The organism is Marinomonas shanghaiensis, assembly GCF_003259175.1.
GTDB lineage: Bacteria > Pseudomonadota > Gammaproteobacteria > Pseudomonadales > Marinomonadaceae > Marinomonas > Marinomonas shanghaiensis.
In genome coordinates this window covers 57672-115342 of the sequence record NZ_QGOK01000007.1, presented here as the reverse complement: position 1 = coordinate 115342, position 57671 = coordinate 57672, and the positions used below count along the sequence as shown (strand labels likewise).

Below are 57671 nucleotides of genomic sequence, written 5' to 3'. Positions count from 1 at the left end.
CACGACCAAATGGAATGCGAGTACAGGCAACCTTGCCAACATAAGGCCCGAGTACTAATTCATCACCGCGCACAAAATAAAAGCCAGCCCAGTTCAGATCTACAATCGCTTGCATCACAAACGCAGAAAACTGAGCGGCATTGCAAATCAGATCGCGCTCCCCGCTTAATAAAGCCGCGAGCTGCGCATTGAGATCTCGATAGGATTCTTCAAGAGAGACTGTTGCTTGAGTTTCTATGGTAAACATGGATTTTTCCACCAACTAAAACGAAAAGCGGATGATAACAAACTGAGCACAATAGCCCACTATCAGAAAAGCGAAAGCCGTAAAAGAAAGTGTTGAAACGAAGAAATAAAGGGAAGAAATAAAGGCATGAAACCGTAAAAGGGTCTCTTAGCTCAGGCAGACAATCCTTCCAGTAGCTAAGAGACCGATGACGCTTATTTTTTATTCATATCCGCCGTAAGATCATTCACATTCACATGACGTACATCCACGCCTTTGATCATGAAAATCAAATGTTGGCAGGTATGACGCGCATGATCGCCGATACGCTCAAGGGAACGAAGCACCCAGATCACGTTGATCACGCGAGAAATACTGCGTGGATCTTCCATCATATAGGTCACTAAAGAACGCATTGCGGTGTTGTACTCTTGGTCTACCGCCGAGTCTTGCTTCGCCACTTTAATCGCCATGTCTATGTCTAAACGTGCATAGGCATCTAAAGCGTCGTGTATCATGCGAGACACCATTTCGCCAATACGATTAATCTCCACATAGCCACGAGGAGACTCACCTTCATTGACCAAATTCAACGTCAGGTTGGCAATCTTTTTCGCTTCATCACCAATACGCTCTAGTTCACTCACCGCTTTACTGATCGACAAAATCATGCGTAAGTCAGAAGCAGCAGGCTGACGCTTTGCCAAAATACGCGTGCACTCTTCATCAATTAAGCCATCTAGCTGATTCACCGTCGCGTCTTGGTTTTTAACATCTTCAGCTAAGTCAGCATTGCTGTCTAACAAAGCCTGCACAGCATCTTGTACCTGATTTTCTACCACACCACCCATGGTTAGGAAATGTTGGCGCAACGCTTCAAGTTCATTATTAAACTGCTGAGAAATATGGTCCGTCGTTAATTCTTTCATAATGCGTCCTCCGCCTAGCCGTAGCGGCCCGTGATGTAGTCTTCTGTTTGTTGTTTATCTGGGTTAGTGAACAAAGTATTGGTATCACCAAATTCAACCAAATCTCCCAAGTACATAAACGCGGTATAATCTGACACACGAGCGGCTTGCTGCATGTTGTGCGTCACAATCGCGATAGTGAACTCATTTTTCAATTCGTGAATCAGTTCTTCAATCTTAAGCGTCGAGATAGGGTCTAAGGCTGATGCAGGCTCATCCAACAACAACACTTCTGGTTTCACCGCTACGGTACGGGCAATAACCAAACGCTGTTGCTGACCACCAGACATACCCAAGGCACTCTCATGTAAACGGTCTTTTACCTCATCCCACAACGCTGCAGAACGCAGTGCCCACTCAACGGTTTCATCCAATAGGCGTTTTTTGTTAATGCCTTGAATACGCAGGCCATAAGCCACGTTTTCGTAAATGCTTTTTGGGAACGGGTTTGGTTTTTGAAACACCATACCAACACGACGACGTAATTCAGCGACATCAGTGCCTTTGGCATAAATATTTTCATTATGTAAATTGATTTCACCAGTGATTCGACAAGTGTCCACCAGATCATTCATACGGTTAAAACAACGTAATAGTGTGGATTTACCACAACCAGAAGGCCCGATAAACGCGGTTACTTTTTTCTCTGGAATGACCATGTTTACGCCTTTAAGCGCTTCTTTATCACCGTAATAAAGGTGCAAATCGTTTACCGATAGGCAGACCTTTTCATCTTCAATGCGCAATGCCTTTTGGCTACGCTGCATAGCTGATATATCAATAGAGTGTGTTTTTGCGTCGCTCATAATAATCTCTTCTCCGCCGCTTACATTTCCAGCGATTTGTATTTTTCACGTAAATGGTTACGAATGGTTACCGCCGATAAATTCAACAAAGCAATAACAATCACCAGTAATAAAGCTGTTGCATAGACCAATGGTCGTGCCGCTTCAACGTTCGGGCTTTGGAAACCCACGTCATAAATATGGAAGCCCAAATGCATGAATTTCTGATCTAAATGGATATAAGGATAGTTCCCATCCAAAGGCAATGACGGCGCCAACTTCACCACACCGACCAGCATCAATGGCGCGACTTCACCCGCTGCACGAGCCACGGCCAATATCACCCCAGTCATAATGGCCGGACTCGCCATTGGCAACACAACACGCCACAAGGTTTCTGCTTTGGTCGCACCGAGTGCCAGACTGCCCTCACGCACATTGCGAGGAATACGAGCTAAACCCTCTTCGGTTGCCACAATCACCACAGGCAGCGTCAGTAAAGCAAGCGTCACAGACGCCCACATCAAGCCACCGGTACCGAAAGTTGGCGATGGTAAGGCTTCAGGAAAAAAGGCCTGATCAATGCCCGATCCTAAGAAATACACAAAGAAGCCCAAGCCAAACACACCGTAAACGATAGAGGGTACACCCGCTAAATTGTTTACCGCGATGCGGATAATACGTGTCACCCAACCTTGAGAGGCATATTCACGCAAATACACGGCAGCCACCACACCAAAAGGTGTCACTAGGATAGTCATTAATAGCACCATCATGACGGTACCAAAAATCGCAGGGAAAACCCCGCCTTCCGTATTCGCTTCACGAGGTTCGTCTGTTAAGAACTCCCATAACTTCACGAAATAAAAGCCAATCTTTTCAGGAACGCCCATGGCATTCGCGCGATAAGCGTGGACAATTTTCGCAACCGGTATTTCATGGATAGAACCATCCATCACTTTCACAACCACACTATCACGATTAATCTCGCCATAAAGGTCAATCAAGCTCTGTTGCAGTCCTTTGTATTCTTCGTCGTATTGACTACGCTCTGCCGCTAGGTCCGCTTCCGCTGCCGGAGTTAATTTACCCTCTAACTCAAGACTACGTTGTTTTAAGCGAATACGCTCAAGCCCATAGTTGATGCGACCTATGTCTTTTTTCTCTACTTTGTAAATATCCTCATGGATTTTAGCCGCACGTTCAATGCTCTTTTCAAACACTTGCCAAGTGGCTAACGCTGACGCGGTTGGCTCAAGATCAGCCGTTTCCGACACCACCTGCCCATTTTCTTTTACAGCTTGAAGGTAGCCATATAAATTACCCCATTCATAACGCTCAGCGGTAAACAGCATTTCTGGGCGTTTTATGTCGGTAAGATATTCATCAAGCACCCAACGAAAGTCCGAACCGTAGACATCACGGTTGCCCGTTTTCATTAGCGTTCGCTGCATCAACTGGTGTTCATCTGGGATATCAATGCCAGCTTCGCGTAATTGCGCCGCAGGCACTTCCACACTTTCCACTCGTTCAGCGACAATGTTGTAAGCAGGCTGACCTGGTAAAGCGTAATTAGCTTCCACCACGTCGGCGGGCCAAAAATGCCCTAGCCCACGTACCGCAATCAACAGCAACAATCCAATGACCATGATGACTGAAATCGCCACCGCACCCGCATTCAACCATACCCATGGGTCACCTGCTTTCACCCATTCGGATACGGATTTTTTCTTCATTTTCATTGCAATACTCATTATAGCGACCCGTATTTTTTGCGTAGGTGCTGACGCACGGTTTCAGCGATTGTGTTCACCACAAAAGTGAAGATAAAGAGCACAAACGCCGCTAAGAATAAGACACGATAGTGAGAGCTTCCTACCGCCGATTCTGGCACTTCTACTGCCAAGTTCGCGGCCAAAGTTCGCATACCTTCGAAGATATTGAAATCCATGATTGGCGTGTTCCCTGTTGCCATCAATACGATCATGGTTTCACCTACAGCACGGCCCATACCAATCATCACCGCCGAGAAAATCCCTGGGCTTGCGGTTGGTAAGACCACGCGAGTCATGGTTTGCCAATAAGTAGCCCCCAACGCCAGAGAGCCCTGAGTCAGCGACTTCGGCACACTAAAGATAGCGTCTTCGGTAATAGAGAAGATGGTTGGAATCACCGCGAAACCCATGGCAAAACCGACCACTAAAGCGTTACGTTGGTCAAACGTGATACCCAAATCATTGGTAATCCAGCCACGAATGTTGCCATCAAAGAAGCTGAGCTCAATCACTGGACTCAAAGCCAAACACAGCCAAGCAAGCAATACAATGACAGGGATTAGCAACAAAGGCTGCCAACCTTCAGGCACCAACCAACTAATATTTTGTGGTAAACGAGACCACAAGTAAGCAAACAGGAGAATCCCCACTGGCAAGATCAACAAGATACTAAAGGTTGCAGCCAGGTTTTCTTCCATAAAAGGTGCAAAGAACAAGCCCGCTAAGAAACCCAAAATAACCGTCGGTAAAGCTTCCATCAATTCAATAATCGGCTTGATTTTGCGACGCAAGGCTGGCGCCATAAAATACGCCGTATAGATGGCGCCACAAATGGCTAGAGGTACCGCCATCAACATGGCATAAAATGCCGCTTTGAGAGTACCAAACGCTAAAGGTGTTAGGCTGTATTTAGGCTCAAAATCGTTGTTCGCAGCAGACGATTGCCAAGTGTAGGTGGGTTCTTGATACCCTTCATACCATACCTTGCCCCAGATAGAGGACCAAGACACTTCAGGGTGTTCATTGTCTACGTAAAAGAAATGCAGACCCTTGCTGTCTTCTAGCAATAACCCATTCGCACGAGGTGAAAAACTGATGAGACGAGCGGTGCCATCAGTGAGTTTTTCATCCACCACTTGACGGGTAGAGGTTGCATTGTAAATAGCGACGATACCGCGTTCATCTAAAGTCGCAAAGCCTTTGCGACGTTGCTCCATGGCCAGTCCAACCAAAGCAACAGGCTGTTTAACATCACGGATAAAAGTAAGGTGTTCTTCATTGGTCGCATTGTCACGAACATTGAACCACTGACTTACGCGGCCAGAGGAATCCGCCACCATAATAGAAGATTGACCCAACAAATAAGACATGGAAACCAATTTGGCGCCATCGTTAAACAAAGAAATATTATCTTTAAGAGTGATGTTATCAAAGTCACGAAGATCAAACTCACTCAACTGACCAGAGCGAGTAGCGACGTATAAATAACGTTGATCGCCACTAATCAGCACACTGGCAGTATCTGCCACGAATGGCAACGCTGTGCGTTGCTCACTCAACTCCACTTCTTCTGTGATAAAGTTGACGTCTTTCGAAACCTTGGTAATGGCACTTTGACTATCGCCAATCGCGACCACGGTTAAGCTGTCACTGCCGTCACGAAGACTCATTTTGTTAATTGGAAAATCGGCCACATCAATCGGCTCTTCCCCATAAGGGTACTCAACAACCGCAGTGATCTTACGTTTTCCATCAGGATAGGAAGTACGGTAATCGTGCTTCACAATAAGCGCCTTACCGTCGTCATAACCAAACGCTACCAATCGACTGGTATCAGACTCCACCGCAAAAGCAGTAACTTTTGCGTCCGTGCGTAAATTTTCAACCGTATTAATAACACTGCCATCAGCAATAGAGAAAAATACAATACTGCCAAGGCTCGTGACTCGCATACCAATTTCAGATTGCTCTTCCGCTGATAAATAGAGACTGTCGCCCTGCTCTTCGGCTGGTACCGCATAACTGGCCTGCTGTTCAATGGAGGCACCAGAGAACAAAGGCATCACTTCATACAGTAAATAGAAACAAATCAGCAACACAGCCAAAATAACACTGTTGCCGCCGACCGCAATCCCCATACTAGCCATACGGTCTTTTAGGGCACGAATCTTACGATGACGCTTTAAAGCTGGCGTATTAAAATCCAGTTCCGGCATCTGATGGTCAGTTGATTTAGTCATCCGCATTCATCTTTTTATGTGACGTTTTTATGACAATCTACGAAACGAGAAAAGTAGGAGAGCGTCTCAGCCCTCCCACTTTAAGTATCTCATTCGTAGCTCGCTACCGCGTTGCTTAGTTAATACCCAAATCAGTTAGGTATTTATTAGCCACTTTTGCTGGTAGAGGCACATAACCGTCTTTTACGACAACCTCTTGACCAGTCTTAGAAAGCACCATCTTCACAAACTCACGTTGTAGTGGTTCTAGTGGTTTGTTTGGCGCCTTATTAATATAGACGTAAAGGAAACGAGACAATGGGTATTTACCAGTCGCTGCGTTTTCTGGTGTGGCATCAACGTAAGCATCACCTTCTTTTTTCGACAAAGGCAAAGCACGTACAGAAGACGTGGTATAACCGATACCAGAATAACCAATACTGTTTAGAGACGTAGAGACAGACTGCACAACAGACGCAGAACCTGGTTGCTCATTCACGTTGTTTTTAAAGTCACCCTTATAAAGTGCGTTCTCTTTGAAGTAACCGTAAGTACCAGACACTGAGTTACGACCAAACAATTGAATGTCGCGGTTTTCCCAAGCACCAGTTAGGCCCGCTTTACCCCAAGTCGTGATGTCTTCACTGTGTCCACCTTTACGTGTGGAAGAGAAGATCGCATCGATTTCAGGAAGAGACAAACCTTTCACTGGGTTATCTTTGTGAACGAAAACCGCTAGTGCATCGATCGCCACTGGAATAGCCGTTGGCTTGTAGCCATATTTTTTCTCGAAATCAGCGATTTCTTTGTCTTTCATAGCGCGAGACATAGGGCCGAAGTTAGAGGTGCCTTCTGTCAACGCTGGTGGCGCAGTAGAAGAACCAGCCGCTTGAATTTGAATGTTAACATTTGGGTATAGACGTTTAAATTCTTCTGCCCACAACGTCATTAGGTTAGCCAATGTGTCCGAACCGATACTTGAAATATTGCCAGAAACGCCACTTGCTTTGCTGTAAGAAATCAAATTGGCATCAACATCTGCAAAAGCGTTAACAGAAACGCCTACTGCTGCTGTCATTGCTAAACCCGCAACTAGTTTTTTCATCACATAAACCTCAGTGGTTATAGTCAAAAATTTATGAGCAACTGCCCATAGCTCGTTCGATGTTTTGTACTATAGGAGAGATATGTGACAAAAATGTTAAAGCGTGAAATATTTCAAAAAAAATCTGAGCAAGTCCTAACAAGGAACAAAAATCGTACACATAAAACGAAAATCAAACATTAATATCCTCTAATCTGGGTTTAACCGGTTCAACCAGCCGTTTCACCACGCACAATATTCCCAAGCGTGGCGTTATCCAATAGACTTAGCGTCCGGATTTTCTGGCTAGACGAGGTCAGATCCCTTAAACACCAGATAACGTGTGGAATGATCTGTAGAGTAGTTTTAAGGGATCTGGCTCGAGCATAACGATTAAAAAACTGTGGGTATTTTCATGTTCAACAAATTGGTCAGTTTGGCCGAGGCGGTTTCCCATTACACAGGGAGATGCGTTGCTTGGTTTACATTAGCGATGATGCTGCTTACGTGCCTCATCGTTCTTCTGCGCTATGGTTTTGGCCTTGGTTCCACGGCCTTACAAGAGTCGGTGCTTTACTTACATGCTATGGTATTTATGTTGGGCGCCGCTTATACCTTTAAAGATGACGAACACGTGCGTGTCGATGTTTTTTACCGCGACTTTTCTGTCACTAAAAAAGCGTGGGTCAATATCATTGGTGGTCTGTTCTTTTTATTACCCGTTACTCTCTATACGGCGTATTTGAGCTTAGATTACGTCAGTGCTTCTTGGCGAGTAATGGAAACATCCGCAGAACCTGGTGGTTTGCCTTTTGTGTATCTGCTAAAAACCTTAATTCCTATCATGATGGTCAGTCTGATTCTTCAGGGGACAGCGGACATCTTAAAAAATATTGGCGTAGTCACTGCAGCTCGTAACACAAAAGGACAAAACTAATGGCTGAATTTATACCTTTATGGCTCTTTGCTGGGGTTTGTGTCTGTTTGCTGTTTGGTTACCCTGTGGCGTTTTCTTTGGGGGGCACAGCGCTGATTTTTGCCGCTGTTGGCTCTATGTTCGGCACTTTTGATAGCGTTTTCTTGGAAGCGCTACCCAACCGTTTGTTCGGCATTATTGGCAATGAAACACTGATCGCTGTGCCGCTTTTTGTATTAATGGGTGTGTTGCTCGAAAAATCCAAACTGGCTGAAAAGCTGCTCGATTCCATGGCCATGCTGTTTGGTAGCTTGCGTGGCGGTTTAGGCATTTCGGTTATTTTGGTGGGTATGCTGTTAGCCGCCAGTACCGGCATTGTTGGTGCGACCGTGGTTACTATGGGAATGATTTCATTGCCGACCATGATGCGCCGTGGTTACGACCCCGCATTGGCCGCCGGTACTATTTGTGCAACAGGCACCTTAGGACAAATCATCCCTCCTTCTATCGCCTTGGTATTATTGGGCGATGTGATGTCCAACGCTTACCAAAAAGCCCAGTTGGAAATGGGGATTTTTTCACCAAAAACCATTTCGGTCGGCGATCTGTTTGTCGGTGCGCTTATTCCAGGTTTGATATTGGTTGGTTTGTACATTCTTTACGTCATCATGGTAGCCTGGTTACAACCCCATAAAGCGCCCGCTGTTCCTAGAGAAGAGCTGCGCAATGGTTCCACTGAGTCATTAGTGGTTTTACTGTTTAAAGGGTTACTGCCTCCGTTGTTGTTGATTTTCGCTGTTCTAGGGTCGATTCTTAGCGGTATTGCGACACCAACAGAAGCCGCTGGTGTCGGTGCTCTTGGTGCCGCATTGTTGGCTTGGGGCAGTGGAAAACTCAGCGTTCCAACTTTAAAAGACGCCGTCTATTCGACCACAAAAGTGACGAGCATGGTGTTCATGATCTTAATAGGCGCCTCGTTATTTTCTTTGGTATTCCGTGGTTTCGGTGGTGAGGAGTTGATTCAAGACTTCTTCTCGCAACTACCAGGTGGTGTGGTTGGCGCGATGATTGTAGTGATGTTGCTGATGTTCTTTCTTGGCTTCATCTTAGACTTTATTGAAATCACCTTTGTGGTTGTGCCGATCGTTGCACCAGTGTTACTCGCAATGGGCTTAGACCCTGTGTGGCTGGGCATTATGATGGCCATTAATTTACAGACCTCTTTCCTCACGCCACCATTCGGGTTTGCTCTGTTTTACTTACGTGGTGTCGCGCCACCAGAACTGAAAACTCAAGCCATTTATAAAGGGGTCATCCCTTTTATTCTGATCCAAATTCTGGTGTTAATCATGCTATCGATTTGGCCAGATCTAGCCACTTGGCTGCCAGAACAAGTGTATGCGGACTAATAAGAGGCAAATAAAATGAAAGCCATGCAAATGAAAGACTACGGTCCAGCCAGCGATTTAACGCTGGTTGAGGCTCAAAAGCCTAGTATCAACGAGGACCAAATTTTGGTTCAGGTCGGTGCCGCTGGGGTAAACCCAGTAGACACTTATATCCGCTCTGGCACCAACAATTATTCGGCTAAGTTCCCGCATACGCCAGGCTCTGACGGTGCTGGTACGATTGTTGAATTAGGCGAGAATGTCGTTGGCTTCAAGATGGGTCAACGTGTTTATTTCAGTCGTAATCTAAGCGGTTCTTCTGCTGAATTTGCCGCTTGTGCCGCAACACACACTTTCCCTTTAGCAGATGCCCTATCGTTTGAAGAAGGTGCTTGTGTGGGCATTCCTTACACCACGGCTCACCGTGCCTTGTTTGGTCGCGCTAACGCTAAAGCCGGCGATAAGGTATTAATCCATGGTGCCACCGGCGCCGTTGGCATTGCGACCGTGCAACTAGCCCTTGCAGCAGGCATGGAAGTCGTGGCGAGTTCTGGCACGGCAGCTGGCGCGGCTTTATTGCGCGAGCAAGGCGTGACTAACGTCATTATGCACAATGAAGCGGGTCACCTTGCGCCCTATCAGTCATTAGATAAAGGGTTTGATATCATTATCGAGATGCTTGCCAATCACAACTTAGACCAAGACTTAAAAGCCTTGGCCTTTGGTGGCTGCGTTGCGGTCGTGGGGAATCGTGGCACGGTAGAGATTAATCCTCGCGACTTAATGGCACGTGATGCTTCCGTAGTGGGTGTGGCCTTAGCCAATACCAAGCCTCATGAACTGGCCTTGATTGCGAAAGCCTTACGTCCCTTGTTTGAAAAAGGTGTACTCAAACCCGTGATTCGTCACCGCTACCCGCTTACCGAATTGGCTCAAGCGCACGAAGACGTTTTAAAGCCCGGCGCGCTGGGTAACCTTGTTATTCAAATAATGTAGCGTTCAACATTGTATAAAAATACGGTGCATTACAAGGCTTTTTGCCAGTAAAGCACCGTATTTACTTTTGCCTTCAAGCTGGCTACTTAGCAAGGATTAAGACACTGTTCTCGCTGTAAAATACCATATCGCCAAAAAAATACGCTACTAAAGCCTCTATAAGCTCGCTATACTTCTTGTCTCAACTTATTCAACAAGGTGCATTTTGACTCAGTCTGATTCCGATGTTTTCAGCCTGCCGAACGAAGCGGATGCTCATGATCACGATTATCATCAGTTAGTGGTCGTACTGGATGGTAATACCGATTTCGATATCGAAGGCAAAGGCAAGCAATTGCATACTGGTGAAGGTTGCATTCTTCCTTCAGAGAACAGTCATGCCTTTGCAGGTCTGGGCGAAAATCGCATCATGGTGGTCAATCTGCCAATTCCACCGCAAAAAGGCATTACCGACGAAGAATACGAAATCGTTTCTCGTTTGTTTGATCAAGCGGCCTATTTTCAACTCAATCCCCGTTTGCAAATATTGGCTTCTGCCCTATCTGGCGAACTACAACAATATCCCAATGATACGATCTTAGCGCGTGCCTGCGGCAACACCCTACTCAGTGCCATTCGCCATCAAATCAACAACAAAGACATCCGCTCCCGCGGTAACCATTTGGATATTGATAAGCTCGATCAGTTTATTGAACTGAATTTATCTCGTCGTGTGCACATCGACCAATTAGCCAATTTCTGTTTTTTGAGTGTCAGTCAGTTCCATGAACGCTTTAAAGACCGTACCGGCATGACGCCGCATCAATACCTAATGCGCAAACGCTTAGAACGCGCACAAAGTTTGCTCGCAGAAGGTTTTCCCCCCATTCAAGTGGCTGAAATGTGTGGTTTTTCCAGCCAAAGCGCCATGACCAATGTCTTCTCCCAAACCCTCGGTATTACACCGCTTAAATACCAAAAGCAGTTTGGCAATCGTTAATCTCTGCTTTTCTAAAACACCCTAAAACGCCCCATTAATAGGCACTTTTATCGTTTCCTAAGCGGCCCTGAACCAGAATGAATATAAGTCCTATTTATTCTGCTTCAGTCGGACTTTCTTATAAAAAAAAACGATCTTTTCGAAAGACAATGACTCACTTATGTCACTAAAGTGTCAGCATTATCCAGACATGCATTTTTTTGATTCAACATAACGAAAAGTAGTCAAAAATGCGCTTAATGCTCTATAACAATATGCGGCCTTACTAAAAAGTCATTTGGTTTTTTAGGTTAACGCGGGAGAATTCAACCATGTTTAAAGCGATTGAGGTGTTACAGCCTAACTTCATTCAGCGTCCACTTAATGAATTGTGGCAGCTCATTTCCCCTCTTTACAATATGGACGAAGAGAAGTGGTTAAAAGAACTACTGCCTTTGGCAAAACCGTCTGAAGAAGAGTTGGCAATACAAACCGATGCGGCCGCCACACTCATTGCTGAAGTACGCAAAGACGACGACAGCATGTCGATGATTGACGCCTTGCTACTGGAATACAGCCTAGACACCAAAGAAGGCATCTTGCTGATGTGCTTAGCAGAAGCCTTAATGCGCGTGCCAGACAAAGAAACCGCAGACGCTTTTATCAAAGACCGCTTGAGCGTCGCCGACTGGGCTTCTCACGCGAAAAACTCTGACTCTTTCTTCGTAAATGCGTCCACTTGGGGTTTATTATTGACGGGTAAAATCGTCACCATGAGCGAGAAAAAAGATGGCACACCAGCCAACTTAGTTAATCGCATGGTGAACCGTGTCTCTGAGCCAGTGATCCGTAAAGCGATGAACCAAGCCATGAAAATCATGGGACATCAATTCGTTCTAGGCCGCAGTATCACAGAAGCCTTGTCTCGTGGTAAGAGCTATCGTGACAAAGGGTACACTTATTCTTTCGATATGTTAGGCGAAGCCGCATTAACCGCGGAAGATGCCGACAAATACCTACGTTCTTATGAGCAAGCTGTCGAATCCGTTGGCAAGGACACCTACAGCCAAAAACACCGCCCGACCATTTCTATCAAGCTTTCCGCTCTGCATCCACGTTATCAAGTCGGTTGTGAAGAGCGTGTTATGACCGAGCTTTTTGCCAGCGTAAAAGGCTTAATCACAAAAGCTCGTGCGCTCAACGTTGGCATCACTATCGATGCCGAGGAAGCCGATCGCTTAGAGTTATCTTTGCATTTGTTTGAAAAACTATTTCGCGATGAATGCACCAAAGGCTGGGGCTTGTTTGGTCTTGTGGTTCAGGCTTACTCAAAACGCGCTCTACCAGTTTTGGTTTGGTTGGCGGCCCTATCCAAAGAACAAGGTGATCGTATCCCTGTGCGACTTGTAAAAGGCGCCTACTGGGATTCTGAAATCAAGATGTGCCAACAACGCGGCATTAATGGCTACCCAGTCTACACTCGTAAAGAATCCACTGACGTGTCCTACTTGGCGTGCGCTCATTTTCTACTGAGCGAGCACACTCGCGCGAATATCTTCCCGCAGTTTGCCAGCCATAACGCGCACACTATCGCGACGATTAGCTGCCTTGCCAAGCAATTAGGCGCGACAACACAAGAATTTGAATTCCAACGTCTACACGGTATGGGCGATGCGCTTTACAACCGTTTGATCAAAGACAGCGACATCTGCGTACGTATTTACGCGCCAGTGGGTAGCCATAAAGACTTGCTTCCTTACTTGGTACGTCGTCTGCTAGAAAACGGGGCCAACAGCTCATTCGTTCACCGTTTGATCGATGCTAATTACCCGATTGCTGAATTAATCAACCACCCAGTCACCACGCTAGAAAGTCGTAAATCTCTAGCGAACTCGCACATTGCGCTGCCATCAGCCTTGTTTAACGACCGAAAAAACTCTTTTGGTCCAAACATTGAAATCGAATCTGAGTGGACGCCTTTTAAAGCAAAAATCGATGCCTTCATGGGACAAGACACCCAGTGGCGTGCTTTCCCTATTGTGGGTGGCGAGAAAGTAGCTACCGGTCAAACTCACTCGATTACAAGCCCTTATGATCACAGCCAGACGGCAGGGCAAATCGACTGGGCAGACGCAGCAACCGTTACCAAAGCAATTGACCTTGCTGAAGCCGCTTTCCCAGCATGGTCAGCGCGTCCAGCGACAGAGCGTGCTGATTGCCTAGATAAAATGGCCGACTTAATGGAAGAGAACTACGCGGAATTGATGGCTCTGTGCCACCGTGAAGCGGGTAAAACCATTCAAGACAGCATCGACGAAGTACGTGAAGCGGTGGATTTTTGTCGCTACTACGCGCAACAGGCTCGTAGCCATTTTGCCCACCCAACACGCTACACAGATTTTTTAGGTCAAGAAAAACACGCTAAGCTAAACGGCCGTGGCGTGTTCACTTGCATCAGCCCATGGAACTTCCCATTGGCCATCTTTACCGGTCAAGTGGTTGCGGCTCTTGTCGTGGGTAACACCGTAGTGGCAAAACCTGCAGAACAAACCAGCTTGATTGCTTCTCGTGCGGTAGAAATGCTACACCAAGCAGGCGTTCCAACGGACGTGCTGCACTTATTGCCAGGTGACGGTGCCACCGTTGGCGCACCATTGACCAGCGATAAGCGCATTGCGGGTCTTGCCTTCACAGGCTCCACTGGCACAGCACAATTGATCAACCGTACTCTAGCGGCTCGTGGCGTTGCACCAGTACCAGTGATTGCGGAAACGGGTGGTCAAAACGCCATGTTGGTGGATTCAACGTCATTGCCAGAACAAGTGGTTCGTGATGCCGTGCGCTCAGCGTTTGCCTCCGCGGGTCAACGTTGTTCTGCCTTGCGCGTCTTGTTCGTACAAACCGACATCGCAGATCGCGTTATTCCAATGATCAAAGGCGCTATGGCTGAACAATCCGTTGGCTTGCCTTATCTGCACAGCACTGATGTGGGTCCAGTGATCGATAAAAAAGCACAGAAGATGCTGCTCGATCATATTGAATACATGAAAGCGAATGGTAAGTTGATCGCACAAACGGCTTTACCTGATTTTGCAGAAAAAGGCACTTTCGTTGCCCCAACTGCGTTTGAGATCAGCAGCATCGATCAGCTAACCGATGAGAAATTTGGCCCTATCCTTCACGTTATACGCTACAAAGCGCGCGAGCTGGATAAGATCATCGACACCATTAATAACTCAGGCTTTGGCTTGACCATGGGTGTTCACAGCCGTAACGAAACCACTTGTGCGCGTATTGCTAGTCGCGCCCGCGTGGGTAACCTTTACATCAACCGCGACCAAGTCGGTGCGGTAGTAGGTGTTCAGCCTTTCGGCGGACAAGGTTTATCTGGCACAGGACCAAAAGCTGGCGGTCCACATTACCTTCAACGCTTCGCTATTGAGCAAGACCTTTAAGGGGAGACATTACTATGACAATCGTACAACCTATCCAAATTCAGGTCGCTCAAAAAATATTCGAAGCATGGGACAAGCTTGGTGTAAAAGGCCGTGCAGACAAACTGCAGCAGGCGCTTTATTCTTTTACCAATGAACAAAGAAAAATGGCCGCTTGGCAGATCGATAACGCCAAACAATCGATTGCAGAAACACGTGTTATGCCTGGACCAACAGGTGAGCGCAACGAGCTATCTAACCAAGGCCGTGGCGTGTTTCTTTGCCTATCTTTTATTGAAGGAGACAAAGCCAGAGTAGGTTTAGTCGGCCAAGTATTTGCGGCGCTCATTGCAGGCAATCCTGTCATTACCGTTGGTCCAATAGGCCAGGAGATCATGGATATGATCTCGCCCTTCGTGGCAGAAGGCGTCGTGCAGAATATTGCTGAATCAGCGCAAGATTCTTTGATCGAAGCGGATCATCTTGCCGGCGTAGCAGCACTTTGCGACCCAGCGCAAGCACAACAACTTAGCCAACGCCTTGCGGCAAAAAGTGGTTTGATTTGCCAGTTAATAGAAGAAACGGATGCACAAAACCTAAGCGTAATAGCCAAACCGCATTACGTGCTGCGCTTTGTTACTGAACGCACCGTATCCAACAACACAACCGCGATCGGCGGCAACGCAACACTGCTTGAATTAGGCAGCATGAACGACTAATTCCAGTTAGGAAAAGATACACTAAGCAGTAAACAGCCCTTTTTGGTTACAAAAAGGGCTGTTTTTTTGGCTATTATGCTTAGCGTTACTGGTCTTCGTTAATGGACAATAAAGCACTTTCCCAAGCCTTGATAAAGCGTCGTCGTTTTGAATCATCAAGATAGACCATCAAAGCTGGCCCCAAAGGAATAGGATGAAAATTTATCGTTTGGTCCTGTATATTTTGCCGTGACAGAAGAGCATCAATATCTGGGGTTAAGGCCATCAATTCACTTTTTTTCGCAATCACTTCCTGCCCTTCTTTGGATATCAAGAAATTTACAAAGCGTTGCGCATTAGACACATGCTTGGCTTGTTTGGAGATAAACACCGCACGGCTTACCACTAAGGCATAATCTTGTGGAATCACCACACCAATGCGGCTGTCTCGTTTTTCACGGGCAAAAGAATAAGAACCTAAAAGATTGTAACCAAAGATCAAAGTGCCAGAAGCAATGTCGTCTAGCAGCATGGAAGTCTGACCATAAACCTGAGTGCGAGCACGCCCTAAACTCTCTTGTAAGCGACCACTAATGCTGGATGTCACTTCGTCTTGTGTCGCCACTAAATAACCAATACCTGAGCGACGTGCGTCATAGGAACCCACTTTATGGATAAAAAAATCATCGTCAATACGCATGGCGCTCGCCAATGACTCATGAGTCAGTGGAACGGTTTTCTCCTCAAAGGCTTGCTTGTTGTAAACAAAAACAATGGGCTCGTAAGTAAAGCCAATCACTTCATTACGCCAATTGGCCCAACTAGGTAAGGCCTCAACCGCTTCGCCAAATACCGGTTGTGCGTAACCATCATTAACAAGTCGGACCTGAAGATCCACGGCGGAGCTAATGACCACATCAGGCTGATCTGCTAACGGTTTGGCCCTAATGGCTCGATCTAATTCCTGAGTATTAAATTCTCTGTACTCAAGCTTTATATCAGGGTTTTGTGCACTAAAAGTATCCAGTAAGGGAGCAATAGCGTTTAAATCTGTCGCACTGTATATGGTTAACCTGTCCGCTTCCCATATCGTGGGTAACACAGTCGTCTCTGCAATCACCTTGCTCGCCATCACCAGAAAAATGAAGAATAAAGCTATTCGCTGCGACATACGGTACCCTCTTTTGGCAAATGCACTCTTGCTCGAAGCCCTCCAAATGGACTGTCTTCCAAGAAAAAATCACCGCCATGGGCTTGCGCAACACTGGCGACGATAGACAAACCAAGACCAGAGCCACTTAACCCATTATCCAAGCGCTGAAAACGCTCTAACGCTTTTTCTCTTAGCCCGATAGGAATACCAGGACCTGCATCATCAATCATAATATCAATGCCAGATAAGTCTGCTTGTAAGCGAATCTCAATCAGGTTCTGTTCTGGACCGTAATACACCGCGTTGTCCAAGAGATTACGCACGGCTTCACATAAGCTAATAGAATCTCCCATAAACAAAGGCAATGTCTGTTCGCATTGATAAGAAAAATCAATCTGACGGTGGGCATTGTCACGCACACATTCCGTTAATAGCTGCTTCATAACAGCCTCAATGTCCATCTGTTCGTTCGCCACAGTGTCGCTACGATGCACGACCATGGCATGAGTCAGTAGCTGATTGGTTAACCGTGTTAAACGCTCATGTTCTTTACGGATTTTATTTAAATGCTCAGGCAAGTCCGCTAGATTTTGGCTTTGACTGGCAATGTCCAATTGAGCCTGTGTGGCACTTTGTGCCGTACGAATTTGGTGACTGGCATCGGCGATAAAACGCTTCATCACCGCTAAGTTGGATAACAGCTGTGCTTGGTAATCGTTAATTGCACTTACCAAAGGAGAGACTTCTTGAATGGGCGTCGTTTGAATAGGCTCGGCCGATAAAAGCGAATGGGAAGCAAGGCTTTTGGAAATAGAACTCAGTGGTTCAAGCGCACGATTAATCGCCACCCACAAGACAATCATCACACAAGCCATAATCCCAAACAACACAGCAAAACTTCGGTACAAGATATCATTCATCATCTTATGACGCGCCCTAAGTGTTTGTGCCAAGACGACCGTTACCCAACCCGATACGGCGGGCTCAGAAAGCCTTTTATGGCGAATGACCACTCGCACTTCTTCAGACAAGTAACGCGCATTATAAAAAGCAATCGCGGATTCTTCGTTGAATTTACTAGGTAAGGGCATGTCAGGATAACCCGTAATAAGCTCCCCTTTAGTCCCCAAAGCCTGATAAAACACCTTATCTTCATCGGCAAGCTGCATCATTTCAAACGCAGCATAAGGCAAATCTAAATCCACTTGTTTATCGTAAACGTGCAATCCTTCCATGATAGACAAGCTGGCACTATTGAGCAGTCTGTCATAAGAATAGTTGGCTGACTGACGGGCATAATGCCAAACACCAAGGCTCAAAATAAAAAAAATAGACAGGAGTAATAGTGCTGAGCGTCCCAACATTCGAGAGCGTATTGAGTAGCTTTTTTCAGTCATCAACATGCGCTAAGTACCCTAACCCACGAATGGTTTTGATGATCAAAGTCGAGCCGTCTAACTGTTTTCTTAAACGTGTCAACGTTTGTTCTATGGCATTCGGCGTATAGGCTTCATCGTAGCAGTAAAGCCGATTAGCAATGTCATCTTTCGTCAGAACACGATCCAGATTTTTTAAAAAAAGTTCCAACAATTGCAACTCTCTTGGTCGTAAGTCTAAGGTTACCTCATTTACTTTGGCAGAGTGCGCGGCCAAGTCATAGACCAAATTACCGCACTGGATTTCGTTACTCGCGCCACCTCGTTCACGTCGATAAAGCGCGCGACAACGAGCCGCTAGCTCACGAAAATCAAAGGGTTTTGCTAAGTAATCATCTGCCCCAAAATCTAATGAACTGACCCTATCATCGACTTCAGTTCGAGCCGTTAATACCAAAACGGGAAGACGATTGCCCCGATGTCTAAGACTCTGCAGTAACTGAAAACCACTCTTACCGGGTAAATTAATATCTAAGATTAATAAATCAAAATCATCAAACGACAAACTCGCTTCGGCTTTTTCAACTGAACCAATCCAATCAATCGGATGACCTAAATTCCTAAAATACACACGAATCGAGTCAGCCAAACTCTCATTGTCTTCAATCAATAACATACGCATGACGGAACCCTATCTCTTCTTCTTGTCAGGTTAGTGTCAGTTTAAAGGAGTAACTTTGCCCACTCCTGTGCAACCTTGTACAGCAAAATAAAACAAAAAGAAATTTGGAGAATAAAAAGATGAAATCCAATATTGCCTCATTGTTATTGGTTGGCGGTCTTACCGCAGCCCTAAATGTCAGTGCCTTTGAACCGTCTAAGCCCAGCTGTATTGCCCCTGCCAAACCCGGTGGTGGCTTCGATTTAACGTGTCGTATTTTGTCCACGGGTTTTGCCAATGCAGGGATCACTGATATCCCAATGGCCGTGACCTTTATGCCGGGTGGCGTCGGAGCGGTTGCTTACAATTACATCAATTCCTCAGCGCCAGATGATCCAAACAAATTAGTCGCTTTTAGCTCAGGTTCGCTACTCAACCTTGCTCAAGGCAAATTCGGCAAAAATCTAGATGAAAATGACGCTCGTTGGGTTGGTACAGCAGGAGTCGATTATGGCGCCATCATGGTTCGCGCGGATGCGCCATGGAACACGCTTGGTGAACTAGTGGACGATATCAAAAAAGACCCAAGCGAATTTGTCTTAGGAGCCGGTGGTGGCGTGGGTAGCCAAGATTGGATGAAAGCCGCAATACTGATGAAGTCTACGGGGGTTGATCCCAAAAAAATGCGCTATGTTGCCTACGAAGGTGGCGGCGAAGCATCAGCCGCTCTACTTGGTGGACATATTAAAGTCTATCCAGGTGATGTGGGTGAAATAAAAGGCTTAGTTGAGTCTGGCAAAGTCAAAATCCTAGCCATCATGTCTCCTGAACGCTTAAAAGGTGACTTCGCGAATTACCCAACGGCAATTGAACAAGGTTATGACGCCGAATGGACCATCCTTCGTGGTTATTATTTAGGGCCAAAAGTGTCAGACGAGGCTTACACCTATTGGACAGCTCAATTCCAAAAAGCCTATAAGAGCCCCGCTTTTGAGAAAGTCATTGTCGATCAAAATCTCGTGCCATTCAACATGTCTGGGGACGCTCTAGACAGCTACATTAAAGAGCGTGTTGCCTTTATGCGCGGCTTAGCACAAGAAGCTGGGTTAACGAACTAATCCATTGATCCGTCTTAAATTGAGGCAACTACATGTTATATGACCGCATTTTTGCGGGTGCATTATTGGTGCTGTCTGGGCTTATTGCCTGGACAGCTTTCCATTTCGATGTCCCGTTTCAATATGAACCATTAGGGCCAAAAGCCTTCCCTATTATCTTGTCTATTATGTTAGCCGCATGCTGCATTTGGCTGATAGCCAAACCGGATAAAAATGCTTGGCACCCTAACAAGGAAGTACTCACAAAAATTATCATAGGTCTGATAATAATGGTGGTGTATGCCGCCCTGTTTGAAGAAGCGGGCTTCATTATTGCGACGACTATCGTGGGGGCCATTTTTAGCTGGTTATTTGGAGAAAAGCCACTGAAAGCCTTCTTGTATGCTCTCGCCCTAAGCGTCATCAGCTATTTCTTATTAGCTGATTTAATGGAGCTTAATGTCCCAACTGGCTTACTTCTCGGAGACTTATGATGGACATTTTACATTATTTATCGATAGGCTTTTCTGTCGCTCTTACGCCCCTTAACTTAGGTTTGGTTTTAGCAGGCTGTTTTATTGGTACATTAATTGGCTCATTGCCCGGTATTGGACCCATCAATGGCGTGGCTATTTTGTTGCCATTGGCCTATTCCGTTGGTTTACCGCCAGAATCTGCTTTGATCTTATTAGCCGGTGTTTATTATGGCGCAGAATATGGTGGCCGAATTTCCAGTATTTTGCTCAACGTTCCAGGAGATGCGGGCGCCATAATGACAACCTTGGATGGCTATCCTATGGCCAAACGTGGCGAGGCAGGTAGAGCATTAGCTTTATCCGCTGTGTCCTCTTTCTTTGGTAGTATCGGCGCCTTATTGTTAATGGTGATATTTGCACCATTACTCAGCAAACTAGCCATTCAGTTTGGCCCTTCTGAATACGTTTGGCTGATGATTTTTGCCTTCACTTGCTTGGCAACCATGGTAGGCAAACGCCCTATTAAAACCGTCGTTGGCGTGGTCATAGGTCTACTTTTCGCGACCGTTGGTGTTGATTCTGGTACGGGCATTTTGCGCTTTACCATGGACATTCCAAACTTATTCGACGGTGTCGATTTTCTAGTTGTTGTCATCGGTATGTTTGCTATCAGTGAGGTTTTGGTACTGCTAGAAAGTTGGGCACGTAATGACTTGAAACTGACACCTGTCGGCAAAAGCTTTGTCAGTTTTTCCGATTTAATGGCCGTAAAATGGGTTGTTCTACGTTCGACGCTGTCTGGCTTTTTAATTGGTGTATTACCGGGAACTGGCGCTTCTATTGCCAGTGCTGTTGCCTACGGTACAGAAAAGCGTTTTGCAGAAGGCCATGACGATAAATTTGGGGAAGGTGATATTCGAGGCCTTGCAGCACCAGAAGCAGCCAACAACGCGGCCGCAGCAGGCTCCATGTTACCGATGCTAACCTTGGGGATTCCAGGCAGTGGTACAACAGCAATTCTGCTCGGCGCGCTACTCATGTTTAACATCACACCAGGGCCTTTATTGTTTGAACAGCAACCCAATATTGCATGGGGATTAATTGCCTCTATGTTCGTAGGTAATATCGCTTTACTCGTATTGAACTTGCCTATGATTGGTGTCTTTGTTCGACTATTGTCCATCAAACAGTCTTACCTTGTACCCGTTATCGTGATGCTGACCTTTGTCGGAATCTATTCGATCCATGGAGATTCGTTTGACCTGTTCTTTATGATTGTCTTGGGTATTTTTGCCTTCATTTTACGCAAATTAGGCTTCTCTCTCGCGCCGGTTATTTTAGGCTTGGTATTAGGAGAAGTGTTAGAAGAAAACTTGCGCCGCGCATTGTCTATCAGTGGTGGTGATTGGTCTATCTTACTCAATGGCACCATGACTTATATCTTAGCCGTTGCAACAGTGGCGGCCCTTATCGCACCAAAAATACTAAAAGTGCTTAAAAAATAAGTATCTATTAGTTTATACATTGCTCTAAAAAACCGTCATAGTAAAAAATATGACGGTTTTTTTATGTTATGACGGACACTAAAAATACACCAAGCTGCCAACATCAATGCATTTTCGTCGATTCTATATGGCCTTGTACTGGTTATAAAACACGCAATCTGTACCTGTCTTTTCGACGCTCAGCTGATATCTTTTGCTTACTAGCCATGATACCTATGTCAAGTTTGCCAAGGAGTATCCTATGTCTGCCGTACCGTATTTCCAGTTAAAAACACAGTACAACCATTGGATGAATAAGCGACTTTACGATCTTTGCCAATCCCTTTCAGACGAAGAAAGGAAAAGGAATCTGGGCGCTTTTTTCAGCTCTATCCATGGCACACTGAATCATATCTTGTTGGCAGATTTGCTCTGGCTTGCAAGACTTGGCCTGCCCGTTGAATGCAAGGCGACCTCTTTGTCCGATATTCTCTATGAAGATTTTCACCAGCTGACGGTGGCACGTCAGGAAATCGATGCACTATTAACGAATTACATAGACACTCTAACAGATGCCGATATGTCACAGTTGATTCAATACAAACGCTTACAATCTGATGATGTGAATGAACTTCCCCTCGGTCTCATTCTGACGCATCTCTTTAATCACCAAACACATCATCGAGGACAACTTACCACGCTGATAACACAAGTCGGCCTAGAAGTCGGCGTCACCGACATGATCTCCATGCCCACCGCCACGACCTTCTTAACGACAAAAGACTCTTAAATGCAAAAACGGTTATTTTATTCAAATAGCCGTGGCCTGTCGTAAGGGTAAAAGCAGAAAATAAAAAGCCTCGCTATAAAAGGCGAGGCTTGGCAGAAACATCCGTTATGACGATAACCGCAGAAGGCTTACTCGAGTGCTCGAGCATTGATATAAGCACGCTCAGAAACGTCATGCCATTCGCTCACAGGGCCTAAGAAGCTTTTAAAAGAGTCATACACTTTTTGACTTTGCGGGTCGTTCGCTGCAAGCGCTTCTAATGTCTCAGAGGACGCTTTTTTCAATGCAATCAGTAAATCTTCAGGGAAGGGTTTAAGAATCACATTATGCTCATTCACCAAGGTTTGTAATGCTGCATTATTACGCGCGGTAAACTCGTTAAGCATCGCCAAGTTTGCTTGTTGAACGGCAGAACGCACAATGGCTTTTAAATCTTTTGGCAAGGCTTCAAAAGCGTCTTTATTAAAGATAGCTTCAACAGCCGAACCTGGCTCATGCCAACCTGGGTAATAGTAATATTTCGCCGCCTTGTACAAACCAAACGCAAGGTCGTTGTAAGGTCCAACCCATTCCGTCGCATCAATAGTGCCTGTTTGTAGCGCGGTAAACACTTCACTCGCTGGTAAGTTAATTGATGACGCGCCCACTTTTTCTAGTACTTCGCCACCTAATCCTGGCATACGAATCTTCAGGCCTTGGAAATCAGCCAGTGAGTTAATCTCTTTATTGAACCAACCCCCCATCTGTACACCCGCATTGCCGGCAACCATAGGGATTAAATTAAAAGGGGCGTAAATTTCTTCCCATAACGCTAATCCACCGCCTTCACCAACCCAAGCGTTAAACTCTTGTGCGTTAAACCCGAAAGGGACAGTAGAGAAAAACTGCGCAGCGGGTATTTTGCCTTTCCAGTAATACGCTGTGCCATGACCCATCTGTGCAGTACCACGAGAAACCGCATCAAATACTTCTAATGCTGGAACCAGTTCACCTGCAGCATACACTTTAATGTCCAAGCGACCGTTAGACATTTCTTTAATATTCTGCGCTAGCGTTTCCGCCCCCGTGCCCATACCCGGAGCATTCTTAGGCCAAGTGGTAACCATTTTCCAATGAATGGTATCGACTTTTTGTTCTACGCTAGCGGTTTCTTTTTCTTCCGATCCGCCACAGGCGACCAATAGAACCGTCGTCATACCAACGAGAGCCCATTTTCCCCATCGTATTATTTTATTCATTCACCTTATCCTTTAATAAACGCGCTATTTCTAACAAATAAGCCCCATTATCTATGGATAACAGGGCTTATTAAGCTTATTTCGTTAAAATGAACAATCAGTCATTAGCACGAGCATTAATAAACGCTCGCTCCGAAATATCGTGCCATTGACTCACAGACGCTAAAAAGCTTTTGAAGGAATCGTATACTTTTTGGCTCATTGGGTCGTTAGCTGCCACTTCGTCTAATGTTTCATGAGAAGCCACTTTTAACGCTTCTAGAAGATCTTTTGGAAACTCTTTCAAAACAACGTTATGTTCATTGACTAGGGTTGCTAATGCCGCGTCATTACGTGCTGTAAATTCGCTTAACATCGCCACATTTGCCTGTTGAGTCGCGGCACGAACAATGTCTTGTAAATCCGCTGGCAGTGCATTGAAGGCATCTTTATTGAACAAGGCTTCTACCGCTGAGCCTGGCTCTTGCCAACCTGGGTAATAGTAATATTTCGCCGCTTTGTACAAGCCGAATGCTAGATCATTATAAGGACCTACCCATTCCGTAGCGTCAATCGTGCCAGTTTGCAATGCGGTAAATATTTCACTGCCTGGTAAATTAATGGTAACGGCACCGACTTTTTTCAGTACTTCACCACCCAGACCTGGCATGCGCATTTTTAGGCCTTGGAAATCGGCAAACGAATTGATTTCTTTATTAAACCAACCGCCCATTTGCGCGCCTGTATTGCCAGCAACCATAGGGATGATGTTGAAAGGAGCATACACTTCTTCCCACAGTTGCAGACCGCCACCGTATTCAAGCCAAGCATTAAACTCTTGTGCTGTCATTCCAAAAGGAATGGAGGAGAAGAACTGCACCGCTGGGGCCTTACCTTTCCAATAATAAGCCGTACTGTGTCCCATTTCTGCCGTACCACGAGACACAGCATCAAATACTTCTAGTGCAGGTACCAATTCACCGGCCGCATACACTTTCACATCCAAGCGACCATTCGACATTTGCGTAATGTTTTTCGCTAATGCTTCAGCACTCGTGCCCAAGCCGGGAAAGTTTTTAGGCCAAGTCGTGACCATTTTCCAATGAATTGTTTCCGCTTTTTTCTCAACTTTTGCCGTCTCTTCCGCTTTTTCTGATCCACCACAGGCGACCAAAGACAAAGCAAACAAACCGGCGAACGCCAATTTGCCCAATACCATTAAATTACGCATTATTTTCCCTCAGGGAGCCAGTTACTTAATTGTTATGAATAAGCGGCATTACCGCCATAAAAATAGGGGCAATCACAATAGCCAATGATGCCTACTATCCCTTTTTATTATAATTAGATAAAAAATTGCCCTTTTCATGCACAAAACATCAAAAAGGGCAAAAGATGATAAGAATTGTCGGAATCTTGCTCAACTCTTTTTTGCAATTTATCGTCACTTATTTTGCTTTTTTATAAATTTGGCGCGTAACTCCACGACATACGCTGACCACTTTCTGCTGATTGCTCAGCTAAGCACAATAAATAAATCAGCTGGCACGCTTGCTCCATTGGAACTGGCGATGCACCTTTGCCAAGAATCGCATCGCGCAATTGTCCATAAAACGCAGCGTATTCGCCTTGGGTCGATGCTTCTTGAATGGCTTCAATAGTATCTTGAGAGTGAGCAACAAAACGGGTGTTACGCTGCTGAGCGGCTTTAGACGGAAAGCCATCCTGCCAAGGCATCTGCCCTGCACGCAATGCTTCCTCTTGGGGATCTAACCCCACACATTGCCAACTGCCTTGGGTAAACCTAGCATTAAAACGACGCATCTCACCCGCTTCAAACGGTGTCGACGCCAGACGTACTCGTTTGTCATCATAGCCCAACTCCAGCTCAAACCAGTCATGGGTTTGACTGCCATCACGTAACTTATCAATGCTGGCATGTAACCACTTCGGCGGACCAAACAAACACAAGGTCTGGTCCACTATATGCGGTCCTAAATCCCAAAAAATTCCCGTACCAACACCCGGCTCTTCGCGCCAACGAGCTTGTGCCGTCGGGCGAAAACGATCAAAGCGAGAATCTAAATGCTTCAACTCGCCCAACTCACCACTCTTAATAAGCGCTTTAAGACGCAAAAAATCCCCATCAAAACGGCGATTTTGATACACGCAAAACACCAAATCTTTTTGTTTCGCTAGGGTACACAAAGCCTCTATCTGAGATAATTTGGTAACAGAAGGTTTTTCCAACAGTACATGTTTACCATTTTCCAATGCCTGCTTTGCCTGATCAAAATGCAACGCATTTGGAGTGGTAATCACCACCAAATCCACATCGGACGCCGCAAACACCGCCTCTGCAGAAGACACGACTGACGCTTCAGGAAACAGCGCTCTCACCTCATCCACTTTTGAACTGCAAACATACGCCAACGTCATCTCTGGATCATTCACCACAAACGGCGCATGAAACACCCGCCCCGACAGGCCAAAACCAATCAACCCCACACGAACAGACATGCTCTACTCCTCTTCAGACTAAATACTTACAACTCTAAATAGTTTACAACCAATTGAAAAAAAATGCTGCAATTAAAAAGTTTTACTCGGTTACAATCGAGCAAACAGAAAGATAAGAAAAGGCAAAGCAATGGAACTCATCAGACAAAACCGCCAAAAATGGCAACAAACCCTCGATGCTCTTGATTCCGCCACCCAAGGCAAGGTTGTCGACGCGAGCGAAGTACACAAATGGCTAAACAGCTGGGGAACAGACAATGAACTTGAAGCCCCAATAGTCAAAAAAAACGCCGTTCTTAAGAACAGCCATACAAAGATAAGCTGAGTCTTATTCCTGCCGACGCGCTTTGCTTAGAAGCAGGCGTAAAGGAAAAGACTGAGTAGATTTTTTAATTATCTCATTGTTTGATTTGCGCTGACGCGCTGAGCCTGCGAAGCAGGCGCAAAGGAATAAGAATCAGCGTCCTTTTTACCGAAGAATTAAAGCACTTCCAATTTAGCAAACGACAACACCAGCCACTTAGTGCCTTCGTCGTCAAAGTTAACCTGCACTCGTGCTTGTGGGCCTTGGCCTTCGTAATTGATAACAAGACCTTCACCAAACACAGGGTGATTCACTCGGTCCCCCATGTTCACCGTGACTTCAGGGGCTTTGTAACTGTTTAACACGCTGCTGTTTTGCAACTTACTCTTTTCATAGCCGTAATCAGGTCGTTGTAAAGACACAGGGCGGCTCACTTGCGAACGAAGACGCACTTCTTCCAAGCATTCCGGTGGCAACTCTTTGATAAAACGTGATGGACTGTTAAACGACTCGCTGCCAAACAAACGACGAGACTCCGCATACGTGATGTACAATTTCTCCATCGCTCGAGTAATGCCCACGTAACAAAGACGACGCTCTTCTTCGAGTCGACCCGGTTCTTCAAAAGACATCTTGCTGGGAAAGATATTTTCTTCCACGCCCGTTAAGAACACCAATGGGAATTCGAGACCTTTCGCCGAATGCAAGGTCATCAACTGTACCGCGTCTTGATATTCGTCCGCTTGCGCATCACCCGCGTCCAATACCGCTTTGTCCAAGAAAGCCATCAATGGCGAGCTAAACTCTTCGTCTTCATCGCTCCAACTAAAACCGCCGGCAGCGCCAACCAACTCTTTTAAGTTTTCGATACGCGCTTCGCCCTTCTCGCCTTTCTCTTTTTCATGGAAAGGAATCAGACCGGCTTCTTCAATAATCTGTTCAAATATATCGTTCAAATTCAAATCAGGTTGCTGCACCGTGGTACTTAACCCTTCGATTAGGTGCAAAAAGGTTTTGATCGCATTGGTCGCACGACCCGGCATTAAAGATTGACGAACCACTTCCTGCGCGGCTTGCCACATAGAACAGCCATTATCACGGGCGATTTCTCGCAAGGTTCCAATACTACGTTCGCCAATACCGCGAGGTGGTACGTTGATCACTCGTTCCATCGCGCCGTCGTCATTAGGATCCAGTGCCAAACGTGCATAAGCCAAAGCATTTTTGATCTCAAGACGATCATAAAATCTGTGCCCACCATAAATTCGATAAGCAATCTGTTCCCTAACCAAGCATTCCTCGATAACACGAGACTGAGCATTAGAGCGATACAGAATCGCCATGTCCGTCAAAGAAGTGCCCTTGTCGCGCCATTGCTTGATAATGCCAATGATAAAACGCGCTTCGTCTTGTTCGTTAAATCCAGCATAAAGTGAGATAGGGTCGCCTTCACCGCTGTCGGTCCAAAGCTCTTTGCCCAAACGATCATCGTTGTGTTTGATCAAACCATTGGCGGCTTTCAGAATATGACCGGTTGAACGATAGTTTTGCTCCAAGCGAATGGTGCCAACGTCTTTAAAATCTTTGGTAAAGTTTTGAATGTTTTCAATTTTCGCGCCACGCCAACCGTAAATCGATTGGTCGTCATCGCCAACAGCGGTAATTGTACCTTCGCTGCCCACCATGATGCGTAACCAAGCGTATTGAATCGTGTTGGTGTCTTGAAACTCGTCCACCAGCACATGACGAAAACGCTCTTGATAATGGCGCAACAAGGCAGGTGTACTGAGCATCAACTCATGAGCACGCAACAGCAACTCGCCAAAATCCAATAAACCGCCACGCTCACAAGCCTCTTCGTAGTGGTAATACAGCTCGCGCATGCCTTTAGAGAAAGGGTCATGGCTGTCAGGCACATGGGCAGCACGGCGACCTTCGTCTTTTTGCGCGTTAATAAACCAAGACACTTGCTTCGGCGGCCAGCGAGTATCGTCGATATTCAGTTCGCGCATGATGCGTTTGATTAAGCGCAGTTGGTCATCACTGTCCATGATCTGGAAGTTTTCTTTTAGCCCTGCGTCGCGCCAGTGAGCACGTAATAAGCGATGGGCCAAACCGTGGAAAGTGCCCACCCACATACCTTGTGGAGGAACGCCTACCAATTGCTCAATACGACCTTGCATCTCACGAGCGGCCTTATTGGTGAATGTAACGGCCATCAAACTATAGGGTGATAGCTCGTAAGCGTGCATCAGCCAAGCAATGCGATGGACCAACACACGGGTCTTACCCGACCCTGCGCCAGCCAATACAAGGCTATTCTGCAAGGGTGCGGCGACCGCTTCCCGTTGCTTGTCATTCAGTGAGTCGAGGATAAAAGAAACGTCCATTACATTCCGCCATAATTAATTAATACTTTTGTCACAAAAATCCGCAAAAATAGATTGATTTTCGAACGATTTGCGTTTTTTATTAACGTGAAAATGAGTTGTCTGTCTATTTTGACTTTTTTCAACAGCCGATGACAGGGTTCTATACAGTTCAATGTCATCGAACGTCCAAAAAGGGTATAACGATGAGCAATTTTGCCGAAACACTAACTGAAGTAAAAACCGATATACTGCATGCCTCCATTAGTTTGGATAATGAAACAAAAGAACGGAATCAAAAGGAAGATGCAGCCCGTATGTTAAAAGCCCGACGTGCAATTGAACAGCACTTAGAACAAAAACGTTTGAACCATGATATCTCAAACGGATGGGATGATTGATTTTATCTCTCTGAACGAAGCTATTCGGTCAACAAACCGGGCCTAACATTTGCGTTAGGCCATGGTGTGTATGTCGCGAAAAAATGCTCGCGTCTATGCCACCAGTGAGCTGTTGTTTTTTTATCGTACTTTTTGTGCGGGGCTTCGCTCGCTTCTGTTTATAGAAGAGAAATCATTATTCTCTTAAAATATGACTTTTATCTCTTCTTATTGCCCTCGTTTTTCCTCAACTTATAGCGGTTACTCACGTGTTGGAGTACCATAGCGGCTGATTTTCATATCTTTTAATCCATAATAAAAAAGAAAATAACCCTCTTGGGGAGTTACCATGTTTGAACATATCCAAGCTGCTCCTGCAGACCCAATTCTTGGCCTGAATGACGCTTATAGAAATGATCTTAATCCGCATAAAATCAACTTAGGCGTTGGTGTTTATAAGGATGAACAAGGCAATACACCGATTTTAAAAGCCGTTAAACAAGCAGAAGAACGTTTGTTGACCCAAGAAAAAACCAAAAACTACCTCAGTATCGAGGGCGCTCCCGCCTATCGATCTGCCGTGCAAACGCTTTTATTTGGTAAAGACCACAGCATTATTACCAAGCAACTTGCTCAAACGGCACAAACCCCTGGCGGCACAGGTGCATTACGTGTCGCAGCAGAATTCATCAAAAAACATTTACCCGAAGCCACAATTTGGGTCAGTAACCCAACGTGGGCCAATCATCAATCTGTTTTTCAATCCGTGGGATTAGAAGTCGGCAGTTACGCTTACTACAATGCCGACAATAAATCGTTGGATTTTGAGGCCATGCTGGCCAGTTTGTCGCAAGTGCCTGAAGGCGATGTCGTGCTATTTCATGGCTGCTGTCACAACCCAACGGGCATTGATCCTACGCCAGAGCAGTGGTATCAATTAGCGAAACTGTGCAGCAAGCAAGGCTTTTTGCCTCTGTTTGACTTTGCTTATCAAGGTTTTGGTCAAGGCCTGACGGAAGACGCACAGGGTTTACGTAAGTTTTTAGAATACGTGCCTGAGATGCTCATCGCCAGTTCCTTCTCAAAAAACTTCGGTCTGTATAACGAACGTGTTGGCGCGCTGACCATTGTCTGTGAAAACGCTGAACAAGCTGAAACCACATTCACACAAATCAAACGCTGTATTCGCACCAATTATTCAAACCCGCCATCGCATGGTTCTGCTGTCGTCGCTGAAATTCTCAATGACCCAGAGCTTTATGCTTTGTGGGAAAGCGAGTTAAAAGCCATGCGGACACGCATTCACGAAATGCGCAGTTTGTTTGTGAATACCCTACGAATCAAAGGCGTAAGCCAAGATTTTTCGTTTATTTCGCATCAGCAAGGCATGTTCTCTTTTTCAGGTCTAACACCAGATCAAGTGGCACAGTTGCGCAAAGAGTACGGCATCTACATTGTTGGCTCAGGACGCATCAGCGTCGCGGGCATGACCCATGACAACATGGGCCCACTTTGTGATGCTATTGCCGCGATTTTAAAGGGCTGAGCTCACATTTACTCGACTTAGCATAACGCAATAAAAACGGCTTTAACCTGATAGTTAAAGCCGTTTTTTCATTTTTTAGCGAACCCAGAAAATAGACAAGTAAGAATGATGTCACCTAATAAAACCAAGCACTAAAACACTTAGTTCTCTGCTGGCTAACTCACCATAGGATAAATTAATTATAAAATGATAGGTATTTGTACTAATATAAATAGATCAAAAAATGATCTGGAGATTGCCATGCAAACATTGCAGCGCAAAACAAAAAAAAGGACATCCAAAGTAACCGCTGAATCTATCAAGAAAGCAGCCGCTACAGGTAATGCCGGAATGGAGTATTTTCTAAAACATGGAAAATTTCCAACTAGTAAAGAGCAGCTTAATATCAAACCTCTCTAATGGCTGATGTTTTTACAACACCCTTCTTCCGGTTAATTGATGATTGGGAGAACTACGCGGAAGACTTCTACCACAATAAAAATACTTCTTTTCAACCAGACTACTTCGGAAGAGATGTCTCGTTTGACCACCCATATATAGAAAACCTCTTTCATATCCACATAGCCAAAGACGATCAAACCATTCAACAATGGAGCAAGATCAGAGCGATATACCAACGAACAACCTCAACAGAAAATCCTCACCTAGATTTCTGGCTTATTTATGGTTATGACGATATTGATAACAAGTACCTGTTAATGGCTTTGATTGGCCCAAGTGCTCACGATAGAAGGCGTTGGTCACCAGCATTCACTGGCTTTAAAACGCAAATGCTTGACCCATGGATAGACGGCAGTCTGGACGGCATAGAACTTTTTTCTGTTTAATATGCTCTTTTAGTACGCAGCTCAAACTACGTACTTTAGATTTGTAGCTCTCTAGTTAAGCAAATTGTAAAAATTGCTCTGGCATCAACGCCACGCCACAAAGCGTTATCTTTTAAACGGCTAAAATTAAGTGTTTCTCCACTTAATAGTTGTGACTCTAGCTGAGCTCTGATAATTGAAAACTCTATAGATTCATTTGACCAGTTATCAAGATTCTTTTTATAAACATGATCTCCTTTTAAAATAGGATGTAGAGCACCAAATAGTAAGTCGATAGATGCACTTTTTTCTCTAATGGATAACAAGAAATTTTCTGTAGTGAATGGACTGGTCTCTGAGAGTGAAGTGTGCGCAACATCACTCACACCTCCTTCCATGGTTAGATCCAGCTGTGATTTACCATTCGTATGGATGTTTATAAATAACGAAAGAGACGATGCCTCGCTGGCAAACCTCTCCGCTGTTTTAATTGTTAAATTTATTTTAGCTTGAGTTCTAATCTGTTTTATCCACTCATTAGCTTTGAGCCAACCAAAAATTAGTAGTCCAACTGTTCCAATCCCTGCCAGTAAAGATCCAACAGATGCAATGATGTCCCAAAATTGAGCTTTAAAGCTCACATCCCAAATGCCAGCGATTTTTATATCCCAATCAATAGCAAGACCAAGGCCAACAAGCAGGCCAAAAATTACAAGAAAGTAGGGAAGCGCTTTTTTATGAAGAGGAAGATGATCCTTGGGCATACTTGTCCTTAATGAATGTGACTTTGCACACGTTATCACACAGTACTACTAAGCTGTTACTTCAAAATTTCAGTTCAAGTATGAGCAGGAGACTGTTACCTTATGGGTCCGCTTTTTTATACGTACAGGAGCCATCTATGACCGCCACACTGATTTACTGCTACGACCCAATGTGCAGTTGGTGTTGGGGATTTCGTCCTACTTGGACCAAGCTACAAAAAGCCTTGCAAGATTTGATCGATGCCAATCAACTCACCATTCAGCCTATGCTGGGCGGTCTTGCTGTAGATTCCGATGTGGTTATGCCAGATGAGATGAAAGCTAAACTGGAAGGCACTTGGCAGAATATTCAACGCTCGCTGGGCACAGAGTTCAATTTCGACTTCTGGAGAACAACCACACCACGACGCTCAACGTATCCAGCTTGCCGCGCCTGTTATGTCGCCAGAGACACAGGACTAGAAGAAGAGATGTATCATGCCATTCAAGAGGCGTATTACCTGAACGCTAAAAACCCGTCAGATCTCGATACTCTCATTGAATGTGCCGAACAAATAGGCATGAATGCAGACGGCTTTCAGAAAACCATGCAGCACGTGAAAAATGAGCGTCTATTGGAGGAAGAGATAGAACAAGCTAGGCGTCTTGGCCTGAACTCTTTCCCCTCTTTGGCCTTACTAATCGGCGATAAGCTCACGCCTATTCCGTTAGATTACGAAGATCATTCCAGCATGCTAAATGCGATAAAAAAGGCGCTATCGTAGCGCCTTAAATCCCTTTTTATCCTATTAACCAAAGTCGTGATTAATGAGATCCAACATCGGGTTATAAAGCGGCTCTGTGGTGGCGTTGCGCGTTTTTTTCGCTTCTTGATCGGACGCTCCAACGTTATTGGCTTCTAAAACATCAAACATTTGTAAGTCACTTTCTATGACTTGCGCTGTCTCTTCTGCTTGCTCGCTCTCTTCAGCCAACTCTGTTGACTCCACAGTAGGTTTAATGACGGTCTCAACCGTCTTACCCTCATCCACCGCTAAATGCTCAGCTAAGGCTTTTGCTAGAGGCTCAACATCATCCAAAGTAACATTCACCGCCAACCAATGATTGGCATCGGCTTCATGACTCACCAAAGCACCGGGCACAATGGCATTCCGAAAGCTGGCTAGCAAGGCGGTCATGCTGGCAACCTCTAATGGCTTCGATAAACGCATCCAAAGTGACATGCCACCTTTACTGGCGGCAAAACTCACTTGTTCACCAAGACGTGTTTCAAGATGGGCTTTCACACGTTCCGAATTCGCCCAAACCTCTCGTGCGCGTTTTGTTAATGAGCGCTTACTATTAGGCTGTAATGCATCGCTCAAGGCCACTTGTTGGGCATCGCTTAACGCCATATCAGCGCCTAAGAAAGCACCTTCCAATAAAGCTTGATGTCTACCAGGCAAACACCAGCTTGCAGAGCGATCGACACCTTTTGATTCTACCCCACCGATGTAAACAATATGATCTGACGAATCCAGCGACTTGTAGGTCATCAGAGAACCTGCGCGATACGCCAAATGCGAGCATAAATCCCACTCAATCACTGGCAATTTGGTTTCTTCAATAATGGCCAGCCAACGACGCAGACTTAAATTACTAATCAATTGTCCAGCAGGGAAAGAAAACTGACCTGGTAAGACAATCAGGCGAATGGCGTTATCCCGTAAACAACGAATGGCCAAATCCAGATCAACACCGCGTTCCCCCGCCGTTAAGGCAATCACTTGTCGCCCTAAGCTTTGTAAGGTAGTGGTGATTCGAGGATCGCAAGGCGTTAACACCAACACACTGTCGCCACGTTGAGTGAGCGTTTGTACGGTCTGGGTAAACATAGCCAAAGGCGAATGTCCCAACCAAAGATGGGAAGCATGGGCTTTAATACCCAACCCTTTCAAATACTCATTGACGGCTTCGCGAATGGCCAAATGACCTTTCCCCAATACGGGAAGATGTACCTCTTCCTGACGTACTGCAGGGCTTAAAAAAGCGTCACTTTGATCGACCAAGGCGGCACGATGCGCCAGACATGACCAAGCTGGCTTAGTGCCATCATTCGCTAATTCACGCAACGCCTCACCCGCCAACAACAAAGCTGGCTTAGTGTCACTGCGATGACAAACAAAGTAACCCGATTTGGGACGAGACTCGATCCAGCCATCTTCGCTTAATAACTCATAGCCATGAATGACGGTGTTTAAGCTCAAACCTAATTGCTTCGATAACGCTCGTAAGGAAGGCATCTTATCACCGGGCACAATGGCCTCTTGTGACATTTGATCCAAGAACCAATCCACCACACCTTTATATAAAAAATCCGCCACCGTTTTGTACCTTTTCTAGTTTGTCATCTAGTATCTGTTATCAATCATTATAGTTGTGCGAAAAAAACGCAAGTAAAAGCCCAATAATTCCCGATTTTAGTGGGAGTTAAGGTACAATTTCTCTTATTTCAGGCTGATTTAAACGCAGAGTATTCATGGCATTCGACCCGTTATTGCTTCGTCCCCTTTTTCCTATTTTGGCGCAATCAGCCTACGATCATCCATTAACCTACTTGGATAATGCCGCCACAACACAAAAGCCTTTACCAGTCTTGGACGCTATCCAAGAGTATTACCTTAGCTTCAATGCCAATGTTCATCGCGGTGCACACTTTCTGAGTGACCGTGCTACCAATCGTTTTGAGCAAGCTCGCGACACGGTGGCAAAATTTATTAATGCGCCAGAGCAGAGCCATGTGATTTGGACAAAAGGCACAACAGAAGCCATCAATGTGGTGGCCTACGGCCTTGAGCACATCCTCGAAAAAGGCGATGAAATCCTCATCACCAGTTTAGAACATCATGCGAATTTGGTCCCTTGGCAGCAACTGGCGTTTCGCACAGGCGCACGCTTACGTATTGTCCCCTTAACATCCAATGGGGAATGGGAACCTGAATTCAGCCACTACTTCACCGACCGCACACGTATTTTTGCCGCAACACAGGTATCCAATGCCATCGGCGCCAGCACACCTCTACGCACCATGATCAATCTTGCTAAACAGCAAGGGGCGTTCACCCTTGTCGATGGTGCTCAAGCGGTGGCGCACTATCCTGTGGATGTACAAGCCCTAGACTGCGACTTCTATGTGTTTTCCGGTCACAAAATGTATGGGCCAACCGGCATTGGCGTTTTGTATGGCAAAAACCATGCATTGGAAATCTTGATGCCATATCAAACAGGCGGAGAAATGGTACGCCATGTGTCTTACCAAGCCACAGAGTTCAATGTATTGCCTTATCGTTTAGAAGCTGGTACGCCACACATCGAAGGCGTTATTGGCCTAGCGGCGGCTTGTGACTTTCTTAACGCTCAGGATCGTCTGGCGTTATTGGCTTGGGAACAATCGCTTGCTAATCATGTTTATACGAGGTTGCTTAAAGCGGGTGGTATCGAAATTTATTCGCCCGAGAAAAACACCACCCTAGTTTCCCTCAGTGTACCCAATATTCATATCTTGGATTTGAACGCTTATTTAGACAGCCAAGGTATCGCGGTTCGAGCTGGCAGCCACTGTGCCCATCCATTGATGGCGCAACTGGGCGTTGCAGGTACACTGCGTGCTTCTTTTGCTTGTTATAACACCATAGAAGAAGCAGATCGCTTCTGCGATGTACTACTCGACGCCATAGACCTATTAAATGATGAGTAACAAGCGATGACAGATTCTTTAGGACAACAAAAGCCAGTAAACATAAAAGCCCAACTGCAAGCTTGCCGTAGCAAAGAAGAAACCTTTAAAACACTGGTTACCTTAAGCAAAACACTGCCAAGATTGTCTACTGAAGAAAAAACCGAACAAAACAAAATAAAAGGCTGCGAAAGCGCCGTTTGGCTCATCATGGAAGAAAACGATGGCCGACGTCACTTCAAAGCAGACAGCGACGCCAAACTCATGCGCGGCGTATTAGTCGCCATATTGAGCTTAGTAGAAGGAAAAACACAAACAGATATCCAACAAATGGACCTAAAGGCAGAGCTGGCCGAACTCAATTTATCAAGCTACCTAACCAGCTCGAGAACCAATGGTGTGTTGGCGATTTTGGATAAAATTAAGAGCGGCAGCGAACACAGGGATAATCAGCACTCCCCTAAGCAATAAAACCCGCTATGCCCAAACCTATAAACAACAATCCTGTAATACGATTGATTAGCATTATGTGATGCTTTAATAGATGAGACACCTTATCAATCGCCGATGAGATCAACACATGGATAATCAAGGTAATCGCCACCAGTTCGATGGTAAGTAAAATGGCGTAGGTCACAAAATACTCATTGGATGGTACGAACATTGGGAACAATGCACCAAAGAACACCAATGTTTTTGGATTTAATAACGAAATAAATACACCGTTTTTAAAACTGTATCCTTGTGCGGTGATTGTCATCTCACTATTGGCATAATACAACGCCTTGCAGCCCAAATAGGCGATATAAGCGCTACACAACCACGTCATAATTTGAAACGCTTGCTCACTCGAATGAATCACAGCTAACAGCCAAGTATTTGCCAACACAGAAGCTAACATTAACCCAGTCGCGATGCCAAAAATCACTGGCAAAGTCCCACGCAAACTCTGATTAATACTGCTACTTACAACCGCGAGACCACCTGGTCCAGGTGATAATGCTGACGCAAGACAAACCGCTAAAAAGACCCACTGACTTTCCATAAAACACTCACTAAGGCTACAAAACCATTAGAGTAATAAAGCCAGTCCGCGTTATCTTGTAAAAAATTGCTTTTGATAAGCCATTGGTGTGATCCCCATCGCGCTAACAAACGCTTTAGTGAAATGACTTTGGTCATGAAAGCCGCAGTTGAGCGCGATATCGACCGCACTAAAACCTCGCTTTAGTTGAGCTCGAGCGTGATTCAAACGTTGTTGGATTTGATATTGATGAGGGGTTAACTGATAACAACGTTTAAATTCTTTGATTAAGTGAAACTTGCTGATACCAGCATGTTGCGCAATGACTTCAAGGGAAAGTTTCTGCTGATAACTGTCTGCCAGTAAATCACGTACTGACTCGATATTGGATTGTGCCTTGCTCAACGTCACCGCACTTTGCTGGCTTTCTTGTAGTAACAAGTTTACCAGCAACATTTCCCAATGCTCTTCCATGTCCAAGGCATCAGAGCCGCGGGTCAGCTTATCCAACAAACCTCGCATCTGCAGACTAAGACGAACATCGTTGATCACACTTTGACGAAAATAAGGCGTTTGTGCCGTGCCAAACAATGAGTGGTTAAGCGCTTTCATGCGTTCTTCAGACGGATATAACGCACGATAACGCCAGCCCTCGCCTTTTCCTTTAGAGCCAGTATGCAGTTCATCTGGCGCCACAATTGAAAGCTGTCCAGGCAAGGTATTATGACTCTCACCACGATGACTAAAATGCATCACGCCAGCATCCACTACAGAAATAACAAAACCTGCGTGGGCATGCTTACCAAATACAGTCTCGGTAAACTGCGCTTCTATCATTTCCAGCCCACCTAAGGTTCGACTGGTAGAAACGTTGCAGAATTCGTTGGCGTGCATCCGGCCTCCAAGTAAAAGTCTATTCTGCCTAACGCTAGCCGTTCAGGTAAAAAAATTCTTGTAAAAAATTGCTGATTTATTTCAAGATACCCTTCAATAACTTCTACTTAAATATAACGACATACTCGTTAGAACCTATTGTTACCATTTTGCTTTAGGTTATTAATCTTGCTTTTACCCAAAATTTTCAACAATAGATTACGGCAAGCCCTTAATATTGGATACAAAATAGCAGCGACTTTCTTAGAGCTAAACAGCCAATAATTCAAGCGGTTAAACACGCCAGATCGACCGCTAAGTAAGGCTAGAAGGTGAATTGCATCCGCACCGTAATAAAGCTGTCCATCCATTTTCAACACCATACCTTGATCTATGTCCAAGCCCTGCGCGGTGATGTCTTGCAACACTTCAGGATGTTCTCTCGCATCAATCAGTACTAATTCACCGACACTCTGACGTATGCGAACGATCTGGCAATAAAAATGGCAAGCAGGACATTCTTTGTCATAGATGAGCAGAATCTGCTTGTCTGTCATGCATCAACCAGCTGATAAGAGATCAAATACAACTGTTGAATCCCAGGATAAATGGCTTGAATCACGTCCCTTAATTCAGCCAGCGTCATGTTTTCTTGCTCGGCATGATAATCCGTTAGAGCGTCAAACAAGATCGGCTCGACAGAGAGTATTTTTAATCGACAAAACTCATGATCCTCTTCGTAAGTAGACACAGTCACTACAGAGTTAGGAACATAGTGCTTTTCCGCGTCATCACGCAAGGTAATCGTCTTCTTGCCCGATAGAATATCAGCCTCAAAGCGTTGAAAGAACGTCATGGTTGTCGGTGTCATGCGTTCATTTGCCTTCTGCGCCAGTTTTTCCAATACTCTCGACACCGCGACAAACGCGAAGGAAGCGGTCACGGCGGTGCTGGCGCCAAAGCCGGTATCGCAGTTCATTTTGGTTTCTGTATCGCCTTTTAAGCGCTGATGAGACACAGTACCATCCCCTTGTGGGTAGCGTAATTGCTCGGTGGAATAGACGCATTCGATATCAAAGCGGCGCTTGGGATTACGGGTGAAGTTGTAATGCCGTCTTAAAAAGTTACGTAATTTCGCCGCGAGCGGATCTTTTTCCGTTTTTGAAAGATCACCGATTAAGATTTTCGTCGGATCAATTTGACCACCCGCACCACCAACCGTAATCACTTTGCGCTTGTTGCTCTTACTCCACGCCATGAGAGCGGCTTTTGGTTTGATGCTGTCTATGCAATCGATAATGTAGTCAAACGGCGTAGACAGCAGCTCAGGAATGTTTTCAGGGGTAATAAAGTCTTCAATGCAGGTCACTTGACAATCGGGGTTAATCAATTTGATTCGCTCTGCCATCACATCGACTTTTGACTGACCGATATTACCCTCTAAAGCATGAATTTGGCGGTTGGTGTTAGTGATGCAAACATCGTCCATATCAATCAGTGTAATGTGACCAATCCCCGAACGCGCCAAAGCTTCAGCGGCCCAAGATCCGACACCACCAATGCCAATGACACAGACATGTGCTTGAGTAAACATCTCATACGCTGCATCGCCATATAAACGACGAATGCCACCAAACCGTTGATCGTTTGTCACTTTTCTCTCCTCGCAGACAAATCGCCCTGCGCTTTTTCTATCAATAAGTGTATGCTTTTAAACCATTAAAAACGCGATAAATTATGATCAGGTATTAGCACCCTATGATTCAGCAAGCTTTTGAAATGCTGGGTTTAACACCCAAAGAAACGCAACTTTATCAAACTTTGTTAAAGCTAGGCCCTTCTTCTATACGAGACATTGCCGAACACAGTGGCATCAATCGCGGTACAGCCTATGAGTCTCTCAAGCAATTACAAACAAAAGGTATTGTGAGTTATTTCCCAAAGGGAAAGCGTCGTCTTTTTACGGCTGAAAACCCAGATATTTTATTAAATCTAGCGGAAGAAAAACGCAACCGACTCAATAAAACCATAGAGAACCTAAAAAACACAATTATTCCAAACCTGCATCAACAGCAACCAGACTATCATCAAACCCATGTGCGTTATTACGAAGGCGATGATGGCATCGAATGGGTATTACGCGATATTTTAAACGTGGTATCACAACAAGACCACAAAGAATATTGTGTGTTTTCCTCTAAACCAATCCGTCCCTTTCTATATCGGCCTTTTCCTAACTACACCAAACAAAGGGTAAAACTGGGAATCAATGTCAAAGTGATCGCACTGGGTGAAGGTGGTGAAGAAGCGCAATTATCAGAACGTAAATGGATCAAAACCGAAGGCTCGGTCGACGCCAGTTACATTGCTATCTATCCGCCAAAATGTGCCATTATTTCCTTGGCTAGCAACAACTTCCCTTCTGCCGTGGTGTTGGAATCGAAAGACATCGCCAAAGCACAACAGATCATTTTTGACACACTATGGAAGATGCTTTGAGATTGATCTACTTACAAAAAACAGCCCATAAAAAAGCAGCCTGAAGGCTGCTTTTTTTGACTTTCATCTTCAACAGGGCCGCTTAGCTTTGATGGCGGAACTGTTGAATAGTACGTAAACGGGCGACGGCTTCTGCCAATTCCGCTGTTGCACGAGAGTAGTCGACATCGGCTTGTTGATTGGCTAAAAGCTCTTTTGCATGTTCTTGCGCTTTTATTGCCGCCTCTTCGTCTAGATCTCTTGCACGAGTGGCTGTGTTAGCCAAGACAGTGACGCGGTGTGGTTGAACTTCTAGGAAGCCACCCGACACGAAGATAAACTCTTCATCACCATTTTCTTTAACCACACGGACAGGACCAGCTTCCAAAGTTGTCAATAATGCAGCATGACCAGGCATAATACCTAGATCACCATAACAACCTGAAGCCACAAGAAATTGAACCGAACCGGAAAAAATCTCTTGTTCAGCGCTTACGATATCGCAGTGTACTGTGATAGCCATAAGTTGCCTCTCTTAGTCATACTTAGCAAAAGCATCCAGTGACGCTTTTGCTACGTGTGATGGTTAAAGTTTCTTAGCTTTCTCGACCGCTTCGTCGATGCTGCCAATCATGTAAAACGCTTGCTCTGGAAGGTCATCAAACTCACCGTCCAAAATGCCTTTAAAGCCACGGATAGTATCTTTCAAAGAAACATACTTACCAGGTGAACCAGTAAAGACTTCCGCTACGAAGAAAGGCTGAGACAAGAAACGTTGGATTTTACGAGAACGGTTAACCGTTTGCTTATCTTCTTCAGATAACTCGTCCATACCCAAAATTGCGATGATGTCTTTCAATTCTTTGTAACGCTGCAATACCATTTGAACGCCACGGGCTACGTCGTAATGTTCTTGACCGATAACCAATGGGTCAAGCTGACGTGAAGTAGAGTCAAGAGGATCGATCGCTGGGTAGATACCCAAAGAAGCGATGTCACGAGACAATACAACCGTTGCATCCAAGTGAGAGAAGGTTGTTGCTGGAGATGGATCTGTCAAGTCATCCGCAGGTACGTATACCGCTTGGACAGACGTGATAGAGCCAGTCTTAGTAGAGGTGATACGTTCTTGAAGAACACCCATCTCTTCAGCCAATGTAGGCTGGTAACCTACTGCAGATGGCATACGACCTAGCAATGCAGATACTTCCGTACCGGCAAGCGTGTAACGGTAGATGTTATCTACGAAGAAAAGTACGTCACGACCTTCGTCACGGAATTTCTCTGCCATAGTCAAACCAGTCAAAGCAACACGCAGACGGTTACCTGGTGGCTCGTTCATCTGACCGTATACAAGAGATACTTTATCGATTACGTTTGAGTCAGTCATCTCATGGTAGAAGTCGTTACCTTCACGAGTACGCTCACCTACACCTGCGAATACAGAGTAACCGCTGTGCTCGATAGCGATGTTACGGATAAGTTCCATCATGTTTACGGTTTTACCTACACCGGCACCACCAAACAGACCAACTTTACCACCTTTCGCGAAAGGACAAACAAGGTCGATAACCTTGATGCCAGTTTCTAGCAATTCGTTACTAGAAGACTGCTCAGCATAAGAAGGTGCGGAACGGTGAATAGACCAACGCTCTTCTTCGCCGATAGGGCCTTTTTCGTCAATTGGGTTACCTAGAACGTCCATAATACGTCCTAGTGTCTTCGTACCAACAGGCACAGAAACAGGTTTGTTGGTGTTTTCAACAACCAAACCACGTCTCATCCCATCAGTGGAACCCATGGCGATGGTACGAACAATACCGTCACCTAGTTGCTGTTGTACTTCCAACACCAACTCTTTGCCCTCGATAGTCAGGGCATCATATACTTTTGGCACGCTATCACGTGGGAATTCCACGTCGATAACCGCACCGATAATCTGTACGATTTGTCCGCTACTCATGTTCGGATCCTCTTAAATACCTAAATACCTTAAACCGCTGCCGCGCCACTGACTATCTCAGAAATTTCCTGAGTAATCGCCGCTTGACGAGCCTTGTTGTACACCAACTGCAATTCATCAATGATATCACCTGCGTTGTCGGTTGCATTTTTCATCGCAAGCATACGAGCTGCTTGTTCACATGCAATGTTCTCAACCACAGACTGATATACTTGAGATTCAATATAGCGAACCAATAATTCGTCAAGAATTTCAACGGCATCTGGTTCGTAAATGTAATCCCAGTGGTGCTGTAACTCTGTATTCTCTTCCGCTTGTAACGGCAAAAGTTGCTCAACCATCGGTTTCTGAGTCATCGTATTGATAAACTCATTAGAAACAACATATAGACGATCAATACGACCTTCATCGAAAGCATCCAGCATGACTTTCACACTGCCGACTAAATCGTCGACTTTAGGTGCATCACCCAAACCTGTGATCGCTGCTGTCACGTTTCCGCCGTAGTTACGAAAGAAAGAAACCGCTTTGCTACCAACAGCGCAGATGTCAATTTCAACACCAGACTGAGCAAATTGTTTCATATCTTTAATCGCGGCTTTAAACAAGTTAACGTTCAAACCACCACATAAACCACGGTCAGAAGAGACTACGATATAACCAACACGCTTCGCCTCACGATCGGTAAGGTAACGGTGTTTATACTCAGGATTCGCGTTGGCCAGATGACCAACTACTTGGCGAATTCGTTCCGCATACGGACGAGAAGCGGCCATACGATCCTGAGCTTTACGCGTTTTACTAGCAGCAACTTTTTCCATTGCACGAGTAATCTTACGCGTATTATTAATGCTCGAAATCTGAGTACGTATCTCTTTTCCGACTGCCATAATGAACTACCCTTGTGAGAATGTTATTTCACAAACTGTCCGAAACTGGTGGCAAGCAAAACTTCAGCTTGCCACCAAAGTCATTACCAAGTTTGTGTCGCTTTAAACTTCTCGATTGCCGCTTTCAAAGTCGCTTCAATCTCGCCGTTAAAGTTGCCAGTTTTGTTAATGTCAGCCATTAGATCAACGTGTTCGCTGTTCATGTAGCTCAACAAAGCTTTTTCAAAACTGCCAATTTTGCTTGTTTCAACATCTGCAAGGTAGCCATCGTTAGCAGCGTAAAGAACCACGCCCATATCAGCCACAGGCATAGGAGAGAACTGCTTTTGTTTCATCAGTTCAGTAACCTGTTTACCATGTTCTAGCTGTTTACGAGTCGCTTCGTCTAGGTCAGATGCGAACTGAGCGAATGCCGCCAATTCACGGTACTGAGCCAAAGCAAGACGAATACCACCGCCAAGTTTTTTAACAATCTTAGTTTGCGCTGCACCACCAACACGAGAAACCGAAATACCGGCGTTCATCGCTGGACGGATACCCGCATTAAACAAGCTTGTTTCTAAGAAAATCTGACCATCGGTGATAGAGATAACGTTTGTCGGTACGAAAGCCGATACGTCACCACCTTGTGTCTCGATGATTGGCAATGCCGTCAAAGAGCCTGTTTTACCTTTCACTTCACCATTGGTGAATTTCTCTACGTAGTCAACGTTTACACGAGACGCACGCTCAAGAAGACGAGAGTGAAGGTAGAAAACATCACCTGGGTATGCTTCACGACCTGGTGGACGACGAAGTAGCAAAGAAATCTGACGATAAGCCCAAGCTTGCTTGGTCAAATCATCGTATACGATCAGAGCATCTTCACCGCGGTCACGGAAGTATTCACCCATTGTACAACCAGTGTATGGCGCTAGGTATAGCATAGCAGCAGGATCAGAAGCCCCTGCAGCAACCACTGTGGTGTAGGCCATTGCGCCCGCTTCTTCAAGCTTACGCACGACGTTAGCAATAGTAGATTGTTTCTGACCGATCGCAACGTACACACACTTAATACCGCTGTTTTTCTGAGCGATAATAGTATCGATAGCCAAGGCTGTTTTACCAACCTGACGGTCACCGATGATCAACTCACGCTGACCACGGCCTACCGGTACCATGGCGTCAATTGCCTTGTAACCAGTCTGAATAGGTTGATCTACTGACTGACGAGCAATTACACCCGGTGCCACTTTTTCAACTTTATCCGTTAGTTTTGCATCGATTGCGCCTTTGCCGTCAATGGGGTTACCCAATGCGTCAACAACACGACCAAGCAATTCAGGTCCCACTGGAACTTCCAGAATACGACCTGTACATTTTACTTTTTGGCCTTCTACAAGGCTTTGGTATTGACCCAATACCACCGCGCCCACAGAGTCACGCTCTAGGTTCAAGGCAATACCGTAAACACCACCAGGGAATTCAATCATTTCCCCGTACATAACGTCTGCCAGACCGTGAATCAGAACGATACCGTCTGCCACGCTGACAATTGTGCCCTCATTTTGGGCATCAGAAGTTACATCGAGGTTCTCGATGCGCTTCTTGATAATCTCGCTGATCTCAGATGGATTCAGTTGCTGCATGCTAAATTCCTCAACCCTGGTTTCGATTCAACGAAACACTAGGAGTTTATCGCCTCGGCCAGTTTTGCTAATTTACCGCGTACTGAACCGTCGATGATTAAGTCACCGGTACGGATAACCACGCCACCAATTAGGCTCGCGTCTGTTTCATTGGTTAAGTTGACAGTACGGTCCAACTTTTTACTCAACGAAGCGGCCAATGCTTGTGTTTGTTCTGCTGACAATGCAAAAGCGGAGGTAAATTTTACATTTACGGCTTTTTCATAATTCAGTTTGAACTGCAAAAATAACTCAGAAATAGCAGGAAGAAGCGATAAACGCTTATTCATAGCAAGTGTCAGCAAAAATGCTTTACCTTGCTCTGTTGTTACTTCTGCACAAACATCCGCCAGAGCGTTTGCCTTCTCTTCCGCACTAAAAGCGGGATTTCCAAGTGCCTTTTTAAGCTTTGGCTCTACTGTTACAGCGGCTAATGTGTCTAACATTTCTGCCCACTCTGCAATATGACCTTGCTCTCTAGCCACTTCAAAAACCGCTTTAGCGTACGGTCGCGCGACTGTTTTTAATTCAGCCATTAGACCCTCGCTTAAAGCTCTTTGGCGAGCTGTTCAACGATCTCGCTATGTGCTTTTTCGTCAATGGTGGCGCCCAAAATTTTCTCGGCTCCAGCAAAAGCCAAAACAGAAACTTGTGCACGCAATGCTTCTTTAGCACGCATAACATCTTGCTCTATTTCCGCTTGAGCTGCTTCGCGCAGACGCTTGCCATCAGCAATCACCTGCTCTTTTGCCTCGTCGATCATTTGGTTCGCACGTTTGTTGGCTTGTTCAATAATCTCGGCCGCGTTGTCTTTGCTTTCACGTAATATTTGAGCGGCTTGTTCTTGTGCCAACTCTAGATCACGTGAAGCGCGGTTCGCTGCTTCTAAACCGTCTGCTATTTTTTTGCTACGCTCTTCGAGCGCAGCAATCACTGGTGGCCACACAAATTTCATGCAGAACCAGACAAAAATAGCAAACGAAATAGCTTGGCCTATAAGTGTGAGATTCAAATTCACGCTAATACCCTCGCTTTAGTCGTTCAAAAAAATAAGTCACTTTCATTAAAGTGAAATATTAGCCTGCAACCAAAGCAACGAATGGGTTTGCGAAAGTGAAGAACAATGCAATACCAACACCGATCATAGATACAGCGTCCAAAAGACCTGCAACGATGAACATTTTGGTTTGTAGCATTGGTGCAAGTTCTGGTTGACGAGCACTCGCTTCAAGAAATTTGCCACCCAAGATAGCAAAGCCAATTGCTGTACCCAATGCAGCCAAGCCGATAAGGATTGCTACAGAGATAACAGTTAAACCAACTACAGTTTCCATTTTAACTCCTAGATTTTACAGTTTTAGATTCAAGTTTAAAAAAATTATTACTATATATAACAATATCTTAGTGTTCTTCGTGAGCCATGCTCAAGTATACAATAGTCAACATCATGAAGATAAAAGCTTGCAATGTTATGACTAGAATATGGAAGATTGCCCATGGCACAGACAAGGCCCATTGAACACCCCATGGCAAAATTGCGATCAAAATAAAGATCAATTCACCAGCGTAAAGGTTACCGAATAATCGCAACGCTAAGGATACTGGTTTTGCCAACAAACCAACCATTTCCAATACAAAGTTAAATGGAATCATGATTGGCGTGTTGAAAGGTTGTAATGTCAGCTCTTTTGCAAAGCCGCCAATACCTTTCATTTTTATGCTATAAAAAATAATCAGGAAGAAAACAGATAACGATAACCCTAATGTGGCATTAATATCGGTTGTCGGTACTATTTTGAAATATTCCAGACCAAAAATATCGTGAGCAATTCTAGGGATAAAATCGACTGGAACCAAATCCATCAAGTTCATCAAAAATATCCATACAAAAATAGTCAATGCCAAGGGGGCGATGACTTTACTTTTGCCATGAAAACTTTCTTTAACCGAATTATCAACAAACTCAACCATCAACTCTACAAAGTTTTGTAGACCTGTTGGCGTCGCTACAGATGCTTTCTTTGCTGCAATACGGAAAAGCCATAGGAATAAGATACCTAAACCAATAGAGAATCCCATTGTATCTAGATGTATCGCCCAAAAGCCCATATCCGAAGCTTGCTTAGATGTCTCCGCAATACCCCAGCTACCATCAGGGTGCTGACCAAAGGTCAAGTTCTGAAGGTGATGCTTTATGTACTCCGAAGCAGTTGGATTTTCACTTGCCATATTTATATCCACGCTCTTTTAATGTTAAAAACTACGCGCCCACAGTTCTCGCTTTTAGCGAATAACTGCAGGGCTGAGCCAATGACTCAAAATTGCTAAACCAAAGCCTATAAAAAAGCTTCCTGCAGCAAGAGGTTTCACTAGAATAAACACCAGTGACAGAAGCAATGCCGTTAGAACCAGCTTACCGGCTTCTCCTCTGTAAAAAGATTTAACAACCTCTTTTGCAGACAAAATTCCTTTATGGCCAAACACCCGCCAAGCCATGTACATGTTAGGTAATATGCTGGCCAAAGCACCCAGTAGAAAAGAGTACCCATACAGACCACCAAAAATGTAAAAAATTCCCAGCGATGCGAAAATAGTAAGAAATATTTGTAATAGTAAAAAGCGGAACACAGCCTTCTTTTTAGCGCCAATGATAGCACTCGCACTTAACGGCTTATTTGAGCCCATTACTAGTCTCTCTATCTCGCACCACAAAAGTGCAACCAATGTGGTGTATTATAAAATTCGAGGCATTATAGGGGTAATGACGACGGTGTTCAACTTAAACTGGTTAGAAGGATCACTTTCTAGACATCTTGTCTAGATAGGAATGAGCATTTGTCATAAATTGCTTCATTTGCGAGTAAACAGTTCGCTGATCAGGAGTTCTAGGTGTTCTGGGTTACGATATTCAATGACGACTTTCCCTTTTCCTTTCGCAGAAGGTTGTATTTTGACCGACGCATTGATTTTTTGACTGATTCGTTCTGCTTCTGCACTTAAATCTGGCAGCGTTGGCGCTTTTTCCTCGTCGCTCTTTTCAACGACTTGGAAATTTTTCACCAATCTCTCTGTTTCTCTAACAGACAATGATTTGGTCACAACTTGCGAGGCGGCTTGAACTTGCTTGTCACTTTCCAGTGGTAATAAAGCTCTAGCATGGCCCATTTCGATATCCCCATGCTCCAATAAACGACGAACTTCCGGCGTTAAACCCAAAAGACGCAATAAATTCGCCACAGTGGAACGAGATTTCCCTACGGTGTCCGCGACTTCCTGTTGAGTAAGATGAAAATCTTCCACCAAACGTTGCAGTGCTAACGCTTCTTCGACAGGATTTAAGTCTTCTCGTTGAATGTTTTCAATCAACGCCAATACCACGGCATCCGCGTCTTCAACATGCCGAACGATAACCGGAACTTGAGTGAGATCTGCTAGCTTAGCAGCACGCCAACGGCGTTCACCCGCGATAATTTCATACTGGTTGTGGCCACTCGGTCGAACAACAATCGGCTGCATTATGCCTTGATTTCGAATCGACGCGGCTAAGTCTTCTAAGTGCGTAGGATTCATATCACGACGAGGTTGGAATTTGCCTTTCGAAAGCCAGTCTATCGGTAGGTACGTTAGGCCTTTTATTTGTTCATTATTCACATCACTCTCAGACGCTTTAACAGCCGTCGTTTGTGGTGCTAACAATGCATCTAAGCCACGACCTAGACCTCTTTTTTTCATCGTCATTTCATTAACCCTAATTGCTACTAAAGCAGACTTATAAAACCGTAATTACGCTACAGATTTTCGAATAAACTCACCCGCTAAAGCAAGGTAAGCAATAGCACCGCGAGATTGTTTTTCATAATGCAGGACTGGCAAGCCATAACTGGGTGATTCCGCCAAACGAATATTTCGAGGAATAACCGTATCGTAAACCTTGTCTCCAAAATGCTTATGGAGTTGGCTTGAAACATCATGCGTTAAACTAGGACGAGGATCATACATGGTTCGTAGAATTCCTTCGACCTCTAGTGATGGGTTTAATGCTTGGGTGATGCGATTAATGGTTTGCAATAAGGCCGTTAACCCTTCTAAAGCATAATATTCACATTGCACTGGAATCAATACACCTTGTGAAGCCGCCAAAGCATTTACTGTCAGCATATTCAATGCAGGAGGACAATCTAGCAAGATGTAATCAAAGTCATTATCAACTTCGTACAAGCCAGCACGTAAGCGTGTTTCTTTGCTCGACAAATCGAGAAGAACCACCTCAGCTCCAGTTAAATCCGCATTGGCTGGCAATACCCAATACTCGCCCGGCATACTTTTTTTCATGACTTCTTTAACGCCATGGGAACCAATCAGTACGTCATAGACGCTGGTGTCCAATTCTTCTTTCGTAAAACCGCTCCCTGTTGTCGCATTACCTTGAGGGTCTAAGTCTATTAAAAGCACTCGACGTTTCATCGCCGCAAGAGATGCAGCCAAATTAACACAAGTTGTGGTTTTGCCAACACCACCTTTTTGATTGGTAACTGCGATGATTCTTGCCATGTTTTATCCTTTACGCGTCATCACTACCATGTGACGCTCCGCCTGAACATGTGGCACATTAAGAGGTTCGACCGAGACTAAATCAACCTCCTTTGGTAGTGCCGCTATTTCTTCACTAGGGTACACCCCTTTCATGGCTAAAAAGTTACCTGTCTCTTTGGGGAGAGGCAACGTCCATTTGATCATGTCCTGAAGAGAGGCAAATGCGCGGGAAATGACGTGATCGTACTCACCTTGATGAGGGTGTTTTTCTACCCGTTCATTTGCCACAGTCACGTTGTGAATACCCAGCTCCATTTTTACCTGCGTTAAAAAGCGCGTTTTTTTACCGTTGCTGTCAAGTAACGTAAATTGCTTTTCAGGGTAACAAATAGCAAGCACCATACCAGGTAAGCCAGGACCGGTGCCAACATCTATAATCTTGGTCCCAGTTATAAAGGGTAACGTGGTCAGACTGTCAAACAAGTGCAAAGAAATCATTTGTTCGACATCACGAATAGCGGTCAAGTTATAGGCCTTGTTCCACTTTTCTAGCATGGCTAGGTATTTTACAAGGGTCTGAATCGTTTCATCAGATAGAACAGCGCCCATTTGTTGGGCGCCTTTTTGAATGGTGTCAAAATGTGTCACAGTCGATCCATTTCTATAAAGATAGCAATTAGGGATTATCGGCTGATGATTCTAGGCACTTTTGCGTGCAATGGCACGTTTTTTCAAGTGAATTAATAGTAAGGATACGGCAGCAGGGGTTACACCTTGGATTCGAGAAGCCGCTGCAAGCGTCGCTGGACGCAGTTGCGTTAGCTTCTGCTTGATCTCATTTGACAAACCTTCCATCTTCGAATAATCCAAATCCTCAGGCAGTGCGGTATTTTCCTGACGACGTAGACGTTCAATGTCTTCTGCTTGACGACTGATGTAACCTGCATATTTGACCGCTATTTGTACTTGCTCAGACACTTGTTCGTCAACGGGCTCATCAAGCGCATTTTTTAAATTCGCCACATCAGCATAGACAATATTTGGACGCTTAAGTAAGTCTAACAAACTGTACTCGTGAGTAATGGGCGTTTCTAATTTAGGGTTAATGCTTTCTGCTTCCGGTGTGTTCGGTACAATCCAGCTGGATTTAAGACGTTGCGTTTCCAATTCAATGGCTTCGCGTTTTTGACAAAACGCCGCCCAACGTTCATCTGATACTAAGCCAAGCTCACGGCCTTTTTCTGTCAAACGCATGTCGGCGTTGTCTTCACGTAAAATCAAACGATATTCCGCACGACTGGTGAACATACGGTAAGGTTCTTTTGTTCCCATACTGATCAAATCATCGACTAGTACACCTAAATACGCTTCATCTCGACGAGGCGTCCAAGCATCTTTGTCTTGTGCAAGCAAAGCCGCGTTCAAACCAGCCAGTAAGCCTTGAGCACCCGCTTCTTCGTAGCCGGTTGTACCATTGATTTGTCCAGCAAAGAACAAACCTGGCATGTGTTTGGTTTCTAGGGAATATTTCAAATCTTGCGGATTAAAATAATCGTATTCGATCGCATAACCTGGACGAATAATGTGAGCGTTTTCCATGCCTTTCATCGAACGAACAAGCTCAATTTGCACATCAAATGGCAAAGAGGTCGAAATCCCATTTGGATAAAGCTCGTGCGTCGTTAAACCTTCTGGCTCGATAAAAATTTGATGCGAGTTTTTATCGGCAAAACGTACGATTTTATCTTCAATAGAAGGACAGTAACGTGGGCCAACGCCTTCAATCACACCTGTGTACATAGGTGATCTGTCCATTCCTGCACGAATAATGTCATGGGTGCGTTCGTTAGTATGGGTAATAAAGCACTCGATCTGACGAGGGTGCATAGCTCGGTTGCCCATATAGGACATAACCGGGTCAATATCATCACCTGGTTGCGCTTGCATAAGTGAAAAATCAACAGAACGTGCGTCGATTCGTGGTGGCGTGCCTGTCTTTAAGCGATCAACACGAAATGGTAAAGCGCGTAGTTTTTGTGCCAAACCAATAGACGGTGGATCACCGGCTCGACCACCAGAGTGATTTTGCAAACCAATGTGAATAACACCACCTAAAAAAGTACCAGCGGTTAAAACAACGGTTTTACTATTAAAACGTATCCCTGTTTGCGTTATAACACCTCGAGCAGTGCCATTTTCAACAATAAGGTCTTCTACAGATTGCTGGAAAAGCCACAAATTTTCTTGGTTTTCTAATTTATGACGAATAGCCGCTTTATATAATATGCGATCAGCTTGAGCGCGAGTAGCACGAACGGCTGGTCCTTTACGAGAATTCAAAGTACGAAACTGAATACCTGCTTTATCAGTAGCCAACGCCATTGCGCCATCTAAAGCATCAATTTCTTTCACTAAATGAGACTTTCCAATGCCACCTATGGCTGGGTTACAGGACATTTGTCCTAACGTTTCAATGTTGTGGGACAGTAAAAGTGTTTTTACGCCCATACGAGCAGCCGCTAAAGCGGCTTCTGTGCCAGCATGTCCGCCACCAACCACAATTACATCGAAACAACTTGGGAAATCCACGGGAACCTCGGTATTACTAATAAGAAAAGAATGAATAAAAAACGAACAGATTCGATAAGGTGGCCTAGTATATCGGCAAATTTTTAAAAAGAAAGAGACGCCAAGCTATAACCCCCGGTCATCAATATTAATAAATGAATTAAGTATATATGTGTTTTTATGTTTGTTATGTTTATGTAGCAAGCTAAAATCTGTGTATAAATTATAAAACCCATTAAATATTAACAGCTTATAGCGATAACATCTTGTTAAGAGATGCCTTATCTTCCTGTGATGTGGATAACCTCAACCTGTGTATAAATAGGGTACTTATACAGAGTGTCTTTTTTCACCCTAAGTTGTTAAAAACTGTGCAAAACTTCTTATCCACCTATCACCATACTTATCAACAGTGAAAAAATACGCTTTTTTAAAACTTATCTATTTGTTTTAAATGAAATTTTTATAAAAAATAGCCTCTTTTAAAGCTGTTTTTCTTGAAAAACAGTCCACAGGCAAAAAAATAATTTTTTTGAAAAACTTCACATTTCAAGCGAATAAAGAATGTGCATAATATCCCTGTCAATGTCTTGACAGGGATAAAAATTGGCGTGTGTATAAAAAATTAAATTCAGAAATGCTTTTTTTGTGAGTAACTTTGGTGGCCTTTCCTTATTTTTGATAACAACTCGCATGTGCATATCTTTTTACTGACTGACTTCCGCTGAGAAAGTACTTTTACACAGGCGAAAAAAAACGCCAGTGATGCAATAAGCTGCATCACTGGCGTTACTTTTGGTATGTACTTGTTACGATTTATCTACGCATTGTTTTTTAGGCTTTTCATATCGATGATGAAGCGGTACTTCACATCGCCTTTTTTCATACGTTGATAAGCGTGGTTAATGTCTTGGATATTGATCATCTCAGCGTCGCACTCGATGTTATGTTCTGCACAGAAATCCAACATTTCTTGTGTCTCTGCGATACCGCCGATCAAAGAACCAGTAAGAACACGACGTTTCATAACCAAATTAGCGGTATGAACGGCTGGTTCTAAAGGTTCAATAAGACCAACTAAAATGTGTGTGCCATCCACTTTCAAACAATTTAGATAGGGGTTCAAATCATGTTGAACAGGAATGGTGTCTAACAAGTAGTCAAATGTCATTGCTGCGGCTTGCATTTGTGCGTCGTCAGTTGAAACAATTACATGATCAGCACCTTGTTTTTTAGCTTCCGCAATTTTGCTTTCTGAGCGTGTGAAAATAGTCACTTCTGCACCAAAAGCTTTGGCGAATTTTACACCCATGTGTCCAAGGCCACCCATGCCTAACACACCGACCTTATCGCCAGCTTTCACACCGTAATGACGAAGCGGAGAATACGTTGTGATACCGGCACACAATAATGGGGCCGCTTTACTCAGTTCTAAGGTTTCTGGAATGGACAAGACAAACTTTTCACGAACAACGATGTGATCTGAATAACCACCGTAGGTTAACGTGCCATCTATTAAATCATTAAAGCCATAAGTTCCAACAAAGCCATTATCACAGTATTGCTCTAGATCTGATGCGCAATGGGAACAATGTTGACAAGAGTCAACCATACAACCAACGCCAACAATATCACCTACTTTATATTTAGAGACCTTACTGCCTACTTCGGTGACTTTACCGACGATTTCATGACCTGGAACGATGGGGTAATTACTTGGTCCCCAATCGCTTTCCGCTACGTGAATGTCGGAGTGACAAACACCGCAATACAGAATATCGATGTTAACATCGTCCTCACGAAGAGCGCGGCGTTCAAAAGAAAATGGGGCTAATGGGGTGGTTGCGGATTGCGCCGCGTAAGATTTTGCTTGACTCATAAATGCTTACTCCCGTTTGTGAACATGAAATATGTGTGTTCTAGTGTAGGGTAAACGTCTTCGTTTTGTGTTGTGCATTTTTGCTATTGTTTTGCCTATTTCTCCAAATCCGTAAAACTTAACTTTTCCTACACAATCTTATATGGATAATAAATTCATTGATTCTTATAGATGAGTAACACCAAAATGAGCGATAGAAATTTAGTGGATTTGATCAAACCTCTAGTGAACCAAGATGGTTTCTCTGACACCTTAATTGCTCACGTGCGCTTAATGAAGTGTGAAAAATCCTTACCTAGGATGCCTCTTATTTATCGTCCTGGACTGACTATTATTGTTCAGGGGAGAAAAATTGGCTACTTGGGTGATCGTGAAATTCACTACAACTCTGGTCATTACTTGGTGCAAACCTTACCTCTGCCGTTCGAATGCGAAACGTTTGCCAGTCAGCAAGAGCCACTTTTGGGGGTCTCTATCGATATCGACCCTATCGTATTATCTGAGTTAGTTTCTGTTTCTTCCGATGAAGACTTAGTGCCATCTGTTTCTCATTTTTCTATGTCATCTGTTCCTATGAGTGATGACATGATTGAATCTGTCACTCGCCTTATTAAAGCATTACATGATCCGCATACAGCAAAAGTGATGGGACAAAATCGAGTTCGAGAAGTCATTTTTGCGGCTTTGCAAAGTGCGCAAGGCGATGCTTTACGAGCCTTAGTGACAAATCAAGGACGTTTTTCTTTAATTGTTAACTCTCTGAAGCAGCTTCATCAGCAGTTGGATCAAGACGTTCGTGTGGAGCAGCTGGCCGAAGAGGTCAACATGAGTGTTTCGAGCTTTCATCATCATTTTAAAAATATTACGGGTTCTTCCCCGTTACAATATTTGAAGCGTTTGCGTCTTTTAAAAGCGCAAATGCTGTTAAACCAAGGTCTTTTAAATGTCAGTCAAATTTCCTTAAAAGTCGGTTATAAAAGCGTTCATCAATTTAGTCGAGATTACAAACGCTATTTTGGCGCGCCGCCGACAAAAGACAAGTTGAGAGAAGACGCTGTCATATGAGACTTGAATTAAATAGACGAGTGGTCTAAGTTGTTTTTATCCTGTTTTTACTGCTTAGGTATAAAATATGCTCTCTACACTGGATGAACCCCTTATAACCAAGCGTGTGTCCGACAAGCCTCGTCGTGGTCGCCCCAAAAAGCCATTAGCCGACACCTCGGATACCCGAGAAGCCTTATTGCGTGCTGGAATGCTGATGTTGACAGAAGCGGGGTTTATTCGTAGCGGCATTGATCCGATTCTAAAATCTATCGGTGTGCCAAAAGGCTCTTTCTATCATTATTTTCCCAGCAAAGAAGCCTTTGGGTTGGCCGTTCTGGCGCGCTACCGCCGTTATTTTGATGCTAAGTTAGATGCTTTTTTGCTGGATGCCGCGTTTTCGCCGCTGGAGCGTTTGCAGCGTTTTGTTCAGGATGCTCAAGACGGCATTGTTCGTCATGAGTTTAAACGTGGTTGTTTGGTTGGCAACTTGGAACAAGAGTCTTCTTTGTTGTCTGAAGCCTTTAGTGAGCAGCTTCAAGCGACCTACCAAAGCTGGCAAGCGCGTGTAGCGGCTTGCCTACTCGAAAGCCAAAAGCAAGGCGAAATCGAGTTACACGTGAGTATTGAGGAGACGGCTCAAACGTTTTGGATGGGTTGGGAAGGCGCTGTTCATAGAGCAAGACTGGTAAAAAGCATTCAGCCATTAGACTTATTTATGGCGTTTTTTATCCAAGCAATACAGGTTAAAACAGCGCAATAACCTTTGTTAAGTACTGGCACTATATTTTTAGAGTGTTGTTACATTATTTAATAGACGATCGGTCTAAAATTGGAGAGGTTTTATGTTTAAAGCATTACTGATCACACAAGAAGACAAAAAAAGTAGCGCATCCATCGCTGAACTGCAGGAAGATCAACTGCCAGAAGGCGATGTTTTGGTCGAAGTTCATTACAGCACGTTAAATTACAAAGATGGCTTAGCCATCACGGGTAAATCTCCTGTTGTGCGTTCTTTTCCTATGGTGCCGGGAATCGATTTAGTTGGCAAAGTGCTACAAAGCGACTCTACTCGCTTCTCGGTAGGTGATTTTGTGGTACTCAATGGCTTTGGTGTAGGAGAAACACACTGGGGTGGCTTAGCCGAGAAAGCACGCTTGAAAAGTGATTGGCTTATCTCCCTTCCAAAAGGTATAAATGCCAAACAATCTATGGCAATAGGTACAGCGGGCTATACCGCTATGTTGTCGGTTATTGCCCTTGAAAAACAAGGTATTACGCCAGATTCTGGCGAAATTTTAGTGACGGGCGCCAACGGTGGTGTCGGCAGTTTTGCTGTTCGTTTATTGAATCGCCTTGGTTATCAGGTAGTGGCTTCTACGGGACGAATGTCCGAAAGCGACTATTTGAAAAGTCTGGGCGCGAGCGACATTATTGATCGAAAAACACTCTCTGAGCCTGGTAAACCCTTGCAAAAAGAGCGCTGGGCTGGAGTGATTGATTGTGTGGGGAGCCACACTTTAGCCAACGCTTGTGCAACGACAAAATATGGCGGTGTGGTGACTTGTTGTGGCTTAGCACAAGGCATGGACTTCCCTGCTTCGGTTGCGCCTTTTATCTTACGCGGCGTCAAACTGATCGGTATCGACAGCGTCATGCGCCCTCTAGCAGACCGCATTGAAGCGTGGCAACGCTTGAGTGAACTGCTACAGCCAGAGGACTTTGACAGCATCAGTGAGGAAATCGGTTTGGAAAGCGTAGTGGAAACGGCCCATAAATTGCTTGATGGGAAGGTGCGTGGTCGAGTATTGGTCAACATACAATCCCAATAATCGGCTGTTCTGTTTTATTAAGAAGACCTATTTGACCAGCGGCAAGGATTGACTATGAAAATTGTGATTGCACCGGATTCCTTTAAAGAAAGTTTAACCGCGCTTGAGGTGGCGAATGCCATTGAAGTGGGTTTTCGTCAGGTATTTGCTGACGCGGATTACATCAAGGTCCCGATGGCGGACGGCGGTGAAGGCACGGTGCAATCTATGGTGGATGCGACTCAAGGGTATTTGGTGAATCTTGAAGTCACAGGGCCGCTGGGCAATAAAGTGATGGCGCAATACGGTATTTTAGGCGCGGTAGAAGGTCAGACATCGGCCACTGCGGTGATCGAAATGGCGTCCGCTTCTGGGTTACATTTGGTGCCACGAGATCAGCGCGATCCACGTTATACCACCAGCTTCGGAACCGGTGAACTGATCAAAGATGCTCTAGATCGAGGCATCAAACATATTGTTTTGGGGTTAGGTGGCAGTGCGACCAATGACGCGGGCATGGGGTTGGCACAAGCATTGGGCATTCAATTCCAAGACGATAACCATCAAGAACTGCCCTTTGGCGGCATGGCGCTGGCACAATTGAGTCATATTGATGTGAGCCAAGTACACCCTTTTTTAGCCGAATGCCGCTTCGATGTGGCTTGTGACGTGGATAATCCTCTGTGTGGCGAGCGTGGCGCTTCCGCTATTTTTGGCCCACAAAAAGGCGCCACACCCGACATGGTGACGATGTTAGACAGAACCTTAGGGCATTTTGCCGATGTTTTGGTGAAAAGTGGTTTTGCGGATCACCGACTGGATTCAGGTGTTGGCGC

Annotated in this window: 56 protein-coding genes and 1 pseudogene (2 of these 57 cut by a window edge); 23 read left to right on the top strand and 34 right to left on the bottom strand. The window is 44.9% G+C overall.

Annotated elements, in window-relative coordinates; all coding sequences use genetic code 11:
- From DKT73_RS07470 to DKT73_RS07445, 6 genes are all read right to left on the bottom strand, one after another.
- Positions 1-247, bottom strand: the start of a protein-coding gene (locus DKT73_RS07470) for a free L-methionine (R)-S-oxide reductase MsrC (RefSeq protein ID WP_111637937.1). Its footprint begins 254 nt before the window's first position; 247 of the gene's 501 nt are visible here — the first part of the coding sequence; the start codon lies at positions 245-247; the stop codon falls past the left edge of the window.
- A gap of 194 nt (positions 248-441) precedes the next feature.
- Positions 442-1155, bottom strand: coding sequence for a phosphate signaling complex protein PhoU (gene phoU / locus DKT73_RS07465; RefSeq protein ID WP_111637936.1), 714 nt, complete (start codon positions 1153-1155; stop codon positions 442-444).
- Positions 1156-1169: 14 nt separating this feature from the next.
- Complete coding sequence (gene pstB / locus DKT73_RS07460) at positions 1170-2000, bottom strand: phosphate ABC transporter ATP-binding protein PstB (protein ID WP_111637935.1); 831 nt, start codon at positions 1998-2000, stop codon at positions 1170-1172.
- 20 nt (positions 2001-2020) lie between these two features.
- Positions 2021-3721: a phosphate ABC transporter permease PstA gene (gene pstA, locus DKT73_RS07455; protein WP_111637934.1), complete on the bottom strand. Its 1701-nt coding sequence runs from the start codon at positions 3719-3721 to the stop codon at positions 2021-2023.
- 11 nt (positions 3722-3732) lie between these two features.
- Positions 3733-5994, bottom strand: coding sequence for an ABC transporter permease subunit (locus tag DKT73_RS07450; protein ID WP_111637933.1), 2262 nt, complete (start codon positions 5992-5994; stop codon positions 3733-3735).
- 115 nt (positions 5995-6109) lie between these two features.
- Positions 6110-7078: a PstS family phosphate ABC transporter substrate-binding protein gene (locus DKT73_RS07445; protein ID WP_111637932.1), complete on the bottom strand. Its 969-nt coding sequence runs from the start codon at positions 7076-7078 to the stop codon at positions 6110-6112.
- Positions 7079-7472: 394 nt separating this feature from the next.
- Between DKT73_RS07445 and DKT73_RS07440 the strand changes: the two genes are divergently transcribed.
- The 6 genes from DKT73_RS07440 to DKT73_RS07415 all read left to right on the top strand — a co-directional run bounded on the left by DKT73_RS07440 (position 7473) and on the right by DKT73_RS07415 (position 15468).
- Positions 7473-7994, top strand: coding sequence for a TRAP transporter small permease subunit (locus DKT73_RS07440; protein ID WP_111637931.1), 522 nt, complete (start codon positions 7473-7475; stop codon positions 7992-7994).
- Positions 7994-9382 carry a TRAP transporter large permease gene (locus DKT73_RS07435; protein WP_111637930.1) on the top strand — a complete coding sequence of 463 codons (1389 nt, stop codon included), beginning with the start codon at positions 7994-7996 and terminating at the stop codon, positions 9380-9382. Before DKT73_RS07440 ends, DKT73_RS07435 begins: the two co-directional genes overlap by 1 nt.
- Before the next feature lie 15 nt (positions 9383-9397).
- On the top strand, positions 9398-10357 hold the full coding sequence (locus tag DKT73_RS07430; RefSeq protein ID WP_111637929.1) for an NADPH:quinone reductase: 960 nt from the start codon (positions 9398-9400) through the stop codon (positions 10355-10357).
- A 205-nt stretch (positions 10358-10562) separates the two neighbouring features.
- The gene (locus DKT73_RS07425; RefSeq protein ID WP_111637928.1) at positions 10563-11336 is read left to right on the top strand and encodes a helix-turn-helix domain-containing protein; all 774 of its coding nucleotides are present in this window, start codon (positions 10563-10565) and stop codon (positions 11334-11336) included.
- 311 nt (positions 11337-11647) lie between these two features.
- Positions 11648-14770 carry a bifunctional proline dehydrogenase/L-glutamate gamma-semialdehyde dehydrogenase PutA gene (gene putA, locus DKT73_RS07420; RefSeq protein WP_111637927.1) on the top strand — a complete coding sequence of 1041 codons (3123 nt, stop codon included), beginning with the start codon at positions 11648-11650 and terminating at the stop codon, positions 14768-14770.
- Between the two features lie 14 nt (positions 14771-14784).
- The gene (locus tag DKT73_RS07415; RefSeq protein WP_111637926.1) at positions 14785-15468 is read left to right on the top strand and encodes a 1-pyrroline-5-carboxylate dehydrogenase; all 684 of its coding nucleotides are present in this window, start codon (positions 14785-14787) and stop codon (positions 15466-15468) included.
- Positions 15469-15553: 85 nt separating this feature from the next.
- On the opposite strand, the gene DKT73_RS07410 is transcribed toward DKT73_RS07415, so the two are convergent.
- From DKT73_RS07410 to DKT73_RS07400, 3 genes are read right to left on the bottom strand one after another with little or no spacing between them, the layout of a single operon-like run.
- A complete protein-coding gene (locus DKT73_RS07410) occupies positions 15554-16618 on the bottom strand; it encodes an ABC transporter substrate-binding protein (protein WP_111637925.1) in 1065 nt (354 codons plus the stop codon).
- Positions 16603-18003, bottom strand: a complete 1401-nt coding sequence (locus DKT73_RS07405) for a sensor histidine kinase (RefSeq protein ID WP_111637924.1) — start codon at positions 18001-18003, stop codon at positions 16603-16605. The genes DKT73_RS07410 and DKT73_RS07405 overlap by 16 nt, the downstream gene beginning before the upstream one ends.
- A complete protein-coding gene (locus DKT73_RS07400) occupies positions 17990-18658 on the bottom strand; it encodes a response regulator transcription factor (protein WP_111637923.1) in 669 nt (222 codons plus the stop codon). The genes DKT73_RS07405 and DKT73_RS07400 overlap by 14 nt, the downstream gene beginning before the upstream one ends.
- A gap of 119 nt (positions 18659-18777) precedes the next feature.
- On the opposite strand from DKT73_RS07400, the gene DKT73_RS07395 reads away from it, so the two are divergent.
- The 4 genes from DKT73_RS07395 to DKT73_RS07380 all read left to right on the top strand — a co-directional run bounded on the left by DKT73_RS07395 (position 18778) and on the right by DKT73_RS07380 (position 22484).
- Entirely contained in the window at positions 18778-19755 is a 978-nt protein-coding gene (locus tag DKT73_RS07395) for a Bug family tripartite tricarboxylate transporter substrate binding protein (protein WP_111637922.1), read from the top strand.
- Between the two features lie 32 nt (positions 19756-19787).
- The gene (locus DKT73_RS07390) at positions 19788-20228 is read left to right on the top strand and encodes a tripartite tricarboxylate transporter TctB family protein (RefSeq protein WP_111637921.1); all 441 of its coding nucleotides are present in this window, start codon (positions 19788-19790) and stop codon (positions 20226-20228) included.
- Positions 20228-21715: a tripartite tricarboxylate transporter permease gene (locus DKT73_RS07385; protein ID WP_111637920.1), complete on the top strand. Its 1488-nt coding sequence runs from the start codon at positions 20228-20230 to the stop codon at positions 21713-21715. Before DKT73_RS07390 ends, DKT73_RS07385 begins: the two co-directional genes overlap by 1 nt.
- A 241-nt stretch (positions 21716-21956) precedes the next feature.
- Positions 21957-22484: a DinB family protein gene (locus DKT73_RS07380; RefSeq protein WP_111637919.1), complete on the top strand. Its 528-nt coding sequence runs from the start codon at positions 21957-21959 to the stop codon at positions 22482-22484.
- A gap of 128 nt (positions 22485-22612) precedes the next feature.
- Here DKT73_RS07380 and DKT73_RS07375 read toward each other — a convergent pair whose 3' ends face one another.
- The 3 genes from DKT73_RS07375 to DKT73_RS07365 form a co-directional block, all read right to left on the bottom strand.
- Positions 22613-23722: a TRAP transporter substrate-binding protein gene (locus DKT73_RS07375; RefSeq protein ID WP_111637918.1), complete on the bottom strand. Its 1110-nt coding sequence runs from the start codon at positions 23720-23722 to the stop codon at positions 22613-22615.
- Between the two features lie 97 nt (positions 23723-23819).
- On the bottom strand, positions 23820-24932 hold the full coding sequence (locus DKT73_RS07370; protein ID WP_111637917.1) for a TRAP transporter substrate-binding protein: 1113 nt from the start codon (positions 24930-24932) through the stop codon (positions 23820-23822).
- A gap of 230 nt (positions 24933-25162) precedes the next feature.
- Positions 25163-26221 carry a Gfo/Idh/MocA family oxidoreductase gene (locus DKT73_RS07365; RefSeq protein WP_111637916.1) on the bottom strand — a complete coding sequence of 353 codons (1059 nt, stop codon included), beginning with the start codon at positions 26219-26221 and terminating at the stop codon, positions 25163-25165.
- A gap of 130 nt (positions 26222-26351) precedes the next feature.
- Here DKT73_RS07365 and DKT73_RS07360 point away from each other — a divergent pair, with 130 nt between their 5' ends.
- A complete protein-coding gene (locus DKT73_RS07360) occupies positions 26352-26546 on the top strand; it encodes a hypothetical protein (RefSeq protein ID WP_111637915.1) in 195 nt (64 codons plus the stop codon).
- Positions 26547-26701: 155 nt separating this feature from the next.
- On the opposite strand, the gene uvrD is transcribed toward DKT73_RS07360, so the two are convergent.
- The gene (gene uvrD, locus DKT73_RS07355) at positions 26702-28915 is read right to left on the bottom strand and encodes a DNA helicase II (protein ID WP_111637914.1); all 2214 of its coding nucleotides are present in this window, start codon (positions 28913-28915) and stop codon (positions 26702-26704) included.
- 185 nt (positions 28916-29100) lie between these two features.
- Between uvrD and DKT73_RS07350 the strand changes: the two genes are divergently transcribed.
- The 4 genes from DKT73_RS07350 (at position 29101) to DKT73_RS07335 (ending at position 31647) form a co-directional block, all read left to right on the top strand.
- Complete coding sequence (locus DKT73_RS07350) at positions 29101-29295, top strand: PA3496 family putative envelope integrity protein (protein WP_111605834.1); 195 nt, start codon at positions 29101-29103, stop codon at positions 29293-29295.
- A 328-nt stretch (positions 29296-29623) separates the two neighbouring features.
- Positions 29624-30820, top strand: a complete 1197-nt coding sequence (locus DKT73_RS07345; RefSeq protein ID WP_111637913.1) for an amino acid aminotransferase — start codon at positions 29624-29626, stop codon at positions 30818-30820.
- A 240-nt stretch (positions 30821-31060) separates the two neighbouring features.
- On the top strand, positions 31061-31219 hold the full coding sequence (locus DKT73_RS07340; protein WP_157959163.1) for a hypothetical protein: 159 nt from the start codon (positions 31061-31063) through the stop codon (positions 31217-31219).
- The gene (locus DKT73_RS07335) at positions 31219-31647 is read left to right on the top strand and encodes a type II toxin-antitoxin system YafO family toxin (protein WP_111637911.1); all 429 of its coding nucleotides are present in this window, start codon (positions 31219-31221) and stop codon (positions 31645-31647) included. The genes DKT73_RS07340 and DKT73_RS07335 overlap by 1 nt, the downstream gene beginning before the upstream one ends.
- Before the next feature lie 35 nt (positions 31648-31682).
- On the opposite strand, the gene DKT73_RS07330 is transcribed toward DKT73_RS07335, so the two are convergent.
- Positions 31683-32390 (bottom strand): hypothetical protein, encoded by a 708-nt coding sequence (locus DKT73_RS07330; RefSeq protein ID WP_111637910.1) that lies wholly within the window; start codon positions 32388-32390, stop codon positions 31683-31685.
- Between the two features lie 137 nt (positions 32391-32527).
- Here DKT73_RS07330 and DKT73_RS07325 point away from each other — a divergent pair, with 137 nt between their 5' ends.
- The gene (locus tag DKT73_RS07325; RefSeq protein WP_111637909.1) at positions 32528-33154 is read left to right on the top strand and encodes a DsbA family protein; all 627 of its coding nucleotides are present in this window, start codon (positions 32528-32530) and stop codon (positions 33152-33154) included.
- A 24-nt stretch (positions 33155-33178) separates the two neighbouring features.
- On the opposite strand, the gene DKT73_RS07320 is transcribed toward DKT73_RS07325, so the two are convergent.
- Positions 33179-34753, bottom strand: a complete 1575-nt coding sequence (locus DKT73_RS07320) for a GntR family transcriptional regulator (protein WP_111637908.1) — start codon at positions 34751-34753, stop codon at positions 33179-33181.
- Between the two features lie 155 nt (positions 34754-34908).
- Between DKT73_RS07320 and DKT73_RS07315 the strand changes: the two genes are divergently transcribed.
- Positions 34909-36126 carry an aminotransferase class V-fold PLP-dependent enzyme gene (locus DKT73_RS07315; protein WP_111637907.1) on the top strand — a complete coding sequence of 406 codons (1218 nt, stop codon included), beginning with the start codon at positions 34909-34911 and terminating at the stop codon, positions 36124-36126.
- A 6-nt stretch (positions 36127-36132) separates the two neighbouring features.
- Positions 36133-36576: a SufE family protein gene (locus DKT73_RS07310; protein WP_111637906.1), complete on the top strand. Its 444-nt coding sequence runs from the start codon at positions 36133-36135 to the stop codon at positions 36574-36576.
- Here DKT73_RS07310 and DKT73_RS07305 read toward each other — a convergent pair.
- From DKT73_RS07305 to tcdA, 5 genes and pseudogenes are all read right to left on the bottom strand, one after another.
- Positions 36566-37150: a LysE family translocator gene (locus DKT73_RS07305; RefSeq protein ID WP_111637905.1), complete on the bottom strand. Its 585-nt coding sequence runs from the start codon at positions 37148-37150 to the stop codon at positions 36566-36568. The two genes, DKT73_RS07310 and DKT73_RS07305, sit on opposite strands and share 11 nt — an antisense overlap.
- A gap of 51 nt (positions 37151-37201) precedes the next feature.
- The gene (locus tag DKT73_RS07300; RefSeq protein ID WP_111637904.1) at positions 37202-38023 is read right to left on the bottom strand and encodes a helix-turn-helix transcriptional regulator; all 822 of its coding nucleotides are present in this window, start codon (positions 38021-38023) and stop codon (positions 37202-37204) included.
- A 128-nt stretch (positions 38024-38151) separates the two neighbouring features.
- Positions 38152-38559, bottom strand: a complete 408-nt coding sequence (locus DKT73_RS07295) for a DCC1-like thiol-disulfide oxidoreductase family protein (RefSeq protein WP_111637903.1) — start codon at positions 38557-38559, stop codon at positions 38152-38154.
- Positions 38556-38873 (bottom strand): N(4)-acetylcytidine aminohydrolase, encoded by a 318-nt coding sequence (gene yqfB / locus DKT73_RS20160; RefSeq protein WP_198666569.1) that lies wholly within the window; start codon positions 38871-38873, stop codon positions 38556-38558. Before yqfB ends, DKT73_RS07295 begins: the two co-directional genes overlap by 4 nt.
- Positions 38862-39656: pseudogene (tcdA, locus tag DKT73_RS07290) on the bottom strand (tRNA cyclic N6-threonylcarbamoyladenosine(37) synthase TcdA); the annotation flags it as partial. The pseudogene tcdA and the gene yqfB, both read right to left, overlap by 12 nt.
- 104 nt (positions 39657-39760) lie before the next feature.
- Between tcdA and DKT73_RS07285 the strand changes: the two are divergent.
- The gene (locus tag DKT73_RS07285) at positions 39761-40501 is read left to right on the top strand and encodes a TrmB family transcriptional regulator (protein WP_111637901.1); all 741 of its coding nucleotides are present in this window, start codon (positions 39761-39763) and stop codon (positions 40499-40501) included.
- A gap of 82 nt (positions 40502-40583) precedes the next feature.
- Here the strand turns inward: DKT73_RS07285 and DKT73_RS07280 are convergent, their stop codons facing one another.
- From DKT73_RS07280 to DKT73_RS07215, 14 genes are all read right to left on the bottom strand, one after another.
- Positions 40584-41003 carry a F0F1 ATP synthase subunit epsilon gene (locus DKT73_RS07280; protein WP_111605822.1) on the bottom strand — a complete coding sequence of 140 codons (420 nt, stop codon included), beginning with the start codon at positions 41001-41003 and terminating at the stop codon, positions 40584-40586.
- A 63-nt stretch (positions 41004-41066) separates the two neighbouring features.
- The gene (atpD, locus tag DKT73_RS07275) at positions 41067-42443 is read right to left on the bottom strand and encodes a F0F1 ATP synthase subunit beta (protein ID WP_111605821.1); all 1377 of its coding nucleotides are present in this window, start codon (positions 42441-42443) and stop codon (positions 41067-41069) included.
- A 29-nt stretch (positions 42444-42472) separates the two neighbouring features.
- Entirely contained in the window at positions 42473-43333 is an 861-nt protein-coding gene (gene atpG, locus DKT73_RS07270; RefSeq protein WP_111605820.1) for a F0F1 ATP synthase subunit gamma, read from the bottom strand.
- Positions 43334-43416: 83 nt separating this feature from the next.
- Positions 43417-44961, bottom strand: coding sequence for a F0F1 ATP synthase subunit alpha (gene atpA, locus DKT73_RS07265; protein ID WP_111637900.1), 1545 nt, complete (start codon positions 44959-44961; stop codon positions 43417-43419).
- A 38-nt stretch (positions 44962-44999) separates the two neighbouring features.
- A complete protein-coding gene (locus DKT73_RS07260) occupies positions 45000-45536 on the bottom strand; it encodes a F0F1 ATP synthase subunit delta (RefSeq protein WP_111637899.1) in 537 nt (178 codons plus the stop codon).
- 11 nt (positions 45537-45547) lie between these two features.
- Complete coding sequence (locus DKT73_RS07255; RefSeq protein ID WP_111605817.1) at positions 45548-46018, bottom strand: F0F1 ATP synthase subunit B; 471 nt, start codon at positions 46016-46018, stop codon at positions 45548-45550.
- Positions 46019-46076: 58 nt separating this feature from the next.
- Positions 46077-46334: a F0F1 ATP synthase subunit C gene (atpE, locus tag DKT73_RS07250; RefSeq protein ID WP_111605816.1), complete on the bottom strand. Its 258-nt coding sequence runs from the start codon at positions 46332-46334 to the stop codon at positions 46077-46079.
- Between the two features lie 67 nt (positions 46335-46401).
- A complete protein-coding gene (atpB, locus tag DKT73_RS07245; protein WP_111637898.1) occupies positions 46402-47229 on the bottom strand; it encodes a F0F1 ATP synthase subunit A in 828 nt (275 codons plus the stop codon).
- A gap of 54 nt (positions 47230-47283) precedes the next feature.
- Positions 47284-47685 carry an ATP synthase subunit I gene (locus DKT73_RS07240; protein ID WP_111637897.1) on the bottom strand — a complete coding sequence of 134 codons (402 nt, stop codon included), beginning with the start codon at positions 47683-47685 and terminating at the stop codon, positions 47284-47286.
- A 165-nt stretch (positions 47686-47850) separates the two neighbouring features.
- Entirely contained in the window at positions 47851-48738 is an 888-nt protein-coding gene (locus DKT73_RS07235; RefSeq protein ID WP_111637896.1) for a ParB/RepB/Spo0J family partition protein, read from the bottom strand.
- 45 nt (positions 48739-48783) lie between these two features.
- Positions 48784-49551 carry a ParA family protein gene (locus DKT73_RS07230; protein WP_111637895.1) on the bottom strand — a complete coding sequence of 256 codons (768 nt, stop codon included), beginning with the start codon at positions 49549-49551 and terminating at the stop codon, positions 48784-48786.
- Positions 49552-49554: 3 nt separating this feature from the next.
- The gene (gene rsmG / locus DKT73_RS07225) at positions 49555-50181 is read right to left on the bottom strand and encodes a 16S rRNA (guanine(527)-N(7))-methyltransferase RsmG (RefSeq protein WP_111637894.1); all 627 of its coding nucleotides are present in this window, start codon (positions 50179-50181) and stop codon (positions 49555-49557) included.
- A 51-nt stretch (positions 50182-50232) separates the two neighbouring features.
- Positions 50233-52122, bottom strand: coding sequence for a tRNA uridine-5-carboxymethylaminomethyl(34) synthesis enzyme MnmG (gene mnmG / locus DKT73_RS07220; RefSeq protein WP_111637893.1), 1890 nt, complete (start codon positions 52120-52122; stop codon positions 50233-50235).
- Between the two features lie 799 nt (positions 52123-52921).
- On the bottom strand, positions 52922-53980 hold the full coding sequence (locus tag DKT73_RS07215) for an NAD(P)-dependent alcohol dehydrogenase (RefSeq protein WP_111637892.1): 1059 nt from the start codon (positions 53978-53980) through the stop codon (positions 52922-52924).
- 186 nt (positions 53981-54166) lie between these two features.
- Here DKT73_RS07215 and DKT73_RS07210 point away from each other — a divergent pair, with 186 nt between their 5' ends.
- From DKT73_RS07210 to DKT73_RS07195, 4 genes are all read left to right on the top strand, one after another.
- Positions 54167-55045, top strand: a complete 879-nt coding sequence (locus tag DKT73_RS07210) for an AraC family transcriptional regulator (RefSeq protein WP_232827810.1) — start codon at positions 54167-54169, stop codon at positions 55043-55045.
- A gap of 67 nt (positions 55046-55112) precedes the next feature.
- Entirely contained in the window at positions 55113-55787 is a 675-nt protein-coding gene (gene acuR / locus DKT73_RS07205; RefSeq protein ID WP_111637890.1) for an acrylate utilization transcriptional regulator AcuR, read from the top strand.
- Between the two features lie 82 nt (positions 55788-55869).
- A complete protein-coding gene (gene acuI, locus DKT73_RS07200) occupies positions 55870-56856 on the top strand; it encodes an acrylyl-CoA reductase (NADPH) (RefSeq protein WP_111637889.1) in 987 nt (328 codons plus the stop codon).
- A gap of 54 nt (positions 56857-56910) precedes the next feature.
- Positions 56911-57671: the 5' portion of a glycerate kinase gene (locus DKT73_RS07195; protein WP_111637888.1), read on the top strand. The gene runs 400 nt beyond the window's last position; only the first 761 of its 1161 coding nucleotides appear in the window; it begins with the start codon at positions 56911-56913; its stop codon lies off the right edge, out of view.

Bases quoted from the DNA above. Each gene is read 5' to 3' on its own strand.
- DKT73_RS07345 (WP_111637913.1), top strand. From the start codon at position 29,624: ATGTTTGAACATATCCAAGCTGCTCCTGCAGACCCAATTCTTGGCCTG.
- DKT73_RS07360 (WP_111637915.1), top strand. From the start codon at position 26,352: ATGGAACTCATCAGACAAAACCGCCAAAAATGGCAACAAACCCTCGAT.
- DKT73_RS07440 (WP_111637931.1), top strand. From the start codon at position 7,473: ATGTTCAACAAATTGGTCAGTTTGGCCGAGGCGGTTTCCCATTACACA.
- DKT73_RS07340 (WP_157959163.1), top strand. From the start codon at position 31,061: ATGCAAACATTGCAGCGCAAAACAAAAAAAAGGACATCCAAAGTAACC.
- atpE (WP_111605816.1), bottom strand. From the start codon at position 46,334: ATGGAAACTGTAGTTGGTTTAACTGTTATCTCTGTAGCAATCCTTATC.
- acuI (WP_111637889.1), top strand. From the start codon at position 55,870: ATGTTTAAAGCATTACTGATCACACAAGAAGACAAAAAAAGTAGCGCA.
- DKT73_RS07260 (WP_111637899.1), bottom strand. From the start codon at position 45,536: ATGGCTGAATTAAAAACAGTCGCGCGACCGTACGCTAAAGCGGTTTTT.
- DKT73_RS07385 (WP_111637920.1), top strand. From the start codon at position 20,228: ATGGACATTTTACATTATTTATCGATAGGCTTTTCTGTCGCTCTTACG.
- DKT73_RS07285 (WP_111637901.1), top strand. From the start codon at position 39,761: ATGATTCAGCAAGCTTTTGAAATGCTGGGTTTAACACCCAAAGAAACG.
- pstB (WP_111637935.1), bottom strand. From the start codon at position 2,000: ATGAGCGACGCAAAAACACACTCTATTGATATATCAGCTATGCAGCGT.
- DKT73_RS07390 (WP_111637921.1), top strand. From the start codon at position 19,788: ATGTTATATGACCGCATTTTTGCGGGTGCATTATTGGTGCTGTCTGGG.
- DKT73_RS07240 (WP_111637897.1), bottom strand. From the start codon at position 47,685: ATGGGCTCAAATAAGCCGTTAAGTGCGAGTGCTATCATTGGCGCTAAA.
- DKT73_RS07435 (WP_111637930.1), top strand. From the start codon at position 7,994: ATGGCTGAATTTATACCTTTATGGCTCTTTGCTGGGGTTTGTGTCTGT.
- atpB (WP_111637898.1), bottom strand. From the start codon at position 47,229: ATGGCAAGTGAAAATCCAACTGCTTCGGAGTACATAAAGCATCACCTT.
- DKT73_RS07295 (WP_111637903.1), bottom strand. From the start codon at position 38,559: ATGACAGACAAGCAGATTCTGCTCATCTATGACAAAGAATGTCCTGCT.
- atpG (WP_111605820.1), bottom strand. From the start codon at position 43,333: ATGGCAGTCGGAAAAGAGATACGTACTCAGATTTCGAGCATTAATAAT.
- DKT73_RS07335 (WP_111637911.1), top strand. From the start codon at position 31,219: ATGGCTGATGTTTTTACAACACCCTTCTTCCGGTTAATTGATGATTGG.
- DKT73_RS07400 (WP_111637923.1), bottom strand. From the start codon at position 18,658: ATGCGTATGTTATTGATTGAAGACAATGAGAGTTTGGCTGACTCGATT.
- DKT73_RS07380 (WP_111637919.1), top strand. From the start codon at position 21,957: ATGTCTGCCGTACCGTATTTCCAGTTAAAAACACAGTACAACCATTGG.
- DKT73_RS07415 (WP_111637926.1), top strand. From the start codon at position 14,785: ATGACAATCGTACAACCTATCCAAATTCAGGTCGCTCAAAAAATATTC.
- DKT73_RS07210 (WP_232827810.1), top strand. From the start codon at position 54,167: ATGAGCGATAGAAATTTAGTGGATTTGATCAAACCTCTAGTGAACCAA.
- DKT73_RS07315 (WP_111637907.1), top strand. From the start codon at position 34,909: ATGGCATTCGACCCGTTATTGCTTCGTCCCCTTTTTCCTATTTTGGCG.
- DKT73_RS07430 (WP_111637929.1), top strand. From the start codon at position 9,398: ATGAAAGCCATGCAAATGAAAGACTACGGTCCAGCCAGCGATTTAACG.
- DKT73_RS07310 (WP_111637906.1), top strand. From the start codon at position 36,133: ATGACAGATTCTTTAGGACAACAAAAGCCAGTAAACATAAAAGCCCAA.
- DKT73_RS07300 (WP_111637904.1), bottom strand. From the start codon at position 38,023: ATGCACGCCAACGAATTCTGCAACGTTTCTACCAGTCGAACCTTAGGT.
- DKT73_RS07370 (WP_111637917.1), bottom strand. From the start codon at position 24,932: ATGCGTAATTTAATGGTATTGGGCAAATTGGCGTTCGCCGGTTTGTTT.
- uvrD (WP_111637914.1), bottom strand. From the start codon at position 28,915: ATGGACGTTTCTTTTATCCTCGACTCACTGAATGACAAGCAACGGGAA.
- DKT73_RS07375 (WP_111637918.1), bottom strand. From the start codon at position 23,722: ATGAATAAAATAATACGATGGGGAAAATGGGCTCTCGTTGGTATGACG.
- DKT73_RS07215 (WP_111637892.1), bottom strand. From the start codon at position 53,980: ATGAGTCAAGCAAAATCTTACGCGGCGCAATCCGCAACCACCCCATTA.
- putA (WP_111637927.1), top strand. From the start codon at position 11,648: ATGTTTAAAGCGATTGAGGTGTTACAGCCTAACTTCATTCAGCGTCCA.
- DKT73_RS07325 (WP_111637909.1), top strand. From the start codon at position 32,528: ATGACCGCCACACTGATTTACTGCTACGACCCAATGTGCAGTTGGTGT.
- pstA (WP_111637934.1), bottom strand. From the start codon at position 3,721: ATGAAAATGAAGAAAAAATCCGTATCCGAATGGGTGAAAGCAGGTGAC.
- phoU (WP_111637936.1), bottom strand. From the start codon at position 1,155: ATGAAAGAATTAACGACGGACCATATTTCTCAGCAGTTTAATAATGAA.
- DKT73_RS07410 (WP_111637925.1), bottom strand. From the start codon at position 16,618: ATGTCGCAGCGAATAGCTTTATTCTTCATTTTTCTGGTGATGGCGAGC.
- DKT73_RS07350 (WP_111605834.1), top strand. From the start codon at position 29,101: ATGAGCAATTTTGCCGAAACACTAACTGAAGTAAAAACCGATATACTG.
- DKT73_RS07450 (WP_111637933.1), bottom strand. From the start codon at position 5,994: ATGACTAAATCAACTGACCATCAGATGCCGGAACTGGATTTTAATACG.
- acuR (WP_111637890.1), top strand. From the start codon at position 55,113: ATGCTCTCTACACTGGATGAACCCCTTATAACCAAGCGTGTGTCCGAC.
- DKT73_RS07280 (WP_111605822.1), bottom strand. From the start codon at position 41,003: ATGGCTATCACAGTACACTGCGATATCGTAAGCGCTGAACAAGAGATT.
- DKT73_RS07330 (WP_111637910.1), bottom strand. From the start codon at position 32,390: ATGCCCAAGGATCATCTTCCTCTTCATAAAAAAGCGCTTCCCTACTTT.
- DKT73_RS07365 (WP_111637916.1), bottom strand. From the start codon at position 26,221: ATGTCTGTTCGTGTGGGGTTGATTGGTTTTGGCCTGTCGGGGCGGGTG.
- DKT73_RS07230 (WP_111637895.1), bottom strand. From the start codon at position 49,551: ATGGCAAGAATCATCGCAGTTACCAATCAAAAAGGTGGTGTTGGCAAA.
- atpA (WP_111637900.1), bottom strand. From the start codon at position 44,961: ATGCAGCAACTGAATCCATCTGAGATCAGCGAGATTATCAAGAAGCGC.
- DKT73_RS07395 (WP_111637922.1), top strand. From the start codon at position 18,778: ATGAAATCCAATATTGCCTCATTGTTATTGGTTGGCGGTCTTACCGCA.
- atpD (WP_111605821.1), bottom strand. From the start codon at position 42,443: ATGAGTAGCGGACAAATCGTACAGATTATCGGTGCGGTTATCGACGTG.
- DKT73_RS07445 (WP_111637932.1), bottom strand. From the start codon at position 7,078: ATGAAAAAACTAGTTGCGGGTTTAGCAATGACAGCAGCAGTAGGCGTT.
- DKT73_RS07235 (WP_111637896.1), bottom strand. From the start codon at position 48,738: ATGACGATGAAAAAAAGAGGTCTAGGTCGTGGCTTAGATGCATTGTTA.
- yqfB (WP_198666569.1), bottom strand. From the start codon at position 38,873: ATGACACCGACAACCATGACGTTCTTTCAACGCTTTGAGGCTGATATT.
- DKT73_RS07305 (WP_111637905.1), bottom strand. From the start codon at position 37,150: ATGGAAAGTCAGTGGGTCTTTTTAGCGGTTTGTCTTGCGTCAGCATTA.
- DKT73_RS07405 (WP_111637924.1), bottom strand. From the start codon at position 18,003: ATGTTGATGACTGAAAAAAGCTACTCAATACGCTCTCGAATGTTGGGA.